Genomic DNA, 56,161 nt, shown 5'->3' on the forward strand with positions numbered 1-56,161 from the left:
GCACTGCTTGATGATTTTCACGGACTCGCGCATTTCGACCATGCGCACCAGATAACGGTCATAGCCGTCGCCATGCTTGCCAATGGGAATGTCGAAATCCATCTCGGCATAGCTGTCGTAGGGCTGGGCCTTGCGCAGATCCCAGGCGATGCCGCTGGCGCGCAGATTGGGACCCGTAAAGCCCCAATCCAACGCCTGTTCTTGCGACACCACGCCGATATCCACCGTGCGCTGCTTGAAGATGCGGTTGTTGGTGACCAGCGTTTCGATGTCATCGAGAATCTTGGGGAAGGTTTCGGTCCAGGCGCCAATGTCGTCAAGCAGGGCCTGGGGCGTATCGAAGGCCACGCCGCCCGGACGGAAATAATTGGCGTGCAGGCGAGCGCCGCAAGCGCGCTCGTAGAATTCCATCAGCTTTTCGCGTTCCTCGAACCCCAGCAAGATGGGGGTCATGCCGCCGACATCCATCACATAGGCAGTGATGTTCAGCAGATGATTGAGGATGCGTCCGATCTCGCAATACAAGGTGCGGATCATCTTGCCCCTGGCCGGAACCTCGACGCCCATCAGCTTTTCCACGGCCAGCACGAAAGCGTGCTCCTGGTTCATGGTGCCGACGTAATCCAGGCGGTCGAAATAAGGCGTGGCCTGCAGATAGGTTTTGTTCTCGATCAGCTTTTCTGTGCCGCGATGCAACAGGCCGATATGCGGATCGGCGCGTTCGACCACTTCGCCGGTCATGCCCAGCACAAGACGCAGCACGCCGTGCGCCGCCGGATGCTGGGGGCCGAAATTGACGAAGTAGGTTTGCTCTTCCAGCATGCTCATCGTCTAGCCCTTCGCCTCGCTGCCCTTGTCCGGCTGGACCATGCCTTCCCAGGGGCTTAACGCATCGAAATTGCGGAATTCCTGCACCAGCTTCACCGGCTCGTAGACGATGCGCTTGGTCTGATCGTCGTAGCGCACTTCGTAATAGCCGGTCAGCGGGAAATCCTTGCGCAGCGGATAGCCTTCGAAATTATAGTCGGTCAGGATGCGCCGAAGATCGGGATGACCGTCGAAGGGAATGCCGTACATGTCGTAGACTTCGCGCTCGAACCAGCCCGCCGTGGAAAAGACGCCGGTCACGGTGGGAACGGCGTCGCCCTCGTCCACCGCCAGCTTCACGCGCACACGCTGGTTGTGCTTCATCGACAGCAGATTGTAGACCACCTCGAAACGATGTTCGCGGTCCGGAAAATCGACGCCGCAGATGTCCATCAGCTGCTTGAACATGCAGTTCGAATCGTCGCGCAAATAGGTCAGCACGTCGACGACGGCCTGCATGCGCGCCGTCACCACCAATTCGCCGCCGGCCAGATGCACGCCCATCACATCGTCTGGAAGCGCCGCCATAATGGTTTGACCCAACTCGTCGATCGGAAGCGTCATCTTGTTTTCCGCCTAGCGCAGGAAGGTTCCGGTGCGCCTGATCCGCTTCTGCAATTGCAGAATGCCGTAGATCAGCGCCTCGGCGGTGGGAGGGCAGCCGGGAACGTACACGTCCACCGGAACGATGCGGTCGCAGCCCCTGACGACGGAATAGGAATAATGGTAGTAACCGCCGCCATTGGCGCAGGAACCCATGCTGAGAACGTAGCGGGGTTCTGCCATCTGGTCATAGACCTTGCGAAGGGCGGGCGCCATCTTGTTGGTCAGCGTGCCCGCCACGATCATCAGATCGCTTTGACGCGGGCTGGGGCGGAAGACCACGCCGAAACGGTCGAGGTCGTAGCGCGAGCAACCGGCGTGAATCATTTCCACGGCGCAGCAGGCCAAACCGAAGGTCATCGGCCACATGCTGCCGGTTCTGGCCCAGTTGACGGCGGCGTCCAGGGTGGTGAGCAGGAATCCCTTGTCGGCCACTTCACCGGCGACGGCGGCGGCCAAGGCGTCGGGCGGCGTCTCTTTGGTCAATGTCACTCCCATTCCAAAGCGCCCTTCTTCCATTCATAGATGAAGCCGACCGTCAGCACGGCCAGGAAGATCATCATCGACCAGAAGCCGAACAGGCCGACGCTGCCCAGCGAAACCGCCCAGGGGAACAGAAAGGCCACTTCAAGATCGAAGATGATGAACAAGATGGAGACCAGATAGAAGCGCACGTCGAACCGGCTGCGCGCGTCAGAAAAAGGTTCGAAGCCGCATTCGTAGGGCGAGGCCTTCTCGGTGTCGGGCTTTTGGCGGGCGACGACCCAGGATGCGCCGACGGCAATGATGGAGATGGCGATGGCAATGGCCAGGAAAACAAGGATCGGGAGATATCCCTGGAGCAGATTGTCCATTGCACCCACCTCGAAGCCTTTCCATTTTGGCGCACGCCCTTGCGGCGCGCCCGTCGCCCTGACCCGTTAACCCAGGCCTAGGGCTTGTCTCCCTGCCCCGGAGGTCTAGCAGAGCGGACCCCTGGCGTCAAACCGTTTTCAAGCCTGTAACGACAGGAGACGGCTGGGAAACATCGTGCTTCCGCCGTTAAATATCAACAAGTTGTGATGGAGGGTAAATGGCGGGAGTGACGGGGCTCGAACCCGCGACCTCCGGCGTGACAGGCCGGCGCTCTAACCAACTGAGCTACACCCCCGTAAAACGGAGGATGGCTGTGTATAGCCTTGCGTCTTCCATGTCAAGGAAGAGAAAGGGGGGACGCCATATTTAGGCGGGGTGGGTGCCGCCCTCGTCCTCATAGGCGTCCAGCACGTCGTAGGGCAATACCTTTTGCGGAAAATTGATCTGGGCCTTCAGCCAGTCCACGGCGACCAGCACGGCGCCTTCCTTGTCGCGCGCCTGCACATGCGAGGCCCAGGTCAGATGCCCGCCAGCCACGGAGAAGGCGAGTTTGACATACCAAGTCTTCAGCGAACCGGACATGAGCGTCCCCAAGTTGACAATCAGTTGCGGGGAGAATAACCCCGGACGGCGGCAGAATCCACCCGTTCGGATAGGGCGGCGGATAATTTGGTCAAAGCGCGTTCCCAGCCCTGGGCGTCGGCCCGGAACAACCGCAGACTGGGATACCAGGAACAGGCGTCGTCAAGCCCCCAGACCCAGTGCGCCCTGGCGGGCAGCAACACAAAGGCGGGGCGCCCCAACGCCCCCGCCAGATGGGCGATGGCGGTATCGACGCAGATCAGCAGACCGATTTGCGCCAAGAGAGCGGCGGTGTCCTCAAAATCGGTCATCCCAGCCGACAAGTCGGCAAGCGGCTCTGGGCCGGGCCAATCCGCCGCCTCACCGCCGGACGCGCCCAATTGCAGGCTGTAAAAAGAGGCATCGGCCGTGTTTGCGACGAACGGAGCCAATTGCGACAGCGACAAGGCCCTCGCCTTCTGGTGCCGGTCATCCACCCGCCCGCTCCACACCAGCCCAATCTTAAAGCCTGAACCCGGCAACGCCTTGGCCGAAGAAGCCGCCAGATAGGGAGGACGGGGCCTTTCTTGCCCAAATATCCGCATCCGATAGGCCAAGCTCATCAGCATGACGAAACGGTCGAAGGAGGGCAGCGGCTCTCCCGTGGTCACCACCAGGGCCACGCCGGGGACCAAGGACAGCAAGCGCTTCAATTCGGGCGGCACGACCAGAACCAATCGGCGGCAACGTTTGGCCGCCAGGGGCAGAAAGCGGGCGAACTGGATCATGTCGCCGAACCCCTGCTCGGCCAGCACCAGCAGCGTGCCGTCAAAGGCCTCGCCATCCCAACTTAGTTCAGCCGGTGGATGCCAAGCGGGACGGTTGAAACTGTCCCAGCGCCGTTCGTAAAGAGCCAGGCCGCGCTCCTCGTCGCCTTGCAGCAACAGAAGATGGGCCAGATTGTAGGCGGCCACGCCCTGGGCCGGATCGAGCGCCAAGGCCCGCTCAAGCGCCTGACGGGCCGCTGCGAAGTCGCCGCTTTCGAAGCGGCAGACCCCCAAGGCCGAATGCAGACCGGCATTGTCGGGATGATGATGGGTCAAGTCATCCAGCAGGCGGACAGCCTCGGAAATTCGCCCCTGCCGCCACAGGGCATGCGCCGCATCGAAACGATCCTGATCGGATGAACCAGCCGCCATATGTCCCTGGCTTCGACGCATTGGTGGGCGATGAGGGATTCGAACCCCCGGCCCCCTCGGTGTAAACGAGATGCTCTACCGCTGAGCTAATCGCCCTATATGTCCTGACGCGCCACTGTACCCAACTTTTCGAAAATGACAATGCCGGCCGCCCAGGAGCAGCCGGCATCGTTGAAACGAACAAAAAATCACTTGCTGTTGACGGCGTCCTTCAGACCCTTGCCGGCCTTGAACTTCGGCTGCTTGGAAGCTGGGATGCTGATGGTCTCGCCGGTGCGCGGATTGCGGCCTTCCGACTTCGCGCGCTTGGAGACATTGAAGGTGCCGAAACCCACCAGACGCACTTCCTGGCCCTTCTTGAGCGAATCGGTAATGGAATCGAATACGGCGTCCACGGCCTTGGCGGCGTCGGTCTTGGACAGGCTGGTCTTGGTGGCGACAGACGCCACGAGGTCGTTCTTATTCACTTAAGGCCCCCTTTGTTGATGTCACGAACCAGTCCCGGGAGCGAGACGGGCATTTTGAGGGGCGAAGTCTAGACATCAGTTTTTTTCGCCGTCAATGAATCGAATCGTTTTTTCCCCAGTTTTCTGCGCTTTTCACGGCAATTATGGAAAATTTGTTCGGTTTTCCGCATAAAAACGCCCATGATCGACATGGAACGACCCAAAAACAAAACACGGATGCGCTTGGCGGCGTCATCCGTGTCTTGAAAGGTCAGGATCGAATAAGCGGTCAGTGCGTAATGACCGCCTGGGATTCCGCTTCTCCGCCCTTCTTCTTTTCGGCGGCCTTGGCTTCTTCCAACGCCTCGTCCCATTCGATCGGCGCCAGTTCGCGCACCAAGGCGTGCTTCAGAACTTCGTCAACCGTGGTCATGGCCAGGATGGTCATTCCCTTCTTCACATTGTCGGGAATCTCGGCCAAGTCCTTTTCATTGTCCTTGGGAATCAGCACCGTCTTGATGCCCGCCCGCAGGGCCGCCAACAGTTTTTCCTTCAAGCCGCCGATGGGCAACACACGACCGCGCAAGGTGATCTCGCCGGTCATCGCCACATCCTTGCGCACCGGCACGCCGGTTAACGCTGAAACGATGGCGGTGCACATGGCCACGCCCGCCGAAGGTCCGTCCTTGGGTGTCGCGCCCTCGGGCACATGCACATGGATGTCGCGCTTGTCGAAATAAGGCGGCTTGATGCCCAGCGAGACCAGTCGTGAACGCACGTAAGAGCGCGCCGCCTGCACCGATTCCTGCATCACGTCGCCCAGCTTGCCGGTATGCGACACCGCACCCTTGCCGGGCATGACGACGGCTTCGATGTTCAAAATCTCGCCGCCCACTTCCGTCCAGGCCAAGCCGGTCACCACGCCGACCAGATCGTGATCTTCCAACTCGCCATAGCGGAATTTGCGCACGCCCGCGTACTTCTCAAGGTTCTTGGGCGAAACGCGAACCTGCTTCAAATTCTTGACCAGGATGTCGCGGGTCGCCTTGCGGGTGAGATTCGCCAATTCGCGTTCAAGGTTGCGCACGCCGGCTTCCCGCGTGTAATAGCGGATGACGTCGCGCAGGCCTTCCTCGGTGATGCTCCATTCGCCCTTTTTCAGCCCCGCCGCCTTGATCTGCTTGGGGATCAAGTGACGATGCGCGATCTCGACCTTCTCATCCTCGGTATAGCCGTGGATGCGGATGATCTCCATGCGGTCAAGCAAGGGCTGCGGCATATGCAGCGTGTTGGCGGTGGTGACGAACATCACCTCCGACAGGTCGTAATCGACCTCGAGATAATGGTCGTTGAAGGTGTTGTTCTGCTCGGGGTCCAGCACCTCAAGCAGCGCCGACGACGGATCGCCCCGCCAGTCCTGGCCCAGCTTGTCGACCTCGTCCAGCAGGAACAGCGGGTTCGAGGTCTTGGCCTTCTTCATGCCCTGGATCACCTTGCCCGGCATCGAGCCGATATAGGTGCGCCGATGGCCGCGGATTTCCGATTCATCGCGCACGCCGCCCAGGCTCATGCGCACGAAATTGCGCCCCGTCGCCTTGGCCAGCGATTTGCCCAGCGAGGTCTTGCCGACGCCCGGCGGGCCGACCAAGCACAAGATGGGTCCCTTGACCGAATTGGTCCTGGCCTGCACGGCCAGATATTCCAAGATGCGCTCCTTGACCTTGTCCAGCCCGTAATGTTCGGCATCGAGAATCTTGGAAGCGGCCTTGATGTCGTGCTTGATCTTGGTGCGCTTCTTCCAGGGGATCGACAGCATCCAGTCCAGATAGTTGCGCACCACCGTGGCTTCTGCCGACATCGGACTCATGCTTTTCAGCTTCTTCAGTTCGCCCAGGGCCTTTTCCAGGGCCTCCTTGGACAGCTTGGTCTTCTTGATGCGTTCCTCGATCTCGCCAGCTTCGTCCTTGGCTTCCTCGCCCTCGCCCAGCTCCTTCTGAATCGCCTTCAACTGCTCGTTCAGGTAATATTCGCGCTGGGTCTTCTCCATCTGGCGCTTGACCCGGTTGCGGATCTTGCGCTCGACCTGCAGCATGCCGATCTCGGCTTCCATATAGCCGAAGACGCGCTCCAGCCTTTCCGGCACCGACACGGTTTCCAAAAGCTCCTGCTTCTCGGAAATCTTCAGCGCCAGATGCGAGGCCACGGTATCGGCCATCTTGCTGGTGTCTTCGATCTGGTTCAGCGAAACCAGCACCTCGGGCGGAATCTTCTTGTTCAGCTTGATGTATTGCTCGAACTGCCCGACCACCGAACGGCCCAGCGCCTCAAGCTCTTGCGGCTCGCCGGGCTTTTCGTCCAGCACCTGGGCATAAGCCTCGAAGAAGCTGTCATTGTCGGAAAAGCCCTGGATCTTGGCGCGCTTGCCGCCCTCGACCAGAACCTTCACGGTTCCGTCGGGCAGGCGCAGAAGCTGCAGCACGGTGGAGACCGTGCCCACCTGATAAATGTCGTCGGATGACGGATCGTCCTGCGCCGCGTTCTTCTGGGCGACCAGCAGAATCTGCTTGTCGTCCTTCATCACGTCTTCAAGGGCGCGCACCGATTTTTCGCGGCCCACGAAGAGCGGCACGATCATGTGCGGGAAGACCACGATGTCCCGGAGCGGCAAAACCGGAAATAGATCACCGCGCGGCAATTCAGACATAAAACCTCTTCTCATCTATTGGGCGGCCAGGAATTCCCCCGCCGCCGACACCTTATAAGGTGGATCAGGAATTTCAGATGTTCAATAGGGGTTTAAGGGAAATGGCGAAAAATGCGCTTCTTGAAGATAGGACCGCGAACGGGAGATTCCCGGAGCTTATAAAAACTCCGTGGAATCTCAGGAATCTTCAGGCGAGTCTAGAAAACGCTAGGCCGATTCGCCACCGCGCTTCTCGGCATAGGAAAGCAAGGGGCTGGTGCGTCCCTCGGCCACTTCGCCGGAAATCACCACCTCGTCAACCTCGGTCATCGAGGGCAGATCGAACATGGTGTCGAGCAGAATGCTTTCCATGATCGACCGCAGGCCGCGGGCGCCGGTCTTGCGCTGGATGGCCTTGGCGGAGATGGTTTTGTAGGCGTCTTCCGTGAAGGTCAGACGCACGTTTTCCATCTCGAACAGGCGCTGATACTGCTTGACCAGCGCGTTCTTGGGCTTGGTCAGAATGTCGATCAGCGCCGATTCGTCCAGATCGTCGAGGGTGGCGACCACCGGCAGACGACCCACGAATTCGGGAATCAGTCCGAATTTCAGCAAATCTTCCGGCTCGAGCAGACGCAAAACTTCGCCGGTACGCCGTTCGTCGGCGGCCCGCACGTCGGCGCCGAAACCGATCGAAGTGCCCTTGGTGCGCATGCTGATGATCTTGTCCAAACCAGCAAAAGCGCCGCCGCAGATGAACAAGATGTTTGTGGTGTCGACCTGCAAGAATTCTTGCTGGGGATGCTTGCGCCCGCCCTGGGGTGGCACCGAAGCCACCGTGCCTTCCATGATCTTCAAAAGGGCCTGCTGCACGCCCTCGCCCGAAACGTCGCGGGTGATCGAGGGGTTGTCGGACTTGCGGCTGATCTTGTCGACCTCGTCGATATAGACGATGCCGCGCTGCGCCCGCTCGACATTGTAGTCGGCGGCCTGCAACAGCTTCAGGATGATGTTCTCGACATCCTCGCCCACGTAACCGGCCTCGGTCAGCGTGGTGGCGTCGGCCATGGTGAAGGGCACGTCCAGGATGCGGGCCAGCGTCTGGGCCAGCAGCGTCTTGCCGCAGCCGGTGGGGCCGATCAGCATGATGTTCGACTTGGCCAGTTCGACGTCGTTGGTCTTGCCCTGATGGGCCAAGCGCTTGTAGTGGTTATGGACGGCCACCGACAGCACCTTCTTGGCGTGACCCTGGCCGATAACGTAATCATCCAGCACGGTCAGGATATCGCGCGGGCTGGGGATGCCGTCCCTGGTGCGCACCAGATGCGTCTTGTGCTCCTCGCGGATGATGTCCATGCACAACTCGACGCATTCGTCGCAGATGAACACCGTGGGACCGGCGATCAGCTTGCGCACCTCGTGCTGGCTTTTGCCGCAGAAGGAGCAATAGAGCGTGTTCTTCGAGTCGCCACCGACAGGCTTATTCATAGAAACATCCTTTTTATCCGCATGGGGGGCGCGCCAGCGATGACGGGCACCCGCGAATCAACATATTAACGCCAAGCCCACGCCCCCCACAACCGGCAAAATGGGGGCTGGAACGAAGGCGAACGAAGGAAGAATGCGAAAATTGGGCGTCCGCGACGCCATCAGGGTGATTCAGATGCGGAATTACCCGAAATTATGGTCGGAGTGAGAGGATTCGAACCTCCGGCCCCTAGCTCCCGAAGCTAGTGCTCTACCAGGCTGAGCTACACTCCGCCGACGCGAAGGCGCGTATATATCCTTAAGGAAGCCTCATGGCAAGGGGGGCATTATTGCGTCATGCCCAGACTTGTTCCGGGCATCCACGCCCAGTGGGCCGTCAGAACATGGATGGCCGGGTCAAGCCCGGCCATGACATTGAAGAACCGGCGTCTGAGGGCAAACAATGGGAGCGCAGCGACCTAGGCCCAACGGGCCGCGCGCCTAATGGCGCGAGAGCCAAGGGTTGCGGAGCAACCCGCCCGGCGCTTGAGGGCAAACAATGGGAGCGCAGCGACCTAGGCCCAACGGGCCGCGCGCCTAATGGCGCGAGAGCCAAGGGTTGCGGAGCAACCCGCCCGGCGCCTGAGGGCAGAACTAATAAGCCCGTTCGATGCAGAAATCGACGATGTCCAGCAGGGCTTGCTTTTCCGGGCCTTGCTTGAAGATGCCCAGGGCGTCGCGGGCCATGGCGCCGTAATGACGCGCCCGGTCCACGGTATCGGACAGGCAGGCATGGCGGGTCATCAGCCCGATGGCGCGTTCCAAATCGCCCTCGGCCTGATCGAGGTCTTCCAATGTGCGCCGCCAGAAGGCGCGCTCTTCCTCGTCGCCGCGCAAATAGGCCAGAATGACCGGCAGCGTGATCTTGCCTTCGCGGAAATCGTCGCCCACCGCCTTGCCCAGCACGGCCTGCTTGGCCGAATAATCCAGCACATCGTCGATCAGCTGGAAGGCGATGCCCAGATTGAGGCCATAGCTTTCCAACGCCAGTTCCTCGGTCATCGGACGGTCGGCCACCACGCCGCCCACCCGGCAGGCGGCGGCGAACAGGGCGGCCGTCTTGGCGCGGATCACTTCCAGATAAGAAGCCTCGCTGGTGCCGGTATCGTTGGCGGTGATCAATTGCAGCACCTCGCCCTCGGCGATCACCGAACTGGCGCGCGACAGAATGGCCAGCACGGAAAGCGAGCCGTCCTCGACCATCAGCTCGAACGAGCGCGAGAACAAGAAGTCGCCGACCAGCACGCTGGCCTTGTTGCCCCACACGGCGTTGGCGCTTTCCTGGCCGCGACGCAGATCGCTTTCGTCGACCACGTCGTCATGCAACAGTGTGGCGGTATGGATGAATTCGACGCAGGCCGCCAGCCTGACGCTGCGGTCGCCCGCGCGATAGCCGCACATCTTGGCCGAAGCCAAGGTCAGCATGGGTCGCAAACGCTTGCCGCCCGCGGCAATGATATGGCTGGCCAATTGGGGGATCAGGGCGACCGGACTATGCATGCGCTCGACGATGGTGCGGTTGACCCGCTCGAGGTCATCCTTCACCAGTCCCAATAGCACATTGAAGCTGTCAGCGCGCTTTTCGCGCTCACCTTCCAGACTGACGACGACAGCCACGCGCACCCATCCTCTCAAAACACATCGGCCCGGTTGACGCGGACCCTGGATGGCTTGAGCATAGGGGGGTCACAAAGCCCAGGTCAAGCATGAGCACTCTTTCATGTAGCGAGAAATTCACCGAAGACGCGCTTCTCGGCGGGCGCGTGAAGTTGCTGCAACCGCGAAATGGCTATCGGGCGGCCATCGATCCGGTGCTGCTGGCCGCCGCCATCCCTGCAAAAGCAGGACAATCCGCAATCGAACTGGGCCTGGGATCGGGAGCGGCGGCGCTGTGCCTGTTGATCCGGGTTGCGGGGATGAAACAGATCACCGGCCTTGAATTTGACTTTGGTCAAGCCGAATTGGCGCGCCGCAACGCTTGCCTGAACGGCATGCAGGACCTGTTGCGCGTCGTCGAGGGCGATGCCGCCCATCCGCCAAGCGATATCCCGCGCAATCATTTCGACCACGCCTTCATGAATCCTCCCTTTCTGGAAGGCGGGCGACATGATGCGCCGCCCGACCCGGGCAAGGCGCTGGCCCATATCGACACCAAGGACTTGCTTGCCGCTTGGATCAGCGTGGCCGGAAAATTGCTGAAACCCAAAGGCACGCTGACTTTGATTCATCGCGCCGACCGATTGGATCAGATACTTGGGGCGCTGGCGCCGGGCTTTGGCAGCCCCGTCATCCTGCCCCTTTGGCCGCGCGCCAACGAAAGCGCCAAACGCGTCATCGTGCAGGCGGTCAAGACGGGCCGGGCGGCTTGTAAGTTGCTTCCCGGACTGGTACTGCATGACGCCAACGGCTACACGGTGGAGGCAATGAGCGTCCTGCGTGACGCCGCCCCCCTCGATCTTAGCCGATAAGCATGGACAACAAGAGCCATCTCTTTGAAATCGTTCTTCTTCTAAGCGCGGCCGTGGCTGCGGTCCCCTTGTTTCGCCGTCTGAAGCTGGGGGCCATCCTGGGTTATCTGGCCGCCGGAACCCTGATCGGCCCCTGGGGCGTCGGCCTGATCAAAGAAACCGAGGACATGCGCCAACTTTCCGAGTTCGGCGTCGTTTTCCTGCTGTTCCTGATCGGACTTGATCTCAAACCGTCGCGCCTCAAGGTCATGCACCGCCAGATTTTCGGCTTGGGAACCGCGCAATTGCTGGTGACCGGCCTGGTCCTGACGGTGGCGGCCAATATGCTGGGGCTGGCTGGCGGCGCTTCACTGGTGGTGGGTTTCGCCCTGGCCCTGTCTTCCACCGCCTTCGGCCTGCAAATGCTGACCGAGCGCAACGAACTGTCGTCGCGCCACGGTCGGGCCAGTTTCGCCGTGCTGCTGTTGCAAGACATCGCCGTCGTCCCCCTGCTGCTTTTGGTGACCTTGCTGGCGGGCGACGCCAGCTTCTCCTGGACCGCCATCGGCAAGGCGGCGGCCACCGCAGCGATCGCCCTGGGCGGCATGATCTTGCTTGGCCGCACGCTGCTAAGACCCCTGATGCGTCTGGTGGCGGGCGCCAAGAATCCGGAAATCTTCACCGCCCTGGCCGTGCTGCTGATTTTGGGTTCTGCCGCCTTGTTCGAACATCTGGGCATGTCGATGGCGTTGGGCGCCTTTTTGGCGGGACTGATGCTGGCCGATTCAGAATTCCGCCATCAAGTCGAAGCCGATATCCAACCCTTCCGTGGCTTCCTGCTGGGCCTGTTTTTCATGTCGGTCGGCATGACGACCGATTTCGGCCTGCTGGCCAAGGACGGGCTTAAGATCGCCGCACTGGTCCTGGGCCTGCTGACCATCAAGGGCGCCATCCTCTATGGGCTTTCCCTGATATTCGGCCATACAAAGTCGGATTCCTTGCGCATTTCCGTTCTGCTATGTCAAAGCGGCGAATTCGCCTTCGTCCTTTTCGGACTGGCCCAAAGGGAAGGCATTCTGGCAGGCGACACCGGCCGCATGCTGGTTCTGGCCGTCTCGCTGTCGATGGCGGCAACGCCTCTGGTCGATCTGCTGGGGGCGAAACTTCTGAAGCGCTTCAAGCGCGGCGAACCGGTCATCGACCTGCCCGAGATCGCCAAAGACATTTCGGCAAAGCCCCCCGTGCTGATCGCCGGATTCGGCCGCGTCGGCAAAACGGTCGCCCGCATGCTGGCCAGCAACGGCATTCCCTATATCGGCCTGGACAAAGACCCCGACCGCGTTCTGGAATGCCGCAACCAGGGATTCGAGGTCTTCTACGGCGACGCCAGCCACCCCACCGTTCTGAAAGCGGCGGGGGCCACCGAGACATGCCTGGCCGTGGTGACGCTGGATCAGACGGCGGCGGCCGAGCGCACCGTGCACGCGCTGCGCCACCATTTTCCCAAGGCCAACATCTTCGCGCGCGCCCGCGATCACCGTCAGGGCAACGCCCTGATGGCCGCCGGGGCTTCGGTTTGCGTGCCGGAAACATTGGAAGCCAGCTTGCAATTGGGCGGTGCTGCGCTGCGCGAATTGGGCGCTGGCGAGAACGATGTGGAAGGACTGATCTCCGAACTTCGTAAGGAGAATTACCTACGGGTTCATCAGGGGAGGTAATCGACCGCGTTTTTGGCAACCATGACGCGGAAACAAAAATACAGGGATTCCAACCGATGCACCATGTGCCCGCCACCTTGTTTGGCCTTGACCCGTTATGGCTGTCCAGCCTGATCCTGATCGTCACCTACGCCGTCATCATTTCCGAGAAGATCAACCGCGCCATCGCGGCACTGGCGGGGGCCGGCGTCATGATTCTCGCCGGAGCGCTCAATCAGGAAATGGCGGTCAGGGGCATCGACTTCAACACCATAGCGCTTCTGACCGGCATGATGATCATCGTGGCCATCACCAGAAAATGCGGCGTCTTCCAGTATGTCGCCGTCGTCTCGGCCAAACTCGTCAAGGCCAATCCGGCGGGCGTTCTGCTGATGCTGCAAGTCATCACAGCTGTCTTTTCCGCCCTGCTGGACAATGTGACGACGGTGCTGTTGATCGTGCCGGTCACGCTGGTGATCTGCGAAGAATTGAAGATCAAGCCCTATCCGGTGCTGGTGGCGGAAATCTTCGCCTCGAACGTCGGCGGCACGGCGACCTTGATCGGCGACCCGCCCAATATCCTGATCGGCTCGGCGACCGGCATGTCCTTCAACGAGTTTGTCTTCAATCTGGCCCCCATCGCCATCGTTCTGCAGGTCATGTATCTGGGCATCTTCCACTTCATATGGGGCCGCAAGATGCGCGCCTCGGACGAGAATCGCGCCCGCGTCATGGCGATGGACGAAAGACTGGCGATTACCGACGCGCGGCTGTTGAAGCAATCGATGGGCGTTCTGGCCCTTGTCATTCTGGGCTTCGTGATGGCGCATCCTTTGCACCTGGAACCCGGCACCATCGCCATGACCGGAGCGGCCATCTTGATGCTGCTCAACAATTTCGGCAAAAAGGCCGAAGACCAGTCGGAACATGTCCATCACACATTCGGCGAAGTGGAATGGGTGACCATCTTCTTCTTCGTCGGCCTGTTCATCGTGGTGGCGGGCGTTGAGCATGCCGGGCTTTTGAACCTGCTGGCCGAAAAGATGCTGGCCCTGACCGGCGGCGACATGAAAGCGACCGCCCTGGCCATTCTGTGGTCGTCGGCCATTCTGTCGGCCATCGTCGACAACATTCCCTTCGTCGCCACCATGATTCCGCTGATTGAAAGCATGGCGCCTGCCTTTGGCGGCCCAGAAGCGCTGAAACCCCTTTGGTGGTCGCTGTCGCTGGGGGCCTGCCTGGGCGGCAACGGCACCTTGATCGGCGCTTCGGCCAATCTGACCGTGGCGGGACTGGCCGAGCGCGGCGGCGTTACCTTCCGCTTTCTGCCCTTCATGAAACTGGCTTTCCCTTTAATGCTGATTAGCATCGCCATTTCAAACATCTATGTGATGTGGCGTTACCTGTAACTGCAGGAACAGAGCACTTGCCAAGCGAACAGCCTGACGTCATCATGATAAATACCTAGGGGAATACCATGAGCTGCAAAGACATCATGAACAGTGCGCCGCCGGTCCTTCAAAAGGGGACCACCGTGGCTGATGCCCTGGCGCTGCTGTGCCAGGAAAAGCGCATGAATCTGCCCGTGACCGACGCCAAGGGGCGTTATCTCGGCCTGTTCGGGGCGCATCAGATTTTGATGCTGGCCTTGCCCAAGGGCGCCAGGGCCGACGACGAGCAGCGCCTCGCCTTCATTGCCGACACAGTTGGCGACGTTGTCAGCCGGTTGAAGTCGGTGGCGGCACATCCGGTCGAACGCTATATGGACAGCGAATCGGAAACGCTGACTCCCGATACCCCCTTGGTTGAAACCTTGCATATTTTATATCTGCGCCGCGAGGACCTGCCCGTGGTCGATCCCGCCAGCCAGCAATTGGTGGGCATCGTCACCATCCGCAGCTCGCTAGGCAAATTGATGGTGAGCGGATAATGCATCCAGAAGGCGGCGCTGTGACGACCATTCTGTTTGGCCTCGACCCCATGTGGGTGTCCGGCGTCATTCTGATCGCCACCTACGCCGCCATCATGAGCGAAAAGATCAACCGCGCCATCGTCTCATTGCTGGGCGCTGGCGTCATGATCCTGGTGGGCGTGCTCAATCAGGAAATGGCCGTGCGCGGGGTGGACTTCAACACCATCGCCCTTTTGACCGGCATGATGATCATTGTGTCCGTCACCAGAAAATCCGGCGTCTTTCAGTATGTCGCCATTTGGTCGGCCAAACAGGTCAAGGCCAATCCGGCGGGCATCATGCTGATGCTGCAAATCGTCACCGCCGTCTTTTCGGCCCTGCTCGACAACGTGACCACCGTGCTTTTGATCGTGCCGGTCACCATGGTCATTTGCGACGAATTGAAGATCAAACCCTATCCCATCCTGGTCGCCGAAATCTTCGCCTCCAATATCGGCGGCACCTCGACCCTGATCGGCGATCCGCCCAACATCATCATCGGCTCGGCCACCGGCCTGACCTTCAACGACTTCCTGTTCAACTTGGCCCCCGTGGCCATTGTGGTGCAGATCGTCACCGCCGCCATTTTCCATGTCATGTGGGGCAGAAAACTGCACGCCACGGCGGAAAACCGCGAGCGGGTGATGAAGTTCAACGAGCTTGAAGCCATCACCGACTGGCGGCTCTTGAAACAGTCTTTGTCCGTGGTTTTTCTGGTCATTCTGGGCTTCGTGCTGGCTCGCCAGCTGCATCTTGAACCCGGCACCATCGCCATGACCGGCGCCGCCGTGCTGATGCTGCTGGCCAATTTCGGGCGCGACGCCGAAACCCAAAGCCATGAAGTGCATCACACCTTCACCGAAGTCGAATGGATCACCATTTTCTTCTTCGTCGGCCTTTTCATGGTGGTCAGCGGCGTCGAACATGCGGGCGTTTTGAAGATGCTGGCCGAGCACTTGATCGCCGCCACCGGCGGCGACTTGGCCGTGACCGCCATCGCCATCCTTTGGTCGTCGGCCATCCTGTCGGCGGTCATCGACAACATTCCCTTCGTCGCCACCATGATCCCGCTGATCAAGAACATGGCGCCCACCTTCGGCGGACCTGAAGGGCTGCTTCCTCTTTGGTGGTGCCTAAGCCTGGGCGCCTGCCTGGGCGGCAACGGCACCTTGATCGGCGCCTCGGCCAACCTGACCGTGGCCGGACTGGCCGAGCGCGGCGGCACGGCCTTCAAATTCATCCCTTATATGAAAATCGCCTTCCCCTTGATGCTGATCAGCATCGTGATCAGCACCTTTTACGTCTGGTGGCGCTATCTTTAGCTGGCTGCGCGAATAATCGCCTTGGGGCACCCCCCAAGGCGATTGTGTCGGCGATGCGAATCAGGACTTATGCTCGTCTTGCACTTGCTTCCTGGCGATGTGCAGGAACTCGCCCAGTTTCTCGCGGATGGTCTGGTGGTCGGCCTTGCCGTCCAGATCCTTGGCCAGCTTGCGCACCACGTCCTCGTCGCCCTTTTCCTCGAAATCGGCATGCACGACGTCCTTGGCGTAATCCATCGCCGCCTGGCCGATCAGCCCCAGCAATTCGGCGGCCCACAGGCCTGCCAGCTTGTTCCTGCGGGCTACCGCCTTGAATTCCAAGGCCTCGTCTTGCTGATGCTTTTGCTCGTGGGCTTTGCTTGTCTTGCGAATGTCAACCATGGTGGCGTCCTTGTTTGTGATTTGAAGCGCATTGTGATCCAGCCCGGTCAGGGCCGCAAGCGCCCTGCTTGCCCTGCCAGCGGGTTTCACGTATGATCCCAACACTTTGTCGTTACGGGGATGTCCATGTTCAAGCCCTTGCGTTTGCCCGCCATTGCTCTGGCCGCGTCCGTGGCCATGACCGCCCTTCCCGCCCATGCCGTGGCGCCGGGAATAGCACCCGCTGTGTTCATCGGCGTCTTCACCGCCGCCGGACCCGTACTGACCTTGGGCCAGGAAGCCCTGGCCAGCGTCGGCTTTTCCAATTCCGAGCAGCGCGCCAAGGCCGAGGAAGCCCTGAAAACCGCCGATTGGGAAAAAGCCAAGCGCGTTTCCCTCAAGCTGGAAGACGATCTCATCAGCCCGGCTTGGCTGCGCCTGAAGGCTGGACAGCCCTATATTCTGGTTCTGGAGAATACCGACGGCGATTCGGGCACCCTGCGCGCCGCCGATTTCTTCGCCAATGCCGCCTCCAACTCCTCCTCCACCCTGGGCATGGTGGGCGTAGGCGCCGAAGAAAAGCGCGAAATCCGCCTGCTGGTCCTGGAGAAGGGCGTCTATGACATGGATATGGGCCTGTTCTCCACCGCCTGGGGCATTCTGGGCAAGATCGAAGTTTACTGATTGACGCTTGATTCCCGAACCGGGGTCGCTATGCTGCCCCCGGGAGACCGGCGACGGACGAGTTCCTCGCCAACCCGGTCAGGTCCGGAAGGAAGCAGCCGTAACGAGTTCAGATTCGGGTCGGCGTCCGGTCTCCCACCCTTTAGGCTTCCTTTGAACTCGCCATGACAGAACCCGCCGCCTACCGCGTTCTGGCGCGCAAGTACCGCCCGACCACCTTCGCCGACTTGATCGGCCAGGAAGCGATGGTGCGCACGCTGAGAAACGCCATCGCCAGCGGCAGGCTTGCCCACGCCTTCGTGCTGACCGGCGTGCGCGGCGTCGGCAAAACCACCACGGCCCGCATCATCGCCCGCGCCCTCAACTGCGCCGAAGGCCCCACCGACAAGCCTTGCGGCATCTGCGCCCACTGCACCTCGATCGCCGAAGACCGGCATGTCGATGTGCTGGAAATGGACGCCGCCAGCCGCACGGGCGTCAACGACATCCGCGAGATCATCGAAGGGGTGCGCTACCGCCCCACCCAGGCCCGTTTCAAGATCTACATCATCGACGAAGTGCATATGCTGTCGACCGCCGCCTTCAACGCGTTGTTGAAAACGCTGGAAGAGCCGCCCGAGCATGTGAAATTCATCTTCGCCACCACCGAAATCCGCAAGGTGCCGATCACCGTTTTGTCGCGCTGCCAGCGCTTCGACCTGAAGCGCGTCGATTCCGACATGCTGGCCGCCCATTTCGCTAATATCGCCGAAAAGGAAGGCGCTGCCGCCGAGCCGGGCGCCTTGGCCCTGATCGCCAGAGCCGCCGACGGCTCGGTGCGTGACGGCTTGTCGCTGCTGGATCAGGCGATTTCGCATGGCGAAGGCAAGATCGACGAGGCCCTGGTGCGCGACATGCTGGGATTGGCCGACCGGGTGCGCACCTTCGATCTTTTCGAATCCGTGATGAAGGGCGAGATGGCTCAGGCCCTTGATCTGCTTGGCCAATCCTATGCCAGCGGGGCCGATCCCGCCGTGGTGCTGGAAGACATGCTGGAACTGGTGCATTGGCTGACCCGGGTCAAACTGGCCCCGCAGTTGGCCGAAGCGCCGGGCGTTGCGGAAGCGGAACGCGTGCGCGGAGGTGGGATGGCCTCCAGCCTGTCCATGGCCTCGCTGACCCGCGCTTGGCAAATGCTGCTGAAGGGGCTTTCGGAGGCCAGAAGCGCCCCCTCGCCCTTGCAGGCCGCCGAAATGGTGCTGATCCGCTTGGCCTTCGCCGCCGATCTGCCCAGCCCCGCCGACGCGGTGGAAGCGGTGCGGCGCAACCCGCCCGCCAATCCGGGCGGCCCCATGACGTCGCCCTCCCCGTCCGGTGGCGGAGCCAGGGCCGTGGCTGGCGGAGGAAGCGTCAGCTACGACAGCGCGCCCGCCCCAGCGCCCCGCGCCGCCATCGCCATGCCGCAGACCTTTGCCGAGGCGGTGGCCTTGTTCGCCGAACGCCTCGAGCCGGTGATCACCGCCCATTTGCAGGCCAGCGTGCATCTGGTTCATTTCGAGCCGGGGCGTATCGAGATCAATCCCATGGCGCATGCGCCCAAGGATTTGGCCAACCGGGCAGGCGCGCTGCTGACCGAATGGACCGGCAAACGCTGGGTGGTCAGCGTTTCGAACAAGCCGGGCCAGGAAACCCTGCGCGGCCAGGAACTGGCCGAAGTCGCCAAGAAAAAAGCTGATGCGGCAAGACACCCGCTGGTGCAGGCCGTGCTGGCCGCCTTTCCCGACGCCAGCATCGAAGCCGTGCGCGCCGCAGCGATTCCCGAAGCCGAAGCCGTGGTTTTCGACACCCTTCCCGACATGCCAACCCAGGACGAGGACCTATGAAGAATATCGGACAGTTGATGAAGCAGGCCCAGCAGATGCAAAGCAAGATGGCCGAGATGCAGGCCAAGCTGGCCGAAGCCGAAATGAGCGGCGCTTCCGGCGGCGGCATGGTCGCCATCACCGTCAACGGCAAGGGCGACATCAAAAAGATCTCCATCGACCCCAAGATTTTGAATGCCGACGACAAGGAAATGGTGGAAGACCTGATCGTCGCCGCCTACAACGACGCCAAGGCCAAGGTGGAAGCCTTCATGCAAGAAGAGATGGCGAAGATGACGGGCGGCTTGCAGTTGCCGCCTGGAATGAAATTGCCGTTTTAATGCGTCCATTCCATTCGTCATGCCCGGACTTGATCCGGGCATCCATGGATCGCCGGGTCAAGCCCGGCGATGACGACAAGGGAATATCACCTTGAACAGCCCGGAAATCGAACATCTCATCCATCTTCTGTCGCGCCTGCCGGGCCTGGGGCCGCGCTCGGCCAGACGCGCCGCGCTGACGCTGCTGAAAAAGCGCGACACGTTGCTGGAACCTTTGGCCAAGGCGATGAGCGATGCGGCGGCGGCCATTCGCACCTGCCCCGACTGCGGTAATCTGGATACGCAAACGCCCTGCGCCATCTGCGCGGACCAACGGCGCGACGCCAGCATCATCTGCGTGGTGGCCGATGTCGCCGATCTGTGGGCGCTGGATCGCTCGGGTTCTTATCGCGGGCTTTACCATGTGCTGGGCGGAACGCTGTCGGCGTTGGATGGCATCGGCCCCGACGATCTGAACCTAACCCGCCTGATCGAGCGCGTGGCGGACAAAAGCGTCAATGAAGTCATCCTGGCCCTGGGCGCCACCGTCGCCGGTCAGGCGACGGCGCATTATCTGGCCGAACGGCTGGAACGTCCCGATTTGCAGATTTCCGGCCTGGCCCATGGCGTGCCGGTGGGCGGCGAACTCGACTATCTGGACGATGGCACGCTAAGTGCGGCCATGACGGCCAGAAGACCGGTGTGATCTACTTTCCGTTGGTGGCCGACAGGACCACCGTATCGCCGGTGATGACGAAGGTGACTTCGCCGTCCTTGGCCTTGTAGGTCCAACGTTCGACCGGTCCCAGCTTGTCCACGCTTTGCGGACGCCCCAGAACGGACTCCAGCTTGGCGCGGGTTTCGACGCCTTCAGACTTCTTGACGATATCCGCCTTGGTCGGATCGCCGCAGGCGATTAGCAGCAGCGGCAAAGCCAGGATCAATCGGCGCATGGCAAAATTTCCTTTCATACAGCTTCCACCGTCAGCACGGAACCATCGGCGCCCGTGATGCGCACCTGAACACCCGCCGGCAGATCGGGTCCCCTTACTTTCCAACTAGTGTCGCCCAGCTTCAAACGGCCCACCCCGTTGGCGATGGGGTCTTCCAATGTGCCCGTTCTTCCGATCAGCGTTTTGGCGCGCTCGTTCAGTTCCGGGTGATCGGTGCGCTGGCGCATCTTGTCCCACCAATTGCGGCCCACGACGGCGCTGGCCATCGAAACGCCCGCCAGAACCATGCTTTCATGACGCCAGCCATAGCCCGGAAAGCCCAGCGAGAAAAATCCCGCCGCCACCGCGCCGACGCCCAGCCACAAGAACAGCACGCCGGGAACGACGAGTTCGAGGACGAAACAGGCGGCGGCAACGATCCACCAATGCCAGAAGAGAATGTCTTGTACCGGAGACGCGTCGATGACCATGAATTACTCCCTGCCCGGAAAGGCTTTCTTCGCCAGATCGGCGACGCCGCCCAGGGCGCCGATGACGCTGGCCGCTTCCAGAGGCATCAATACCAGCTTCTCGTTGGGGGCCGAAGCGATCTCTTTGAGCGCATCGACATATTTCTGCGCCACGAAATAGTTGACCGCCTGCACATTGCCCTTGGCGATGGCGTCGGACACCGAGGACACCGCCCTGGCTTCGGCCTCGGCCTCGCGCTCGCGGGCTTCGGCGTCGCGGAAGGCGGCTTCGCGCCTGCCCTCGGCCGATAGGATTTGCGCCTGTTTCTCGCCCTCGGCCTTCAGAATGGCGGCTTGGCGCAGGCCTTCGGCTTCCAGGATGGCGGCGCGCTTGTCGCGTTCTGCCTTCATCTGGCGGGCCATGGCGTCGACCAGATCGCGGGGCGGCGCGATATCCTTGATCTCGATGCGCGTGACCTTGACCCCCCAAGATTCGGTCGCCTCGTCAACCACCCTGAGAAGCTGGGTGTTGATCTTGTCGCGCTGTGACAATAATTCGTCGAGATCCATGCCGCCCATCACGGTGCGGATGTTGGTCATGGTCAGATTGAGGATGGCGTTATTGAGATTGGTGACTTCATAGGCCGCCTTGGCGGCGTCCAGCACCTGAAAGAAGACAACACCGTCCACGGTGACCATGGCGTTGTCGCGGGTAATCACCTCTTGCGACGGCACATCCACCACCTGTTCCATCATGTTCAGCTTGGCGCCGATGCTGTCGACGAAGGGAATGATCAGGCTTAGGCCTGGTTTCAAGGTCGTGGTGTAGCGGCCGAAGCGCTCGACGGTGAATTCGGCGCCCTGCGGCACGATCTTGACGCCCATGGTCAGAATGGCGACCGCCAGAGCGACGATGGCCAGGGCAAAAACGGATAGCTCCATAGGTCTCTCCCCACAACTTCTATCATTCCCTGGCGCATGATAGCCGGAATGCACAGAATAAGGGAGTCTTCCCGGACGATGGAATTATACCAAGCGGCAGAAAGAATGGCTCATTGCCGCTTGGACGCGGGCAAGGCCCGCGCGCGCCCATAGGCGCGGGAGCCAAGGGATGCGGAGCATCCCGCCCGGCGCATGAGGCTTGCATTAATCGGTTACGATTAATGCAAACGTATTAAGCGATCAGAACGGATTTTGGTCCGGGAAAGTGCAAACCCTCGGCCCTGGCGGAACCCGGCGCCGTGGGATTGAGATAGGAACGCCAAGCCGACCAGCGTCCGATATGATTGGCCAACGCCGCATGGCCTTCCGATGTCGGATGGACGCCATTGCCGCTGTCCAGGCTGCGCAGCCAGCGCCTGTCGCGCCCCAAGGTCGCCATCAGATCGAGATAGGGAATGTTCAGCCGCTCGGCCAGCATATGGTAGGCATCGTTCAAACAAGCCATGCGTCCTTGATTGAGCGACCAGACATGGCCTTCGGCATCGCGCCAAGCCGCCTTCATCCTGACCGGCGGCGGCCCCACCCACAAAGTGTGATAGCGGCGAAGACTGGTGCGCAAGGCGGTTTCGGCCCAATACAGGCTTTCCGGCAGCGACAGACGAACGCCGTCCTTTTCGCTGGCCGCCATGTCGGCAACGCCAAAGCAGAAAAGGACAAGAGCCTGAGCGCCCACCGGCAAGCGGGCCGCCAGTTCATCTTCGACGCGGGAAGCCAAATCGCGCGAGGTTTCGCAAGGAACGCCCAGCGACATCAGCTCGAACCGCCCGCCGAACGATGTTTCCGAGCGCGACAGTTGGCCCGTCCAGCCGACGCCGCCGGAATCGCCCAACGCCGTGGCCAAATCGTCGCCCAAAATGCAGATACGTAAACGGCTCATGAAAACCTCCTGATTCGAATCATCGCACCTGCGGTTCTGCCGCGCTGTGATCCGAATCACATGATTTTCAAGATGTTGGGCCGCGATGGTAAATTTTTTGTTAAGGACTACTGTATCTTCGACTCGACGGCCGCACGCAGACGCTCCAGGCAGGCCGCACGGTCTGCCCTGAAACCGTCGTTTTCCCACCAAGCCTGCACTTGGCCCAAAAGCTCGCCGACGCGAGGGCCAGGGGGAACGCCCAGCGCCAGGGCATCGCGCCCCTTCAAGGGAAATTCCGGCGCGTTCCAGCCCAGGGCTTGGCCCAGCAGCTTGGTCCAAGTGCCGCTGGCCGCCGAAGGGGCGCGCGGGTCGATGTCGCGCTCGGCCGACCAGACGATCAGCGCCCGATCCAGATAGGCCTGCTTGCCCATCCGGTACAGCAGCAGGCGCCGCTCCTTGCCGCTCATGGCAAGACTGAGCGGCAGTTGCGAATGGCGGCAGATCGTGGCCAGTCGGTTCTTGTCGCGGTTCGACAGCTTGAATCTGTCGGCGATTTCCACGGCCCCCTTGGCGTCGCATTCGACCAGACAGGCCAGACGTCTGGTGGGATCGCGCTCGATGCCCTCCAGGCGCAGCCCCCTGTCCTCAAGCCAAGCCAATTGCCTGAGGCGTCCGAAATGTTTGGCTTCGGGCAGGATGTACGGCAACACCTTTTCCGCCTGCATCAAGGTCAGAACGCCAGCCGGATCGGGCGCCATCAAGAGGCGCATCATCTCGCCCCGGATACGCTCTCCGGAAAGGTTGGGCAGCAGATGGGCGCTGGCCCGGCAAGCCGCCAGCGAAGGCACTTGCGCGGGCGGATGGCCGTAATAGGCATAGAAGCGGAAATAGCGCAGCAGGCGCAGCACGTCTTCTTGGATGCGCTGCTTGGGATCGCCCACGAAGCGCACGCGCCCGCGCCCCAGATCGGCCAAGCCGTTCACCGGATCATAGATGCGCCCATCCTCGGTCATCGACAGGGCGTTGATGGTGAAATCGCGCCTGAGCGCATCGGCCCGCCAATCGTCGGTGAAGGCGACGCGCGCATGGCGGCCGAAATTCTCGACATCGTGGCGCAGCGTGGTGATCTCGAAATGATCCTTGCCGATCACCGCCGTGATGGTGCCGTGCGCGATGCCGGTGGGAATGGCGTGGATGCCGTTGGCCTCTAGAAGACGGATGACCTCGTTCGGCTCCAGGGGGGTGGCGATGTCGATATCCTTGACGGGGCGCTTGAGCAGGGAATCGCGCACGCAGCCCCCCACGAAACGCGCCTCAATGCCGGTACCGGTGATCGCCGCCATCACCGCTTTGGTGGTCGGCGCCTCCATCCAGGGCTGGGGGGCAAGCTGACCCATCGGCCCCTCGATCTGGGCCGTTTCACCATCTTGCGCGAATGGACTGTGCTGGCTGGACATGACGCCAGTATGCCACGCCCAAACTTAACCGTCAGCTAAGCGGTATCGCGTGCAGAGCGTATCTTGCCACCACCCCTCGGTTGTGCAAGGTTGTCAGTGGGCAATTTGGGTGGGAAATGCCGAGATGAAGAAGTGGGTGCAAACTCCGATTGGCTGCCTTTCCGTTGGAATGATCTTCATCGTCTGGATCGTGTTGGAGATTGCAACGCCATTTCCGGATTACTTTCGCAGCTTGATTACCGGCTATAGCCCGACTAGCCACAATATCCGTGTGGCTTACGCATACGATCAATGTCCCCCTATCACGCTGCTTGGTGTCAAGCTTCACAGATTTATCGGCTATTTCGAGGGAATGCCACCGGATGCCGAGGTTATCGACTTTCTAAACCAAAATCAAAAAGACATGGAACGGGTCGTCGAACTTTTCTACGACAACGTTGGCATAAATTATGGCGGCGACCGCTTTTCAATCCAAGAAGAAGAAGAATATCTTGGCCTTCTGCGTAAACTGTGCATGGCGGTGATGACTGTCGCATTTGAACCAAATCCAGTTCGACGTCTCAATGATGGTACACCCGGGGCATATGGAGATGTTATCGCATTTAACGGGCGCACCTTTGCTGCCCAGGAGCGGGCTGGTGCAGTCATGAAGATGGGCAAAACACTTGTCTACTGGCCACCCGGTGAATTCAGCAATCGCTTTCGCTCATGTTCGCAGTTCAGCCTAAATAACTACGTTCCGAAAACCCGTGAAGAAACGACTGTTTGGGATGACAGATGTTGCCGCATTTCCGGTACTTGGCACTTGTGTGTCTCGACATTGCTCTAGGCGGGGTCGTTTAACCCCGAGTCACTAGGGTGATGAGGGGTTAAGCGTGAATCCTTCGCTAAACATATAGATAGAGCAGATTCACGCCATCAATCGAAGCCGTTTAACGGCTTCGATTTCAAGCGATCTGCTCTAGGTCGCCCGTCCCGGATGGGCTGCATATTTCTCACGCTTCATGCGAACCTTTTTCATCTTGCATCATCCGCTCATGCCGCCGGGCACCATGCAGGATGTGCGCTATCTCGATTCCCTGCCCATGATCCAGAACGAAATAATAGATGACGTAGCTTTTGTGGATAAAGCTTCTTAAGCCCGGCGCCAGCTTTTCGCAATCGCGCCCAGAAAGCGGGAAAGACGAAAGACGACGCGCCACGTCATGATTTAGAACTGACGGGAATTTTCGTTGGCACGCAGCCTCGCTCGTGCTTCGGCAAACACCTGTTTGGCGTCGATGCTGGGGGCAGGGTCGTTCATGGCTTGCAGAACGGCCCCGCGCACCCGCTCGCTTTCCATTTCCCCAAGCATCAAAGAGGCCAGCGTCTCCTGCGCGTCTTCGGGAAGACGGACAGCCTGGGCAATGGCGCGTTCCAGCATCTTGTTCATGGGTCGATGATAACCGAAACCGGCGGTTGCGCCAAGCGACAGACGATTGAGGTTATGTCCCAAGGGCTTGGTTGACAGCCGCCACGATGCCAGCAGCATCGATTCCGGCATCGGCCAACTGGCGGGCCTGGCTGTCATGCTCGATGAAATGGTCGGGCAGGCACAAGGCGCGCAGCTTCAACCCCTTGTCCAGCAGGCCTTGATTGACCAGGAAGTGCATCACTTGTGCCGCGAAGCCGCCAACGGCGTTCTCTTCCACCGTGATCAGCAATTCATGATTTCTGGCCAGATCGGCGATCAGCTCCTCGTCGATCGGCTTGGCGAAACGCGCATCGGCCACGGTCGTCGAAATCCCCTGCGCCGCCAATTGATCCGCCGCCTTCAAGGCGTCGCCCAATCTTGTGCCCAGGCTTAGGATCGCAACCCGAGAGCCTTGGCGCAGCACGCGGCCCTTGCCGATGGGCAGCGCCATGCCGCGGGCGGGCATTTCCACGCCGCTTCCATCGCCCCTGGGATAACGCAAGAAGCTGGGCTTGTCGTCGATGGCGACCTGGGTGGCCACCATATGCGCCAGCTCCGCCTCGTCGGCGGGCGCCATGATCACCACGCCGGGCAAACAACCAAGATAGGACAGATCGTAGGAGCCGTGATGGGTGGCCCCATCGGCCCCCACCAGCCCGGCGCGATCCAGCACGAAGCGCACCGGCAGATGCTGCAGCACGACATCGTGCATGACCTGATCGTAACCGCGCTGCAGGAAGGTAGAATAGATGGCGCAGAAGGGCTTCAGACCCTCGCAGGCCAGACCGGCGGCGAAGGTGACCGCATGCTGCTCGGCGATGCCGACGTCGAACAGGCGGTCGGGATGGGCGCGCCCGAAAATGTCCAACCCGGTGCCCGAAGGCATGGCGGCCGTAATGGCGCAAATTGTTTCGTCGCGCCTAGCTTCGTCGGTCAAGGCCTGGCCGAACACGCCGGTCAGGCTGGGCGCATTGCTCTTGGGCTTGCTTTGCTCGCCGGTCTTGACGTTGAATTTCGAAACGCCGTGATATTTGTCATGCGCTTCCTCGGCGGGCGCATATCCCCGCCCCTTCTGCGTCACCACATGCACGAGCACCGGCGCCGGTTCCTCGAAATCGCGAACATTGCGCAGCACGGGCAGCAGATGGTCGAAATTATGACCGTCGATGGGACCGACGTAATAGAAACCCAATTCCTCGAACAAAGTGCCGCCCGCCACCAAGCCCTTGGCGTATTCCTCGACCTTGCGCGCCGCCAGTTCGATGGGACGCGGGAAGATTTCCGCCACGTCCTTGGCGAAGTGCCTGAAATGCTGATAGGACTTCGACGACCACAGCTTCGAGAGATAGGCGCTAAGGCCTCCCACCGGCTTGGCGATCGACATGTCGTTGTCGTTCAAGATCACGATCAGGCGCGTTTTCTGGGGACCGGCATTGTTCAGCGCTTCGAATGCCTGGCCAGCGCTCATCGAACCGTCGCCGATGACGGCGATGGCGCAGCGCTCGCGCCCCTGCATCTGGCTGCCCACCGCCATGCCCAGCGCCGCCGAAATCGAGGTCGAACTGTGCCCGGCGCCAAAAGGATCGTAGATGCTTTCGTCGCGCTTGGTGAAACCGGAAATGCCCCCGGCCTGCCTGAGCGTGTGCATTTGCTCGCGCCTGCCGGTCAGGATCTTGTGGGGATAGCTTTGATGGCCGACATCCCAGATCAGCCGATCATCGGGCGTATTGAAGACGTGATGCAGGGCCACGGTCAGTTCGACCACGCCTAGGCCAGCCCCCAGATGACCGCCGGTTTCCGCCACGGCGCCGATCATTTCCTGGCGCACTTCCCCAGCCAATTGCCTGAGCTGGTCGGGCGTGAAGTCCCTGAAGTCGGAAGGGAACTTGATCTGATCGAGAAGACGCCCGGACGCCATGGCCTAGTTCCGCCTGGTCAGCACGTAGCGCACGGTGTCGCCTAGCAGATGCGCCGCGTCGCAATCGCCAAAGACGTCCAGATGTTTGATCGCCTGATCGCCTAGCGCCTGAGCCTGGGCCTTGGCGCGCTCGACGCCCAACAGCGATACAAAGGTGGCCTTGCCCTGGTCGGCATCCTTGCCGGTCTTCTTGCCCATTTCCTCGGTCGAGGCTTCGACGTCCAGAAGATCGTCGGTGATCTGAAACACCAGTCCCAGATCGTGCGCATAGCCCTCCAGCGCTTGGCGCTGATTGGAATGCGCCTTGCCCAGAATGGGGCCTGCCACGCAGGAAAAAGCGATCAAACGGCCGGTCTTCATGCGTTGCAGGCGGGTGATGGCCGGAATGTCCATCGGCTGCTTCGAGGTGGACGCCAGCATGTCGATCATCTGGCCGCCCACCATGCCCTGATGGCCCGCCGCCTCGGCCATGGCCACCACCAGATCGGCGCGCACGCTGGGATCGGGATGGGTGGCGCTTCCGCCCAGCACTTCGAAGGCCTTGGTCAAAAGCGCGTCGCCCGCCAGAATGGCGGTGGCTTCGTCGAAGGCCTTGTGGCAGGTGGGTATGCCACGGCGCAAGTCGTCATTGTCCATGGCGGGAAGATCGTCATGAACCAGCGAATAGCAATGCACGAATTCGATGGCCGCCGCGACGCGCGCCGCCGATTGACGGGCCACGTTGAACAGGGCCGCCGTAGTCAGAACCAGAAAGGGGCGCAGACGCTTGCCGCCGTTCAAGGTGGCGTAGCGCATGGCCTGAACGACGCGGGCCTCGGGCGCATTGCTTTCCGGCAGCAGGCGCTCGACTTCCAGGACCAGGGTGGCCTGCGCCTCTTCCAGGGCTTTTTCCAAACGGTTCATGGTCGGTGATCTTCCTTCAAGCGGGATCGAGGGGAGCGGCGGCAAGCGTGCCATCCGGCGACAGCACGATGCGCTCGACCTTGGCCTTGGCCTCGGCCAACTTGGATTCACAGTGACGCTTGAGCGCGGCCCCGCGCTCATAGGCGCCCACCGCCTCGTCCAGCTTGACCTTGCCCGCTTCCAGCCCGCGCACGATCTGCTCGAGTTCGGCCAAGGCCTCCTCGAAGCTGAGCTTGGCGATATCTGTTTTGGCGGCTGTCACGTCAGAAACCCGTTCCCCAGTTGATCGCAATCTTAGTCAGCGAAGGGGTCCTGGACAAGGACCGTATCCTCGCGCTCGGGGCTGGTCGAGAACAGCGCCACCGGCACGCCCACCAGTTCCTCGAGATGACGGATGTACTTGACCGCCTCGGCGGGCAGTTCGGCCCAGGAACGAGCACCCCGGGTCGATCCCTTCCAACCGGGCAGGGTCTCGTAGACCGGCTTGGCCTTGGCCTGCAGCGAAGCCAGGGCGGGCAGGTAATCATAGCGCCGCCCGTCGATTTCATACGACGTGCAGACCTTCAACTCGTCGAAACCGTCCAGCACGTCCAGCTTGGTCAGGGCCAAGCCGTGAATGCCGCTGACCTTGCAGGCCTGGCGGACCAGCACGGCGTCGAACCAGCCGCAACGCCTGGGCCTGCCGGTGACGGTGCCGAATTCATGGCCGCGCTCGCCGATGGTCTTGCCGACATCGTCGAACAGTTCGCTGGGGAACGGCCCCGAACCCACGCGCGTCGTGTAGGCCTTGCAGATGCCCAGCACATAGCCCACCGCCGACGGCCCCTGACCCGAACCGGTGGCGGCGTTGCCCGCCACGGTGTTGGACGAGGTAACATAGGGATAGGTGCCGTGATCGATATCCAGCAGCATGCCCTGCGCGCCTTCGTACAGAATGCGCCGTCCGCGCTTGCGCAAATCGTCCAGACGCAGCCACACCACGTCGGCATAGGGCAGGATGCGCGGCGCCAATTCCTTCAACTTGACGAACAAGGCGTCGCCGTCGATCAGTTCGGCGCCCAACCCCTTCAGCAGCGCGTTGTGATGCGACAGCATGTTGGCGATCTTGGCCTTCAAAGACGCATCATCGTCGGCCAGATCGCACAGGCGAATGGCGCGCCTTGCCACCTTGTCTTCATAAGCAGGGCCGATGCCGCGCCCGGTGGTGCCGATCTTGCCGCCGCCCGCGGCTTCCTCGCGGGCGCGGTCCAGATGTCCGTGCAGGGGCAGAATCAGGGGCACGTTCTCGGCCACCTTCAACAGGTCGGGCGATACGGTCACCCCCTGGCCGCGCAGCTTCTCGATTTCTTCCAGCAGCGCCCAGGGGTCCAGCACCAACCCGTTGCCGATGATCGACAGCTTGCCGCGCACGATGCCCGAAGGCAGCAGGGACAGCTTATAGGTGACGCCGCCGATGACCAGCGTATGTCCGGCATTGTGGCCGCCCTGGAAACGCACCACCACATCGGCGCGTTCCGAAAGCCAATCCACCACCTTGCCTTTGCCTTCGTCGCCCCACTGGGCGCCGATCACAGCCACATTCGCCATCGGACTAACTCTCCTTGATGTCCTTGATTTCGTTATTGTTCAGCCAGAAAACGCACCCCAGGCGCCTAGCTTCGGCCGCTGCATCCGTCACGGCTTCCAAACCCGCCACGGTGGCATAGCCTTTGGCCCGCCAGGACCGCCCGCTTTCCCACGAGGTCCCCACCGGCAGATATAGCCGGGGACGCGTTGCTTTCAAAGGGGTGCATTTCAGCACCGTATCCATGAACAAAGTGACCCCGGTCGCCGCTTCGCCATCGACGGCATAGCGCCCGCCGCGCCCCAGTTCGAAACTTTGACCCTTGGCGAACAGGGTAAAGGCCACCCCGCAATGATATTCGAATCCCCTGGATTCCACGGCATCGACGGTCAGCGTCATGCCGGGCGCGTCGCGCTGGATGGCCGCCGCCACCGCCTTCAAGCGTCCGATTTCGCTTAGGGCGGCGTCCGAGAGCTTCAGTTTCTCCAGTGCCGCCAAGGCCTTGCCGACCGGCCCGCTGGCGCGCAGCAATCCTTCGAACAAGGCCTGCCCCGGCAAACCGGCCAATCTTGCGGGATCCTTATGGTCCAGCGCATCGCGCAGGCGGACCAGATCGTCGGCTGTAAGATCAAGCCCCTGGCACAGGGCGGGAACCAGAGTCGGCAAGGTCAGATCGACCGACACGCCCTCAATCCCCAGGCTTTCCAACCCCTCATGGGCCAAGCGGACCACTTCGGCGTCGGCCTCGCAACTGGCCGAGCCGATAAGCTCGATCCCCGCCTGAACGAACTGGCGTTCGGGACGCAACTGGCTGGCCTTGACCCTTAACACCTCGCCCGCATAGGACAGGCGCAAGGGCCGGGGCGCGTCGCTCATCCTTGTGGCGGCGATCCTGGATATCTGGGGGGTCATGTCGGGCCGCACGGCCAGCATACGGCCAGAGGCCGGGTCCATCAGACGAAAACTGGAGCGGGCCAGAGCGGCCCCAGGGCCTGCAAACAGGCTGTCTTCGAATTCGATCAGGGGCGGCTTGACCGGATCGAAGCCCTGTCCCGCGAAGCCTTCCATCAATAGGGCGACCACCGAGGCCTCGTGCTGGGCTTCGGGCGGCAGGATGTCGGGCAGGCCGGCGGGCAGCAAGGCCCGGTTGGCCGAATCGTTCATAATCAAAGACCCCCTGGAAAAGGTTCCAGGGGGTCTGGTTACCCCGTTCAGGGCAAAAAGAAAAGAGCTATCAGCAGCCAGCAATCAGCCGTCAGCCCAAAATGCGGAGGCTGATGGCTGATCGCCGAGGGCTATCTGCGGTTGGCCAACTCGTCGAGCAGGCGCATGACGTCAACCGAGGCCTGCGAAGCCTTTTCGATCTCGGCCAAAGCCCCATCGAAATCGCCTTGGTTGTATTTGCGAACCGCCGATATGCCGAAGGCATGCACTTTTTCGTGCGGGGCCAAAATGGCGCCGTAAGCCGGATGGTTCTTGATCGAGGCGTCGGTAATGCCATTGTACCATTTGCCCAAGCGGCAGGTGTTGTGGTTGGTCAGTTGCTCCGGATCGAGCTTGATGCGCCCGGCGGCCATGGCGGCCAGCTTCTTCAGCCAGAGTTTGTGATCCGATTTGGCGACATGGATGGTGATGTCCTTGACCTCGGCCTTCACGGCCTCGGCGATGCTTTCGGTCACCACGGTTTCGCTTTTGTCCATGACGTCCAGAATGCCGATGACGGCCTGCACGCCATGCTCGGTCCTGCTTGCGATCGAATTGATGCGATTGGCCACTTCCTCGGACGTCTGGCTTTGCTGGTCGAGAATGCCTGCGATATCGCGCACCATAGCCGAGATGTGGTCGATCTGCTCGGACACTGTTTGCATGCCCTGGCCGGTGGCGGCGATCACCTCCTGGCCCTGCTGAACGGCGTTGGCGCCCTGCTCCATCGAACTGACGATGGCCGCCATTTCGCCGCGCAGATTTTCGATGCGCTTGCGAATGTCGTCGGTCGCCTTGGCGGTCTGGTTGGCGAGATTCTTGACTTCGCTGGCCACGACGGCGAATCCCTTGCCCGCCTCGCCCGCCCTGGCGGCCTCAATCGTCGCGTTCAAGGCTAGCAGGTTGGTCTGCTTGGCGATGGCTTCGATCTGATCGACGATGCCGCCGATCTGGGTCGATGCCTCGGCCAACGTCTCGACGCGCCCGGCAGCCTCGCTGACGGCGCGCGAAATGCCGTCCATCGACGCCACGGCGCGTTCGGCGGAATGGCGGCTTTCCGAAGCCTGGTCCTGGGCCGCCGCCACATCCTGCGACGCCTGACCGGCGCTGGCCGCGATTTGGTGCACCGAGGACACCAATTCCTCGGCCGCCGCCGCGATCGATTGCGTCTGGTGATCGACATCGCGCAGATCGCGCAGCAATTGGGCGGTTTGCACCACCGCCTCGTTGCTTTCGACCGACAGCACGACCATACGCTTCACGCTATCCAGCGCCCGCTGTTCGTAGGCCGCCGCCACTTGGCGCAGCTTCTGGCAGATGGCGCTGTCCTTGTCGGGCATCGAATGAAAGGCTTGGCGCTCTAATAGATCAAGCGCCTCAAGAAGCGCCGATTCATCTACGGTGCCGGAAGGTGGCGTTTCAATGGAAAGACTCGACGTTGAACGCGGCAAATCCGCTGGCTTGGACCCGAAGAAACCCATTTGACCCCCTGTTTGATTTTGATTCGGATTCTGTCATTCCCGCCTTGGCAGGGCAAAACCCTCTATTTTCTTGAGGGTAACATGACGTTTTTATAATTTACAACCAATCTGTCTAATTTTTCGTAAATATAGCGGTAGATAAAATAACTTGTCACAAAATGTAGAAATAAGATGCAACAAAAAAGGGTGCCTGATTTAGGGCACCCTTCTCCGTATAGACTGTACAGACCGTAAAAAGATTTAGAAAGCCAGGGCCTTCGCCTGCACCACCAAAGGAATGGCGCGAACTTTTTCAACGACTTCCGGCGTTACAGGCTGATCGACCTGGATCAGCGCGATGGCGTCGCCGCCCGCCTCGTTGCGGCCCAGATGGAAGGTGGCGATATTCACCCCCGCCTCGCCCAGCACGGCGCCCAGACGACCGATGAACCCCGGCTTGTCCTGGTTGGTGACGTAAAGCATGTTGGGTCCCACCTCGGCTTCGATGGCGATGCCCTTGATTTCGACGATGCGCGGCTTGGTGCCGCCGAACAGCGTGCCCGACAGGCTGCGCACGCGGTCGTCCGAGGTCACTTCCAGACGGATCAGCGTGTGGTAATCGCCGCTGGCGTCCTTCTTCATTTCGGTCACTTCGATGCCGCGCTCCTTGGCCAACACCGGCGCGTTGACCATGTTCACACTTTCCAACTGCGGCTTGAACAAGCCCATCAGCACCAGTTGGGTGAGCGGGCGGGTATTCAATTTGGCGACGTCGCCTTCATAGGCGATGGTCACTTTCTTGATGCCCTGCTCGGTCAACTGACCGGCGAAGCTGCCGATCTGTTCGGCCAGAGCGGTGTATGGCTTCAGCTTGGGCGCTTCCTCCGCCGTGACCGAGGGCATGTTGATGGCGTTGGTGACAGCACCCGTCAGCAGATAATCGCTCATCTGCTCGGCCACTTGCAGCGCCACGTTTTCCTGGGCCTCGGTGGTGGAGGCACCCAGATGCGGGGTGGCGATAATTTTGTCATTGCCGAACAGCGCGTTGTCCTTTGCCGGTTCGACGGCGAAAACATCAAGCGCCGCCCCCGCCACATGGCCGGACTCGATGGCCGCCTTCAGAGCCGCTTCATCGACCAATCCGCCTCGGGCGCAATTGATGATGCGAACGCCCTTCTTCATCTTGGCCATCGCCTTGGCATCGATGATGTTGCGCGTCGATTCGGTCAGCGGCGTATGCAGGGTAATGATGTCGGCCCGCTTGAACAGGTCTTCAAGCTCGACCTTCTCGACCCCCAGATCGCGGGCGCGGTCATGCGATAGATAAGGATCGAAGGCGATGACGCGCATCTTAAGGCCCAAGGCGCGGTCGGCGACGATGGAACCGATATTGCCGCAACCCACCACGCCCAAGGTTTTGCCTGTGATTTCCACGCCCATGAAGCGGCTTTTTTCCCACTTGCCCGCATGGGTCGATGCGTTGGCTTCCGGAATGTCACGGGCCAAAGCGAACATCAAGGACAAAGCATGTTCGGCGGTGGTGATGGAATTGCCGAAAGGCGTATTCATCACCACGATGCCCTTGGCGGTGGCCGAGGGCACATCGACGTTGTCCACGCCGATGCCCGCCCGCCCCACCACTTTCAGATTGGTCGCCGCCTTCAACACGTCGGCGGTGACTTTGGTGGCCGAACGAATGGCCAGCCCGTCATACTGGCCGATGACGGCCTTCAATTCGTCCGGCGTCATGCCGGTCTTCACATCCACCTCAAGCCCGCGGTCCTTGAAAATCTGGACAGCGGCAGGCGACAGCTTGTCTGAAATCAGAACCTTGGGCATGAGAGCTTTTCCCCCTATTGAGCTTTGGATGCGAATTCGGCCTCGACCTGGGCGAAGGCCCAGTCAAGCCAGGGCAACAAGGCCTGGATGTCGCTGGTTTCCACCGTCGCCCCACCCCAGATGCGAAGACCCGCAGGCGCGTCGCGATAGGCGCCGATATCGAAGGCGACGCCCTCTTTCTCCAGCAGCGACGCGATCTTCTTGGCCGCAGCCGCCTGATCGTCGTGCGAGAGGTTGCAAAACCAAGCGGCCTTGTTGGCGACCAGACAGATCGAGGTGCAAGAGCGCGTGGCCTTGTCGTCAGCCAGGAAACCCGCCCAAGTCGATTTGGCGACCCAAGCCTCGATGGCGGCCAGATTGGCCTCGGAACGCCCAACCAACGCCTTGAAGCCCCCCAGATTCTGCGCCCATTTCAAGGCATCGATCTGATCTTCCACGCACAGCATCGAGGGCGTGTTGATGGTCTCGCCCTTGAAGATGCCCTCGATCAGCTTGCCGCCCTTGGTCATCTTGAAAATCTTGGGCATCGGCCAGGGTGGCGTGTAGCTTTCCAGACGCGCCACGGCGCGCGGAGACAGAACCAGCATGCCGTGCTGCGCCTCGCCGCCCAGCACCTTTTGCCAGGACCAGGTGGTGACGTCCAGCTTGTCCCAGGGCAGATCCATCGCGAAGGCCGCCGAGGTGGCGTCGCAGATGGTCAGACCTTCGCGATTGGCGGGAATCCAGTCGCCGTTGGGCACGCGCACGCCCGACGTGGTGCCGTTCCAGGCGAAAACCACGTCATGCGAAAAATCTGCCTGCTTCAAATCGGGCAGTTTGCCGTAATCGGCCTTGAAGACGCGAGCGTCCTTCAGCTTCAATTCCTTGGTGATGTCTGTTCCCCAGCCCGAACCGAAACTTTCCCAGGCCAGCACATCGACGGGGCGCGCGCCCAGCAGCGACCACAGGGCCATTTCGACCGCGCCGGTATCCGAAGCGGGAACGATGCCGATCCGGTAGTCGTCGGGAATGCCCAGAACCGAGCGCGACAGATTGATGGCTTCCTCCAGCTTGGCCTTGCCCGCCTTGGCGCGGTGCGAACGGCCCAGGCAAGCCCCCTTCAGCGCATCGGCCGACCAGCCGGGACGCTTGGCGCAGGGACCAGAGGAAAAGCAAGGATTGTGCGGCCCTTGGGCCGGCTTGGCGACAGTCGTCATATGACCCCCTTCGAGAAACGAAAGGGCTTCGGCCCGTTGGGAGGCCGCGGCCCGCACGAACCCTAGACCCGCCTTTTGGAAAGCGCAACACCCGTCGAGAAGGGATTCGAAGATAGCCAAGCGGCGCCCCGGAAAGGCCCGGCGCAGCGCCCTTCGCGCGGTTTCGTCGCCATTTTCCCTCCCCCCGGACCTTGACTTATGTTAGGGTTTTCTTGTGTGAGCCGGTCCGCAAGGGTCTTGGCAGACATCCACTCATTGTCAAACTGGGAGTTGCTATGTTGTTTCGTTCTTCCCTTGCCCTTGTCCTTGGCGCTTTCTGCCTGACCGTGGCTGTTGGCGCCCAGGCCGCGCCGCCCAAGAAGAAACCCAAGGTCAGCTTCGCCGAGGACGTGCTGCCCCTGCTTCAGTTCCGTTGCGGAGCCTGTCATACCGGCGAAGGCGACGGCGTGAAGATCAGCGGCCTTGACCTTAGCTCGTACGAAGGGCTGATGAAGGGCACCAAGCATGGCGCCATCGTGGTGCCGGGCGACGTGCTGACCAGCAATCTGATGGTTCTTCTGGACGGCAAGGCCGACAAGTCGATCCAGATGCCGCACGGCCAGAAAAAACTGTCCACCTGCGACCGCGACCTGATCCGCACCTGGATTCACGAAGGCGCTCAGAACAACTAAGCTGACAGCTTTCAGCCATCGGCTATCGGCAAAAACGGCCCCGGATTGCTCCGGGGCCGTTTTTCTTATGCCAACCTGCCGATGCTTGGCCGGGACATCAGCGGCTATCTGGGATGACCGAGGTTAAGCTACTTATCGTAGATATATGATTTAATACTTGACCGATTGAGAGAAGTCGGTTACTTATCTCTCATTACCGCCCTTATTGCGCCCAGGAAGGATCGCCGTCATGAAGCGAAGCCGCCGATTGCTTGCGCTTTGCGTGATTGCCGCTGTCTGTTTGCTACAGGATTCGAAGACGACTTGGGCGGAAGGCGACAAGCCTCCGAAGCTGAGCAGGGAAGAAAAAGCCTACATTAAGCGCATGATCGAACATGGGAGGGAGGAGAAACAGTATCCGGATCGCAACTGGATGCTCCAAGGCTGCCGCCTCAACATGCATGGTACTTGGTATCCGTTCACTCCATTCGGAAATGAATGGCTGGGAAGAATGGTCATCACGGGCGACAGCATCATTTTTGAGAAGCTCGGCGAATTCCCCTACGAGATATTGAGAAGCGAATATGGACCAGAGATTCCGCCGTACGGGGCATTGCCGAGGCGCGAGAGGCATCTCTACAAGCTGGATCGCTCAGTGTATCTAGGCGCATATTGGCGGAAGGAAAACAATGTTTATGTTGTCATCGCACATCCGCCCTGGAGCAAGCACAGAAACGATCCAATAAACTGGATATTCCGCTGTGTTCCAGACTTTGCATTATGCAACACGCTTGAGAAGGCCTGGGAGTTTTTTGAGAATCGTGATGGAACAGGAAACCATAGCTGCAACACTTTTACTTTTATGCCTTACGATGATGACTAAAATTTCGTTGTCCTGAATTGTCCGGGCAACGTTCCCACAAGGCGGCGCATGGTGCGCCGCCTTTTTTGTTGACTAAAGGAGACATACGACGAGCGAGCAACTGAGAGTCAAGCTGTTCAATGGGCTTCGTGACCATGAAGACAATAAGCCAAACTTCTACATCGACGCCAAGAAGCACAACAACGCCACCATCGGCGTCGGCTATACGCCGGTGGTGAAAGGCCAGGGTGGCGTGTGGAAAGTGCGGCCTGAAGCCGAAGCCGATTTCAAGGCTGCGGGGATAACGCTATCCAAAACGCACAAACAGGCCTTTGAAGACCTGGCCTACGCCAAGAACAATCCTTCGGCCAAGGATGCCGCGGCGCGACAAGATGCCGCCATGAAGACTCTTGGCGACATCTCTATCGGCGAGAAGCAAGCCAAGGCCTTGTCTGGCCGCGAAATAGACGCCAGCATCGCTCATGCGGAAAAGACATTGGGCAAGGATCGCTTCGACAAGCTGGATGATGGGCGTAAGGCTGCACTGGCAGGCGCCGCCTATCAATCGCCCGCCAACGTGACAAAAATTGGTCCCGATCTCGTCAAGGCGGTCGATGCCAAGGATTGGGACAAGGCCGCCAAGGTCCTGGAGGATTCCGGCAAGCGCCTGGGCGATCCCTCTCGCTATAAAAGTTACGGGCAGGACATGCGCGATCCCGAGGCGAAGGGAAAAATCCAGGCCAGCAATGGTGACAATCTGTGGAGCATGTCGAAGCGGCTGGGCGTTTCCGTCGATGAACTTCGCGCCGCCAATCCCGATCTGAACAAGAACGGCAGTATTCGCGCCGGAGACTATTTGAATCTGCCCAAGCAGGAAGAGAAGAAGACGGAAGAGGTAAAGCCGCAGGAACAGCCCCAACCTCCAGAGCAGCAACAGCAAGAACCACAACCCCAATCAACCGAACCGCCGCAGGAAGCGGAACCCGAGCAAAAGCAGGAACTGGGCGCTGACGGCCAATCGTTCTTGGGACGCATCGGCAAGCCCAATGCGCGCCCAGCGCTGGACATCGCGGCGAAAGAGCCAGGGCACTGGACGAAAGACGAAGCGGATACGGTGATCCAAGACTAACAGCGCATCCGGCGTCCAGAATCTTTGAACGCATGGCTGCGCGAGCGGGCCAGCGACTATTTCAAAGTCATGCACGGCAATAATGGCATGACGCCGCCTTTCGCGCCTGAGCCTAACAAGCGAGCGGCGCAAGAATCTCTTGATGCCATAAGCAAACGTCTGGCTCCCGCCTTCGATGCCGATGGCATGAGCGCTGCCGCCAAATCCATGCAGCAAGGCCTCAATCTGCTCAATCAGGGCAAGATGCCGCGCTTGAAGGAAGACGGCGACTGGGGACCGATCACAGATTTCAGCTTCAAGAAAAGCGTCGCCAGCCATGGTGCAGCCAAGGTCGATGAAGGCTTCGCGCTGGGCCGCTTGCAAACATTGGCCGAGAAGCCGCAACAGCCTGAAGACCTTGCCAAGCAGACGCAGACCATTTTCGGCCCGCTCTATGGCAGCCAGGAAAAGGGCGACGATCATGCGCTGGCCCTGCAGGCGGGGTTGAATCAGATCGGCCCGAAATATCAAAACGATTGGCAGGAACTGAAACAAGACGGCGAGATCGGACCCAAGACCACCGACGCCTTCAACCGCGTCTCGGCCAGCGCTGGACCGATGGCGATGGCCGAAGGCATCGGCAATTTCCTGGGATGGCTGTGAAAAGCTGTCCGCCGCCAGCAATCAGCCGCCAGCAAGCAAAACGGCCCCGGATTTCTCCGGGGCCGTTTGCGTTGGCTGCGAGGAGTGCGCCTGCCTTACGGCAGAACGATCTCGACGCGACGGTTCTGCGGCTCGCGCACGCCATCGGGCGTCGGAACCAAAGGCTGCTCTTCGCCCTTGGCGGTCAGGCCGATCGCGCTGGCATTCATGCCCAGCTTGACCATGGTGTCCTGCACGGCCTTGGCGCGGCGCATCGAAAGCGCCATGTTGTACTTGTTCGAACCCGAGCGATCGGCGTGACCGGTCAGCTCAACGCGGGACATGTTGCCCGCCTTGGCATAGGCCACGGCCTGCTCGATGATCTTCAGGGCTTCAGGCGTGATATCCGCCTTGTCGAAGTCGAAGAAGACCAGGAAGTTCTTGGGTTCGGCAGGCTTCTTGACCGGCGCCGGAGCGGGCGCAGGCGCAGGAGCCGGTTGAGCCACCGGCTGGACCTGGGCCACAGGGACCGGGGCCGGAGCGGCGAACTTGTAGGCAAAGCCCAGCATCACGGCATGGGTTTTGTATTCGGTGTCCACGCCCGTTCCGCTGCCATGGCTCACGCTGGGATCCAGGGTCGCGAAATAGCGATAGTCAAGGGCGGCGCGCCAGTTGTTGGTGACGTCCCAACCCAGACCGACGATGCCCTGGTAGGCGAACTGATAATCGCTGTCCTTGAGGAAGGTTCCCGCCGAGGTCTTGACATTGTCGAAGTCAACCCTGGCCGCGCCGATGCCGGCGCCCAGGTAAGGACGAACCGGGAAATTGACCGGCATATCCCACAAGCCGTTCAGCATCAGGCTGATGGCGCTGGCATCGCCGGAAGCGCTGCCCGTGCCGACGCCCGTCGCCGTTCCGGAAATGCTGTCGGCGCCATTGCGGCGATAACCGAGTTCAAGCTCGGAACGCAGGTTGCCCCAGTTGTACCGGCCGTAGTCGTAGCCGAGGTTGCCCAGAACGGCGAAACCACCATCATAGTCGGCAGAGCCGTTGATCGCGCCACCCGAGGTGTCGCCATCCTGCAGCAAGTTGTAGCCGCCCATCAGGCCGGTATAAACGCCGCTGCCCGATTGCGCCTGAGCGCCGCCGGCAAAGCCAAGCACCAAAGCCGCACCCAGCATTGCTGAGGAAATTCGCATGTCCTGATCCTTCCACGGTAACTGAACTGAGGGCTCTTCTACCAAATCTGGGGGGCAGGGCGCAACCGCTCATCAAGCGATTATCCAGCAAATGCAGATTTATACGCTCACCTGTTGCACCCTGATCACAGGTAAATCTACCCTATGCGCCCCCAATCGAAACAAATTCAAAGGTAGCTGTTGCCTCCCCGAAAGAGCGGCATTAACTTAACATTAATCTTTTGGCGGCGTGGCGCCGGGAGTTTTGACCCAATACCCCTGCCACGACAAGATGTTAAAAGGAGGACTGCACATGCGCATCCAATTGAAATGTCTAACGCTTCTGGCAGGCGCCGCCGCTCTGGTGGCCAGCCTCCCCGGTTTTGCCCAGGCCGCCGACCCCATTGTCATCAAATTTTCGCATGTGGTTGCCCCCAACACGCCTAAGGGCAAGGGCGCCGAATTTTTCAAGAAGCTGGCTGAAGAGCGCACCAAAGGCGCTGTGAAAGTTGAGGTCTACCCCAACAGCCAACTGTACAAAGACAAGGAAGAGATGGAAATGCTGCAGCTGGGCGCCGTCCAGATGCTGGCGCCGTCTTTGGCCAAATTCGGCCCGCTGGGCGTCAAGGAATTCGAAGCTTTCGATCTGCCCTTCATCCTGCCCTCGAAGGAAGCGCTGCGCTCGGTGACCGAAGGACCGGTCGGCCAGGGCCTGCTGAAGAAACTGGAAGCCAAGGGCATCATCGGCCTTGGCTATTGGGACAACGGCTTCAAGATCATGAGCGCCAACAAGCCGCTGAGGAAGGTCGAAGACTTCAAGGGCCAGAAGATGCGCATCCAGTCTTCGAAGGTTCTGGAAGCCCAGATGAAGTCCTTGGGCGCATTGCCGCAGGTGATGGCCTTCTCGGAAGTCTATCAGGCACTGCAGACCGGCGTGGTGGACGGCACGGAAAACCCGCCCTCCAACATGTTCACCCAGAAAATGCATGAAGTGCAGAAGCACGCCACGATGTCCAACCACGGCTATCTGGGCTATGCGGTCATCGTGAACAAGAAGTTCTGGGAAGGCCTGCCGCCCGACATCCGCGCCACGCTGGAAGGGGCGATGAACGAAGCGACTCGCTTTGCCAACGCCATCGCGGAAACCGAGAACGCCGATGCGCTGGCCGGCATGAAGGCTTCGGGCAAGACCGAGTTCTATGAACTCACCGCCGAGGAAAAGGCCGCCTGGAGAAAGGCCCTGCTGCCGGTGCATCAGGAAATGGAAAGCCGCGTCGGCAAGGATCTGCTGCAAGCCTTCTACGCCGAAGGCGAAAAGGCGGACAAAGCCGCCGCCAAAAAGAAGTAAGACTGACTGTCTTGGAAGCCGGGACGTCCTGCCGATCGGACGTCCCGGTCCTTGCCTGCAGAACATTACGGGGAGCAAACGGTGCTTAAACTTCTCGATCATCTCGAGGAATGGCTGATCGCCTTTCTCATGGGGGCGGCGACGCTGATCATTTTCGCCGCCGTCGTTCACCGTTACGCGTCAGGCGTTCCCCTGTTCTACGATTTCATGCGCCTGTTCAATTTCGCCTGGGCGCAGGAGTTGTGCATCTACATGTTCGTCTGGATGGCCAAGTTCGGCGCCGCCTACGGCGTGCGCACCGGCATCCATGTCGGCGTCGACGTTCTGATCAACCGCATGGGTCCCAACCTGCGCGGCAAATTCATCATCTTCGGTCTGTTGTGCGGCGCCGTCTTTACCGGCATCATCGCCACCCTGGGCGCCTATTTCGTTTGGGAAAACGGCGCGCATTACAGCATCTTCACCAGCCTGGGCCTGAATACCGGCGACCTGTACGAAGGCCCGATCACGCCCGATCTGGAATGGCCCACCTGGATCATCTACATGGCCATTCCCCTAGGCTCGTCGCTGATGTGCTTTCGTTTCCTACAGGTTTGCGTTTCCTTCCTGCGCACCGGGGAACTGCCCCATCACGATCACGGGCATGTCGACGGCATCGAAAAGGACGACAAAGGCCAGGTGAAAGACGTCAACTGGTTCGAGATGCAAGACAACCTGCATCCCAAGGACCCATCGCACGAAACAGACAAGCCGGAGGGCCGTTGACATGAACGCCGCCATCATCTTCGGCTTGCTGCTGGCCCTTATGCTGACCGGCATGCCCATTTCGATTTCGCTGGGCCTGACCGTTCTGACCTTCCTGTTCACCATGACCCATGTTCCCATCGAAGCCGTGGCGCTCAAGCTGTTCACCGGCATCGAGAAGTTCGAGATCATGGCCATCCCGTTCTTCATCCTGGCGGGCAACTTTCTGACGCATGGCGGGGTCGCCAAGCGCATGATCAATTTCGCCACCGCCATGATCGGCCATTGGCATGGCGGTTTGGGCTTGGCTGGCGTCATGGCCTGCGCACTGTTCGCCGCGGTGTCGGGTTCCAGCCCGGCCACCGTGGTCGCCATCGGCTCGATCCTGCTGCCCGCCATGGTCAAGCAGGGCTTCCCATCGCGCTTCGGTGCTGGCGTCATCACCACCTCGGGCGCCCTGGGCATTCTGATACCGCCCTCGATCGTCATGGTCATGTATGCCGTGGCCACCAACAGCTCGGTCGGCCAATTGTTCATGGCGGGCGTGATTCCCGGCCTGATCCTGGCCACCATGCTGGGGCTGACCACCTTCTGGCGGGCCTGGAAGAACAATTATCCGCGCTGTCCCGAAGCCAGCCTCAAGGAAAAGCTGACCAGCTTCAAAGACGCCATCTGGGGTTTGGCGCTGATCATCATCGTCATCGGGGGCATCTATACGGGCATTTTCACGCCCACCGAGGCGGCGGCCATGAGCGCCGTCTACGCCTTCATCATTGCCATTTTCGTCTATAAGGACATGCCGCTTTCGCAAGTGCCGAAAATCCTGCTCAACTCGGCCAACATGTCGGCGATGCTGCTGTACATCATCACCAACGCGGTCCTTTTCTCCTTCGTGCTGGCCAACGAGAACATTCCGCACGCCATCGCCGACTGGATCGTCGAGAAGGATCTGGGCGTCATCGCCTTCCTGCTGGTAGTCAACGTGCTGCTGCTGATGGCGGGCAACTTCATGGAACCCAGTTCGATCGTGCTGATCATGGCGCCCATTCTGTTCCCGGTGGCCATGAAGCTGGGCATCGACCCCATTCACTTCGGCATCATGATGGTGGTCAATATGGAGGTCGGCATGTGCCATCCGCCGGTCGGCCTCAATCTTTACGTCGCGTCAGGCATCACCAAGATGGGCATTACCGAGCTGACCGTGGCCGTCATGCCCTGGCTGCTGACCATGCTCGTTTTCCTGGTCATGATCACCTACATCCCTGAAATTTCGCTCTGGCTGCCCAAAATGCTGGGAATGATGTAATGAAAAATAACTCTGAGCGATTCTAAAGAGAGCTGACACGACGAACGGCGCCTGATACACTTCAACCTGAAATCGATAGAGGCATTATTTCTCTGGGGTTAGGATGCCTTTCGAAATGCCTGAAAATACTTCCTTAACGGAAGAGAAACAGACGGGTCGCGCCAAGAGCAACGTTGCGCCTCAAGCGTCCAAACCTTTCATTGTAGGGGTTGGCGCCTCGGCCGGCGGGCTGGAGGCGTTGGAACGTTTCTTCAGCTCCCTCCCCCCCAGCACCGGCATGTCTTTCGTGGTCATCCAGCATCTGTCGCCGGACCATAAAAGCATGATGGTCGATCTGCTGGCCAAGCGGACCAATATGGTGGTGACGCAGGCCGAGCATGGGCTTCGGGTGGCGACCGACACCATTTACGTCATTCCCCCCGGTAAATTGATCACCATCGATCATGGCGTGCTGTATCTGTCGGCCAAGACGACGGCGGGCGTCACCCTGCCCATCGACATTTTTCTGACTTCGCTGGCCAAGGATCAAGGATCGCAGGCCATCGGCATCATCTTGTCGGGCACGGGCAGCGACGGCACCAGGGGCATTCGCGCCATTCACGAACAGGGCGGCATGGTGGTGGTGCAAGACCCGCTGACCGCCAGATTCGACGGCATGCCACGCTCGGCCATCGAAACCGGCATCGTCGACGACGTGATGATGCCCGAGCGCATCTTCGAGCGCTTGCAGTCCTATGTGCGCTTGGCCAACACGACGACGGACAGTTCAAGCCTGGAAGCCGAAGGCGACGCGCCGACGGCCGGCCTAACGCGCATCCTTAATCTATTGAACGCGCAGACCGGCACCGATTTCACCCACTATAAGAAAACCACGCTGATCCGGCGCATCGAACGGCGCATGCATCTCAATCAGGTATCCAGCCACGAGGATTACGCCACCCTTCTCTCGGCCAACAAGTTGGAAGCCGAGAATCTGAAGCGCGAGCTTCTGATCAGCGTCACCAATTTCTTTCGCGACACCGACGCCTTCGCCGACCTGAACAAGCATGTCATCGCCGAGTTGGTGCGCAAGGCGGAAGACAACGGCACTATCCGCGCCTGGGTTTGCGGCTGCGCCACCGGCGAAGAGGCCTATTCGGTCGCCATTCTCTTCTGCGAAGAGATGGAGCGCCAGGAAAAGACGGTGGAAATCAAGATTTTCGCCACCGACATCGATCGCAACGCGCTGGAAGTGGCGGGCGGCGGCACCTATCCGGAAAGCATCGTCTCTGAAGTTGACGAACAGCGGCGCGGCAAGTTTTTCACCAAAAACGTCTCGTCCTACAAGATCAAGCCCGATGTCCGGCGCATGGTCGTCTTCGCGCCCCACAATGTGATCAAGGACCCGCCCTTCACCAAGCTGGACTTGGTGTGCTGCCGCAATCTGCTGATCTACTTTGAAGCCAATCTGCAGCAGGCGGTGCTGTCACGCTTCCAGTTCGCCCTCAGGCAAGGCGCATTTTTATTCCTGGGGTCCAGCGAAACGCTGGGGCCGCAATCGGTGGATTTCGAGGCGATCAGCGCCAAACACCGCGTCTATCGTCTGCTGCATGGACGCTCGCTGCCGCTAACCGAGGTCAGAAACGAGAATGTGCGCAGCCCAGAATCGGTTCGCACCTATGCGCAGCCCGCCGCAGACTCGAACCGCCGCGAGGGGATGAAGGCGGTCGAGGAAGGAACGCGCCAGCTTCTAACCAGCTACTGCCCGCCGTCGTTGCTGGTCGATGACAGGCAGGAAATCGTCCATAATTACGGTGGCGTCGAACGCTATTTGCGCATACCGGCGGGCGAAGCGACATTGGACGTTTGCCGCCATCTGCCGACGTCGATCGGAACGCTGGTCGCCGCCACCTTGCACCGCGTCTTTCGCGAGTGGAAGGAAATCTGCATTCAGCAGGTCGATCTGGAGCGCGATTCCCCCGCTGAGGATGGCCGCAAGGAATTAGTGCAACTGCGCTTCCGTCCGCTTTCCTTGCCAAAGGGCGGCCAGCGCTTCGTGATGATTCACTTCATCGCCTCCCAGGGATCCGACGTTCCTGTTTCGACGACCTCGATCGACATCAGCGTCGAAACCGTCGAGCGCATCAAACTCCTGGAAGCCGAACTGCAGTCTTCGCGCGAGAACCAGCAGGCGGTGATCGAAGAGCTTGAAACCACCAACGAGGAATTGCAGGCCACCAACGAGGAACTGCTGGCGTCGAACGAGGAGTTGCAAAGCACCAACGAAGAACTGCAATCGGTCAATGAAGAGCTTTACACCGTCAATTCCGAGTTGAAGGAAAAGGTCGACGAACTGACCAACCTCAACAACGACCTTGACAACTTCATGCGCACGACCAAGATCGGCACGATCTTCATTGACGCCAAGGGCACGTTGCGCCGCTTCACCCCCGCCTCGGCCGAGTTCGTCAATCTGATGGACCGCGACATCGGACGCCCCTTCTCAGACATTTCGACCAATATCGACTACCCTGATTTCGACACCGACATCGCAAATGTCATCCGCACCGGCGCGGAGATCGAGAAGCACATCGTCCGCCAGAACGGCAAGGCCATTCATGTGCGCGTTTTACCCTACGCCACGGAAACAGGCGCCATCGGCGGGGCCGTCGTGACCTTTGTCGACACCACCGATCTGACACAGGCACGCCTGCGCGTTCAGTCCTATATCGACTCGCTGCCGCATCACATCGCAGCCCTCGACAAGGGCGGAACGATCATAGCCGTCAATGCAGCCTGGAAGCGCTTCGGCGAAGAATGCGGCATGGACAAGAATTACGATTGGGTCGGCAAGAGCTATCTGGAATCCTGCGTTCCGGCGGGCGGGCCGATGGTGACCGACCACACCGACGGCGCCAGGGCCGTGGGCGGCCTCAGGTCGGTTCTTGAGCGCAAGGCCAGGCATTTCTCATTGGAATACATCAACCGCGCGTCGGGATCGAAGCGCTGGTTCCAGATGAATGTCTCGCCCCTGCTGCCCGACGAGGGCGGCGTCATCGTCACGCATCACGAAATCACCAACCGCGTGATGAACGAGGCGCGCCTCAAGCTCTCGGGAAAGATCATCGAGAATTCCAGCGAAGCCATCGTCATCACCGACGCCGACGAGAAGATTCTTTACGTCAACAACGCCTTCACCAACATCACCGGCTATACCGAGGAAGACATTATCGGCAAATCGCCGCGCATTCTGTCTTCCGGCAGGCATGACAAGGCCTTTTACGCCAAGATGTGGAATGCGCTTTTGTCGCAGGGCCGTTGGTCGGGAGAATGCTGGAACAAGAAAAAGAACGGCGAGGTCTATCCCGAATTGGTGTCGATCAACGCGATCCGCGACGACAAGGGTTCCGTCATCAATTACGTTTCCTTCTTCTCGGACATTACTGGCTTAAAGCAGACCGAACGCCTTTTGCGCCAGAAGAACGCCGATTTGCAGCAATTCGCCCATGTCGCTTCGCATGATCTGCAAGAGCCATTGCGTATGGTGACCAGCTTCTTGCAGCTTCTAAAGAAGCGTCATGACGGCGACCTGTCGAAAGAAGCGCAGGAATACATCTCGTTTGCCGTTGACGGCGCATTGCGCATGAACACTTTGGTGCGCGATCTGCTGGAATTCTCGCGCGTCGATTCCAGGCAAGAAACGCCCGCCTTGCTCGATATCTCGAAAGTCGTAAGCGACAGCCTCAAGAATTTGGAGATGGCCATTCAAGAATCGGGAGCCAAAATTGCGCTGCCCGAGCAATTTCCAAGACTGCAAGGCGATGAGCATCTGCTGGTCAGCCTGTTCCAGAACTTGTTCTCGAACGCACTTAAATACCGCCATCCCGACCGTCCCTGCGAAATCCGCCTTGAGGTTCGCAGCGAACAAGGCATGGCCAGATTCTCGGTCATCGACAATGGGATCGGCATCGAGCCTGACTATTTCGAGAAGATCTTCCTGATTTTCCAGCGCCTGCATACCAGAGAGGAATACCCCGGCACCGGCATCGGCCTGGCGCTTTGCAGGCGCATCGTCGAGCGCCATGGCGGCCTGATCTGGGTGGAAAGCAAGCACGGCCAGGGCAGCACGTTCCACTTCACCCTGCCCCTGTTCATCATGGCTGCCGCGTAACTGTTACAGGCGGCAAAAGGCAGACTCTTTGCCGCTTGGACGCGGGCGAGGCCCGCGCGCCGTTGCTGCGGGAGCCAAGGGGTGCGGAGCATCCCGCCCGGCGCTTGAGGCTTGCGCTTATCGGCTACGATGAGCGCAACCAGCTATTAAGGACAGGCGGTTAGTTCCACCGTCGGCGCATCGGGCGCCAGCTCGCTCATCGCGTGGCATTCACCAAACCAACACAGGCGATAATCCGTGGCGTAGTAGGATTGGGTCAAGATCAGCCTGTCCAGGGGGGGGATCTTGGGCCGCCAGCGCCAGAAGCCGTTTTTGAGCACGGCGTCCTCGCCCGGTTCCATGCCGGCACCCGAGCCTTGGATTCTGGCCTCGACAAGAACCAGACGCCCCTTTGCCGCTTGCCAGTCTTCTTCCCAGGTCACTTTCTCGACCGAATGCGTCCAGGCCAGCGTGTAAAGAACCCCAGCCAGCAGACAGACATTCATGCCGCTACCTGCATCCGCCTGGATTTCCAGGCATGGTACCCCACGAACAAGGCTGACGCCGCGAAACCCAATTCATCGGTAATCGGGATCGCCGCCACCAGCAGGAAGGCCGCCCCGGTGGCCCAGACTCTTTCCGCCAGATTGAGCGGCAGGAACAAAAATCCGATCGAGGCCGCCCCCCACAGGAAGATGGCGATCAGGGCCTTCGCCACTATGTAGCTGGCGCCGATCCAGGTCCAGTCGCCCTGCAACATCAAGGAATTGTCGTAGACGGCCATGTAGGGAATGACGAAACCGGCAATTGCGATGCGCACCGCCCACAGGCCGGTTTTCATGAAGCTGGACTTGGCGATGGTGGCGGCGGCAAAGGCGGCCAGGGCCACGGGCGGCGTCAGATCGGCCATGATGCCGAAATAGAAGACGAACATGTGCGAGACGATCAATGGCACGCCCATCTTAAGCAGGGTGGGCGCCACCAGCGAACTGGTGATGATGTAGTTGGGAATGGTGGGAATGCCCATGCCCAGAATCAGACAGGCCACCATGGTCAGAACCAGGGTCAGGAACAGGCTGCCGCCCGACAGCGCCACTACGCCCTGGGTAAAGGCGCCGGCGGCACCGGTCAGCGTCATGGTGCCGATGATCACGCCGACCAGCGCGCAAGCCACGCCGACCGGCACGGCGGACCTAGCGCCCTCGGCCAAGGCGTTCAAGCATAAGGAAAGCGTTTCTCGCCCGCCTTTCAGAAGGAAATTCCCGGCGATCAAAGCGGCCAGCAGGCCCGCCATGACGTCGATTCCATATTCGAAGAAGGCGGAAGCGCCCAGTCCCAGGGCGATCCAGAAGGCGAACTGAAAGACCCGCGATCCGAAATGGCGAGCCAGCGGCACGCCCAGGATCAAGAGCGCCGTCATCGCCAGACCCACGGTGCCCGAATACATCGGCGTATAGCCGCTCAGCAGCAGAAAGACCAAAACGGCCAGCGGCAGGATCAGGAACCAGTCGCGCTTCAGGGCAGCCAGCGCGCTGGGGCAATCTTCCTTGGCAAGGCCCAGCAGCTTGGCTCTTCCTGCTTCCAGATGCACCATCCAGAAGGCGGTGACGTAGTATAAAACGGCGGGAATGACGGCGGCCTTGACGACCTCGATATAGGGAATGTCCAGCGTCTCAGCCATGATGAAGGCCACCGCCCCCATCACCGGCGGCATGATCTGCCCGCCCATGCTGGACGTGGCTTCGACCGCGCCCGCGAATTCGGCGCGGTAGCCGAATTTTTTCATCAAAGGGATGGTGAACTGGCCGGTGGTGACGACGTTGGCGACCCCCGAGCCGTTGATGGTGCCCATCAGGCAAGAAGAAATCACCGACACTTTGGCAGGCCCGCCCTTGGTGTGGCCCACGGTTCCCAGGGCCATGTCGGTGAACAGGCGGATCATGCCCGCCTGTTCCAGGAAACTTCCGAACAGGATGAACAGAAAAATATAGGTCGCAGACACGTAGGCGGGCGTGCCAAACACGCCTTCGGTGCCTAGCATGTACTGATTGACGACTTGGTCGAGGCCATAGCCCCGGTGATTGAAGGGCGCCGGAAAATACTGGCCCAACAGGGCGTAGGTGGCGAAGGCCAGACAGATCAGCGGCAGGGCCAACCCCATCATGCGCCTGGCCCCCTCGAACACCAAGACCAGCATGCAGATGCCGAAGGCCAGATCGGCCAAGCTGGGATCGCCGGAACGCTGAATCAGATCGCCTTCGAATATCCAGTGATAGAAGGACAGCGAAAAGGCCAGGATGCCAAGCAGCCAGTCGGACAGATTGCGCAGCAGACTGTGCCGGTGCATGGCGGCATTGATGGCGAACACCATCAGCAGCAGGAACCCCACATGCACCGACCTTAGAACCTGGGTCGACAGCGGCGAATAGGCCGCGGTGAACAACTGAAAGGACGAGAAGGCCACGCCGATCCAGAAAATCTGTTTGCTGGTTATGCCATGCCCAAAAGCGTCGCCCTTGGCTTCGATCTCGCCTTGCTTGCTCATCCCCGCGTCACCCCTATGACAAAGAAGAAACGGCCCGAAGTTTGACTTCGGGCCGCCGATGAGAGTGGATTTGGCCTATTTAATCAGGCCCTTTTCACGGTAATATTTCTCGGCGCCGGGATGCAAGGGCACCGGCATGGCCTTGGCCGCGTTCTCAAGGGTAATGTCCTTGCCCGCCGAATGAGCGGCTTTCAGATCGGGCAGATTCTCGAAGATGGCCTTGGTCATCTTATAGACCGTGTCGTCCGAAACGCCCTGATGCGTGACCAGGAAGTTGTTGATCGCCACCGTGGGAATCGGCTTGTCCTGGCCCAGATAGGTGCCCGCCGGAATGGACGCCGGAACATAGGCCGCGTCGCCGGTCTTGGCCACCGTGGCGGCGGGAATCTCCACGATATGGATGGCGATGGTGCTGGCCAGATCGCGGATCGAGGCGACGCCCAGCCCCGCCGATTGCAGCGTGGCGTCAAGCTGGCGGTTCTTCATCAATTCAACCGACTCGCCGAAGGGAAGATACTGCACCTTCATGTCGTCGTAGCTAAGGCCCGCCGCCTTGAACACCGCCCTGGCGTTCAACTCGGTCCCCGACTTCGGTGCGCCCACCGACACCCGCTTGCCCTTAAGATCGGCCAGCGTCTTGATGCCCGATTCTTGTGAAGAAACGATCTGGATGTAATTGGGATAGATGCCGGCCACGCCGCGCAGCTTCTTCAGCGGAGCCTTGAAGCCCGCATCCTCGACGCCAACCCAGGCGTTGGACAGGGAATCGCCCAACGTGAAGGCCAATTCGCCGCGCCCGGCCTCCAGAAGATTGAGATTCTCGACCGAGGCCTTGGTCGCCTGCACGGTCACTTTGGCGTTGGGCATCGCTTTCCCGAACAGGTTCGACATGGCGTTGCCCATCGGATAATAGACGCCGCTGGTGCCGCCGGTAAGGACGTTGACGAACTGCTGGGCCTGGGCGGTCCCGCTCATCGCCACCAAGGCGGCGACGAGAAAAGCAATCTTGCGCATGACGTTTCTCCTGGCTGGTGTTATTTGATCCAAGGATAGCTTATAGCTTGGATCACTTCCAAGCGAAGACAAGGGCAAAGTCAATGCGGATGCGTCATTTTCTTGTTTTGGCATCTTTCGTCATGATGGGGGGCTGCGCCCTTTCCCCGCCAGAGCAACAAACCATCTGGCTGGTCGGTGAAAAGCGCTATATCTCCGAATCCGATGCCTTGGAACGCATGGCCGCCGCTCCACTGCTGCTGCTGGGCGAAAGCCACGACAACCAGGAACATCACCGCCTTCAAGCCCATGTCGTGAAAAAACTGGCTGACAGGGGCCAGACGCGCGCGCTGGCCTTCGAGATGATCGAACGCGACCGGCAACCCGTCATTGATGCGCATCTGGCCAAGCAGATCGTTATACCAAGTTGCGTTAATCGTGACCGATTAACGCAAGCCTCAGGCGCCGGGCGCGTTCCTCCGGAACGCTTGGCTCCCGCGCCTATGGGCGCGCGCGAGCCTTGCTCGCGTCCAAGCGGCGATGAGTCAAAAGTTCCGCCACTTGGCATTACGGCGGAAAGTTTGGGGCAAGCGTTGGACTGGGACAAAAGCGGCTGGCCCGATTTCGCCCTCTATGCCCCTGTTTTTCAGGCTGGTCTGGATGGCGGCTGGCCGATCCGCGCCGCCAATCTGCCAAAATCGCTGTACAAGGCCGTCGGAAAAGCCGGAGGGCTGGACGCGCCGCAAGAAGCGCGGCTGGGGCTGGATCGCCCCTTGCCCCCAGAAATCGCCGCTGGCCTAAGGCAGAATTTGATCGACAGCCATTGCGGTCTGCTTCCCGAAACCGCCCTGCCCGCCATGATGCGCCTGCAAACCGCCTGGGATGGGGCAATGGCCCTGACCATGACGGAAAGCCTGCAAAAGGATGGCGTCGTGTTGATCGCGGGGTCGGAACATGCGCGCCTGGACCGCGCCGTCCCCTTACATCTGGCCCGCCTGCTGCCTGAGGTGAAACGGCTGGCCGTGGCCTTCAAGGAACAGACCGATCCGCCCACGCCGCCCGAAAGCGAAGACTGGCCTTTTGATCTGATTTGGTTCACGCCGCCCACGCCGACAGTGGACCATTGCGCCCAATTGAAAGAGCGGATGAAAAAGAAGAAAGGAGGCTGACTACCGGTCGGAAAACAGCTTGCCGCCGGTCGCCCAGTCTTCGCGCTCGTATTCCTCGAACAGCACGGTCACGGTTTCAGGCGCCAGATCGATCGTCTCGGCGACTGCCTCGGTCACCTTGGCCGCCAAAAGGCGCTTGGACTCGACGCTGCGCCCCTTGAACAACTGGATGGTGACGATTGGCATGAAGACTTCAGTTGCTGCAGCGCGTGGGCGCCGACGTATGGCCGTTGATGGTGCTGGCGGCGAAGCTGGGAAGTTCGTTGCCCCTCAGCCCCTGAACCGATGCGAAGGTGGCGGCCACGCTTTCGCAGAAATCCGGGGTATTGATGCTGACCGTCGAGGCGTCGTTGGCCAATTGCGTGATGAACCGGTCGAAACTTTTCTGCGGCGTCGGCGAAGTGCGCTTGAAATGCGCCATCAGCACCTTGGCGCTATCGGAAATCTGCGGCCCGAAGGAGCGCACGAAGCTGTTGTAACTGGCGGCATGCTGGGGCATATGCGAACATTTCAGGGCGGCGACCATCAACTGGGTCTGCAATTGGCGGACCTGTGTCGCGCTGACCACCTCCGGCGCCGAACAATTGGCCTTGGCCGCCTCCGTCACCGTCAAGCCGCCAACCAATACCGCCGCCGCCAGAATGAGCTTCATTGGGCTTGTTTCCTTGAGCCAGATGGTGAATCGAATCGCCGCATTCTACCCGCTTGTCGGCTTGAAAATCAACGTCCGGTTAAACGCTTATTTTTTAACGGGATTCGCTGGACGGGCGGGCGGCATCCACTTATGAACGCTGACCGGCCTGCCGGTATGCGAGCGCATGACCTTGGGTCTGAGCACCTGTCCGATGGGCGGCGCGCCACCGGGAGCTGCCTGTTCATGCTTCTTGGCGCCGTAGAATTCCTGCATGGCGTCCAAAAGGATGGGCGTGCCCACGCCGTTGGCCAGGGCATCGGTAAATGGCTGGTGCCCTCTGATTTGGCGAGACAGGTAATCCGAGGAATGCTGGCCAAAGCGCCGCCAGATGCTGTCTAGGAAATCGCTGGCCGCCCCGGTCATGGGTTTGGTTTCGAAGTAAGGGCGCCCAGGCTCGAAGGCCCGGTAGACATCGGGGGCCACCGGCCCGGTTTCGAAGGCCACGAACAAGGTGGGCATGAAATAGCGGCCATGGTTGGCCACGGCGAAATAGGCCTGGGAAAGATACAAAAGCCTATGCATCTTCTGGGGTTGCAGATATTCGCCATCGTTGAGCGCCCGGTCGATGAACCAAGCGGCAACGTCGAGCGATGAATCAACGGCGCAGGTTTGCATTCTAATTCTTACCTTAACTTTGCCTTATTCCGAAGCCATCATGGGGTTCGTCCGGTAAAGGTTTGGTGAATCGTTCCAATGGATGCAAGGCGCAAGCGATTCTTGTCGATAACAGCCCTGGCGCTGACCGCCGGGCTGCTGGCCGCCGTTTTCGCCCTGCCCACGATCCTAGCCGCTTTTTTGCCCGAAGTCCTGCGTCAGGCCGGTTTCAAGGATGTATCGCTGACGGTTCTCCATTTAAGTTGGGACCGGCTGGAGCTTGAGGCGGTTTCCTTGGATCAGGCGGTTTCGGCCAAGCGCCTGACCATCACCTTCTCCCCTTTCGGCTTGACCGGTTTGGAGGCGAAGAACCTGAACCTGAAGGCCAAGACCGACGGCAAAAGCCTGCGCTTGGGGCATCTTGTTCTGCCTTTTGCAGGCAACGCCCAGGGCGACGACTTCAATCTGCCGCACATCAAACTGGATCAGGCGCGCTTCGACCTGGATACGCAAATGGGTCCGGTGCGGGGCATTCTGAATTCGGAACATGAAGGCGCCGCCACGCGCCTGCGCCTGGAATTGTCCAGCGGAGCGAAGCCGGCCTTGTTCCAACCCCTGATTCTAACTGGCCTGCTGACCGCTGAAGGACCGGAACTCAGTTTCGTGGGAAGGCTTAACGATCCGATGCACCGGCTGGTGATCGGCATCAAGGGCCATCAGAATCAGCAAACAGCGGCGGGCGAAGCCAAAATCGACCTGAAGCGGATCGAATTCGACCAAAGCGGCCTGCAGCCGCACGACCTGTTCCCGATCCTGGAACCTTTCCTGAAAGACGTGTCAGGCCCCTTCGAGGGGCAAGCGCAACTGGCTTGGCAGAATGGAAAAGTGACCAGCCAAGCCAATCTGCACAGTCATGGCCTGTCCTTCGAAAGCCAGGGAGCCGCAGTGCGCAACCTGATGGGCACGCTTAGCCTGAACCGCCTTTGGCCGTTGCGCACGCCAGCGCCGCAAAGTTTCAGCTTTGGCATGTTGTCTGCCGGAGCGCCCCTGGGTTCCGGCGCCGTCGCCTTTTCGCTGGAAGACGACGGATCGATCTTCTTCAAACGGGCGGTGCTCAATCTGGCGGACGGCAAGTTAAGGCTGGACCCGGTGCGGATCGATCCCGACCTGAACGGCACGCTCAATTTCCAGGCCAGCAACGTCCATCTATCCAGCTTGGCCCCCTTGTTTCAGATCGAGGGCATCGCGCTGGACGGCATCGTCGATGGCGTCATTCCCGTCCATCTGACAAGGGACGGCATGAAAATCATCGGGGCGAAACTGAGCGCAAGGGACAAGGGTTTCGTGCGCTATCGCCCCGCCAACGCGCCCGCCACATTGCAAGACAGTCAGGAAGGGGTTAGCCTGATGATGGCGGCGCTCAAGGATTTCCGCTACGACAGCCTCGCCCTGGGTCTTGACGGCCAAGCCGGGGGTGAAACGACCGTCACCTTTCAGATCAAGGGGCGCAATCCGGGACTGCACAACGGCGTTCCCTTCGAACTCAATTTCCGCCTTTCCGGTCCCCTGGACCGCTTGGCCAAACAGGCTTACGGCATTATCTCGCTACCCGAACAAATCGAGGCCGCCCTTGCTGAAACCAATCGTTAAACCGCTGCTGGCAAGCCTTCTGCTGCTGGCGGCCTGCACACCCACGGTGAAGATCGAAGCGCCCGACAAGCCGATCGTCATCAATCTCAATGTCAAAATCGAGCAGGAAGTGCGCGTGCGCGTCGAACGCGACGTTGATAAGCTGCTTGTGGACAAGAAGGATCTGTTCGAATGATGGGACGACATCTGCTACTTCTATCGTTGCTGCTGTTCGCCGCCCCTGTCCTGGCGGGTCCATTGGAAGACGCCAAGCGCCAAGGCCAAGTCGGCGAGCGCGCCGACGGCTATCTGGGCGCACCGCCGGGAACCAGCGGCCACGGGGCGCTGATCAACGACATCAACGTCAAGCGCCGTCAGGCTTATGGAGACATCGCCAGCCGCAACGGCACCAATTCGGACGCGGTGGGCGTTTTGACCGGCCAGCGCCTGATCGAACAATCGCCTTCCGGCACTTGGGTCATGGACGCCAATGGCACTTGGCGCAGGAAGTAACCCCGACCTCGACGCGCTTAAGGCGGCCGCCCGCTGGCAAGCGGACGGCATGGGCGTGGCCCTTTCCATCGTCATGAAAACCTGGGGATCGTCGCCCAGGCCGGTGGGCAGCCTGCTGGCCGCCAACGATCTGGGACAATTCGCAGGATCGGTTTCGGGGGGCTGCGTCGAGGGAGCCGTGCTGCTGGACGCCAAGAAGGCCATCATGCTGGGCAAACCCGTGCGCCAGACCTTTGGCGTCAGCGACGAGGAAGCCTGGGCGGCCAGCCTTGCCTGCGGCGGACAGATGGAAGTACTGACCGTCCGCCCGCCCCCTTTGGCTCCCCTTCTTGACGCCAAGCGCCAGCGCATCCCCGCCGCCTTGGCAGTCCGCATGCAAGACGGCGTTTCAACCATCGTCACGAATTCCGATGCAAGCGATGATGGAAGACTGGTGCT

56 protein-coding genes, 3 tRNA genes and 1 other RNA gene (2 of these 60 cut by a window edge) are annotated in these 56,161 nt (G+C 60.4%); 24 read left to right on the top strand and 36 right to left on the bottom strand.

From position 1 onward, the window contains the following. From HQL44_03565 to HQL44_03625, 13 genes are all read right to left on the bottom strand, one after another. Positions 1–828, bottom strand: the 5' portion of a protein-coding gene (locus tag HQL44_03565; GenBank protein MBF0267653.1) for an NADH-quinone oxidoreductase subunit D. The gene continues 351 nt to the left of window position 1, outside the view; the window shows 828 of its 1,179 coding nt (coding positions 1–828); it begins with the start codon at positions 826–828; the stop codon falls past the left edge of the window. A 3-nt stretch (positions 829–831) separates the two neighbouring features. Next, positions 832–1,431 carry an NADH-quinone oxidoreductase subunit C gene (locus HQL44_03570; GenBank protein ID MBF0267654.1) on the bottom strand — a complete coding sequence of 200 codons (600 nt, stop codon included), beginning with the start codon at positions 1,429–1,431 and terminating at the stop codon, positions 832–834. A gap of 12 nt (positions 1,432–1,443) precedes the next feature. Continuing rightward, positions 1,444–1,989 (bottom strand): NADH-quinone oxidoreductase subunit B, encoded by a 546-nt coding sequence (locus HQL44_03575; protein MBF0267655.1) that lies wholly within the window; start codon positions 1,987–1,989, stop codon positions 1,444–1,446. Then, the gene (locus HQL44_03580) at positions 1,959–2,324 is read right to left on the bottom strand and encodes an NADH-quinone oxidoreductase subunit A (protein ID MBF0267656.1); all 366 of its coding nucleotides are present in this window, start codon (positions 2,322–2,324) and stop codon (positions 1,959–1,961) included. Before HQL44_03580 ends, HQL44_03575 begins: the two co-directional genes overlap by 31 nt. Positions 2,325–2,543: 219 nt before the next feature. Further along, positions 2,544–2,620: transfer RNA gene (locus tag HQL44_03585), tRNA-Asp, on the bottom strand. Between the two features lie 71 nt (positions 2,621–2,691). Next, complete coding sequence (locus HQL44_03590) at positions 2,692–2,907, bottom strand: hypothetical protein (GenBank protein ID MBF0267657.1); 216 nt, start codon at positions 2,905–2,907, stop codon at positions 2,692–2,694. Between the two features lie 20 nt (positions 2,908–2,927). Beyond that, positions 2,928–4,106, bottom strand: a complete 1,179-nt coding sequence (locus HQL44_03595; GenBank protein MBF0267658.1) for a tetratricopeptide repeat protein — start codon at positions 4,104–4,106, stop codon at positions 2,928–2,930. After that, positions 4,107–4,181 (bottom strand) — tRNA-Val (locus tag HQL44_03600). A 92-nt stretch (positions 4,182–4,273) separates the two neighbouring features. Beyond that, positions 4,274–4,552, bottom strand: a complete 279-nt coding sequence (locus tag HQL44_03605) for an HU family DNA-binding protein (GenBank protein MBF0267659.1) — start codon at positions 4,550–4,552, stop codon at positions 4,274–4,276. A 268-nt stretch (positions 4,553–4,820) separates the two neighbouring features. Further along, positions 4,821–7,235 carry an endopeptidase La gene (gene lon / locus HQL44_03610; protein MBF0267660.1) on the bottom strand — a complete coding sequence of 805 codons (2,415 nt, stop codon included), beginning with the start codon at positions 7,233–7,235 and terminating at the stop codon, positions 4,821–4,823. A 207-nt stretch (positions 7,236–7,442) separates the two neighbouring features. After that, a complete protein-coding gene (clpX, locus tag HQL44_03615; protein MBF0267661.1) occupies positions 7,443–8,702 on the bottom strand; it encodes an ATP-dependent Clp protease ATP-binding subunit ClpX in 1,260 nt (419 codons plus the stop codon). Positions 8,703–8,898: 196 nt separating this feature from the next. After that, positions 8,899–8,975, bottom strand: a tRNA-Pro gene (locus HQL44_03620). 360 nt (positions 8,976–9,335) lie between these two features. Then, positions 9,336–10,358 (bottom strand): polyprenyl synthetase family protein, encoded by a 1,023-nt coding sequence (locus tag HQL44_03625; GenBank protein ID MBF0267662.1) that lies wholly within the window; start codon positions 10,356–10,358, stop codon positions 9,336–9,338. An 89-nt stretch (positions 10,359–10,447) separates the two neighbouring features. Here HQL44_03625 and HQL44_03630 point away from each other — a divergent pair, with 89 nt between their 5' ends. The 5 genes from HQL44_03630 to HQL44_03650 all read left to right on the top strand — a co-directional run bounded on the left by HQL44_03630 (position 10,448) and on the right by HQL44_03650 (position 16,158). Continuing rightward, entirely contained in the window at positions 10,448–11,209 is a 762-nt protein-coding gene (locus HQL44_03630) for a methyltransferase (protein ID MBF0267663.1), read from the top strand. Between the two features lie 2 nt (positions 11,210–11,211). Further along, a complete protein-coding gene (locus HQL44_03635) occupies positions 11,212–12,906 on the top strand; it encodes a cation:proton antiporter (GenBank protein ID MBF0267664.1) in 1,695 nt (564 codons plus the stop codon). A gap of 56 nt (positions 12,907–12,962) precedes the next feature. Continuing rightward, the gene (locus HQL44_03640) at positions 12,963–14,294 is read left to right on the top strand and encodes an ArsB/NhaD family transporter (protein ID MBF0267665.1); all 1,332 of its coding nucleotides are present in this window, start codon (positions 12,963–12,965) and stop codon (positions 14,292–14,294) included. Between the two features lie 68 nt (positions 14,295–14,362). Further along, positions 14,363–14,815 carry a CBS domain-containing protein gene (locus HQL44_03645; GenBank protein MBF0267666.1) on the top strand — a complete coding sequence of 151 codons (453 nt, stop codon included), beginning with the start codon at positions 14,363–14,365 and terminating at the stop codon, positions 14,813–14,815. Further along, positions 14,815–16,158 (top strand): ArsB/NhaD family transporter, encoded by a 1,344-nt coding sequence (locus tag HQL44_03650; protein ID MBF0267667.1) that lies wholly within the window; start codon positions 14,815–14,817, stop codon positions 16,156–16,158. The genes HQL44_03645 and HQL44_03650 overlap by 1 nt, the downstream gene beginning before the upstream one ends. A gap of 60 nt (positions 16,159–16,218) precedes the next feature. Here HQL44_03650 and HQL44_03655 read toward each other — a convergent pair whose 3' ends face one another. Further along, positions 16,219–16,539, bottom strand: a complete 321-nt coding sequence (locus HQL44_03655; protein ID MBF0267668.1) for a DUF1476 domain-containing protein — start codon at positions 16,537–16,539, stop codon at positions 16,219–16,221. A gap of 126 nt (positions 16,540–16,665) precedes the next feature. On the opposite strand from HQL44_03655, the gene HQL44_03660 reads away from it, so the two are divergent. The 5 genes from HQL44_03660 (at position 16,666) to recR (ending at position 20,069) form a co-directional block, all read left to right on the top strand. Next, a complete protein-coding gene (locus tag HQL44_03660; GenBank protein ID MBF0267669.1) occupies positions 16,666–17,202 on the top strand; it encodes a hypothetical protein in 537 nt (178 codons plus the stop codon). 41 nt (positions 17,203–17,243) lie between these two features. Continuing rightward, an RNA gene (gene ffs, locus HQL44_03665) (signal recognition particle sRNA small type) lies at positions 17,244–17,342 on the top strand. A gap of 24 nt (positions 17,343–17,366) precedes the next feature. Beyond that, on the top strand, positions 17,367–19,064 hold the full coding sequence (locus tag HQL44_03670) for a DNA polymerase III subunit gamma/tau (protein ID MBF0267670.1): 1,698 nt from the start codon (positions 17,367–17,369) through the stop codon (positions 19,062–19,064). After that, positions 19,061–19,384, top strand: a complete 324-nt coding sequence (locus HQL44_03675; protein MBF0267671.1) for a YbaB/EbfC family nucleoid-associated protein — start codon at positions 19,061–19,063, stop codon at positions 19,382–19,384. The genes HQL44_03670 and HQL44_03675 overlap by 4 nt, the downstream gene beginning before the upstream one ends. A gap of 91 nt (positions 19,385–19,475) precedes the next feature. Next, on the top strand, positions 19,476–20,069 hold the full coding sequence (gene recR, locus HQL44_03680) for a recombination protein RecR (GenBank protein MBF0267672.1): 594 nt from the start codon (positions 19,476–19,478) through the stop codon (positions 20,067–20,069). Position 20,070: 1 nt separating this feature from the next. Here the strand turns inward: recR and HQL44_03685 are convergent, their stop codons facing one another. From HQL44_03685 to HQL44_03705, 5 genes are all read right to left on the bottom strand, one after another. Then, the gene (locus tag HQL44_03685; GenBank protein ID MBF0267673.1) at positions 20,071–20,316 is read right to left on the bottom strand and encodes a hypothetical protein; all 246 of its coding nucleotides are present in this window, start codon (positions 20,314–20,316) and stop codon (positions 20,071–20,073) included. Between the two features lie 14 nt (positions 20,317–20,330). Then, complete coding sequence (locus tag HQL44_03690) at positions 20,331–20,786, bottom strand: NfeD family protein (GenBank protein MBF0267674.1); 456 nt, start codon at positions 20,784–20,786, stop codon at positions 20,331–20,333. A 3-nt stretch (positions 20,787–20,789) separates the two neighbouring features. Then, positions 20,790–21,707 carry an SPFH/Band 7/PHB domain protein gene (locus HQL44_03695; protein ID MBF0267675.1) on the bottom strand — a complete coding sequence of 306 codons (918 nt, stop codon included), beginning with the start codon at positions 21,705–21,707 and terminating at the stop codon, positions 20,790–20,792. A 232-nt stretch (positions 21,708–21,939) separates the two neighbouring features. Continuing rightward, the gene (locus tag HQL44_03700; GenBank protein ID MBF0267676.1) at positions 21,940–22,644 is read right to left on the bottom strand and encodes a hypothetical protein; all 705 of its coding nucleotides are present in this window, start codon (positions 22,642–22,644) and stop codon (positions 21,940–21,942) included. 107 nt (positions 22,645–22,751) lie between these two features. Continuing rightward, the gene (locus tag HQL44_03705) at positions 22,752–24,083 is read right to left on the bottom strand and encodes a CCA tRNA nucleotidyltransferase (GenBank protein ID MBF0267677.1); all 1,332 of its coding nucleotides are present in this window, start codon (positions 24,081–24,083) and stop codon (positions 22,752–22,754) included. A 124-nt stretch (positions 24,084–24,207) separates the two neighbouring features. Between HQL44_03705 and HQL44_03710 the strand changes: the two genes are divergently transcribed. Then, complete coding sequence (locus HQL44_03710; protein ID MBF0267678.1) at positions 24,208–24,912, top strand: hypothetical protein; 705 nt, start codon at positions 24,208–24,210, stop codon at positions 24,910–24,912. Between the two features lie 166 nt (positions 24,913–25,078). Here HQL44_03710 and HQL44_03715 read toward each other — a convergent pair whose 3' ends face one another. The 10 genes from HQL44_03715 to HQL44_03760 all read right to left on the bottom strand — a co-directional run bounded on the left by HQL44_03715 (position 25,079) and on the right by HQL44_03760 (position 35,619). Next, a complete protein-coding gene (locus HQL44_03715) occupies positions 25,079–25,285 on the bottom strand; it encodes a type II toxin-antitoxin system RelE/ParE family toxin (GenBank protein MBF0267679.1) in 207 nt (68 codons plus the stop codon). 8 nt (positions 25,286–25,293) lie between these two features. After that, positions 25,294–25,515 carry a hypothetical protein gene (locus HQL44_03720; GenBank protein ID MBF0267680.1) on the bottom strand — a complete coding sequence of 74 codons (222 nt, stop codon included), beginning with the start codon at positions 25,513–25,515 and terminating at the stop codon, positions 25,294–25,296. A gap of 52 nt (positions 25,516–25,567) precedes the next feature. Continuing rightward, complete coding sequence (locus HQL44_03725) at positions 25,568–27,454, bottom strand: 1-deoxy-D-xylulose-5-phosphate synthase (protein MBF0267681.1); 1,887 nt, start codon at positions 27,452–27,454, stop codon at positions 25,568–25,570. 3 nt (positions 27,455–27,457) lie between these two features. Further along, positions 27,458–28,357 (bottom strand): polyprenyl synthetase family protein, encoded by a 900-nt coding sequence (locus HQL44_03730; protein MBF0267682.1) that lies wholly within the window; start codon positions 28,355–28,357, stop codon positions 27,458–27,460. 16 nt (positions 28,358–28,373) lie between these two features. Next, positions 28,374–28,649, bottom strand: a complete 276-nt coding sequence (locus tag HQL44_03735; GenBank protein MBF0267683.1) for an exodeoxyribonuclease VII small subunit — start codon at positions 28,647–28,649, stop codon at positions 28,374–28,376. Positions 28,650–28,651: 2 nt separating this feature from the next. Further along, the gene (locus tag HQL44_03740; GenBank protein ID MBF0267684.1) at positions 28,652–29,944 is read right to left on the bottom strand and encodes an adenylosuccinate synthase; all 1,293 of its coding nucleotides are present in this window, start codon (positions 29,942–29,944) and stop codon (positions 28,652–28,654) included. A gap of 4 nt (positions 29,945–29,948) precedes the next feature. Further along, positions 29,949–31,085: an ATP phosphoribosyltransferase regulatory subunit gene (locus HQL44_03745; protein ID MBF0267685.1), complete on the bottom strand. Its 1,137-nt coding sequence runs from the start codon at positions 31,083–31,085 to the stop codon at positions 29,949–29,951. Between the two features lie 131 nt (positions 31,086–31,216). After that, positions 31,217–32,605 carry a CZB domain-containing protein gene (locus HQL44_03750; protein ID MBF0267686.1) on the bottom strand — a complete coding sequence of 463 codons (1,389 nt, stop codon included), beginning with the start codon at positions 32,603–32,605 and terminating at the stop codon, positions 31,217–31,219. 240 nt (positions 32,606–32,845) lie between these two features. Next, positions 32,846–34,423: a phosphoglycerate dehydrogenase gene (locus HQL44_03755; protein MBF0267687.1), complete on the bottom strand. Its 1,578-nt coding sequence runs from the start codon at positions 34,421–34,423 to the stop codon at positions 32,846–32,848. Between the two features lie 14 nt (positions 34,424–34,437). Next, positions 34,438–35,619: a phosphoserine transaminase gene (locus HQL44_03760; GenBank protein MBF0267688.1), complete on the bottom strand. Its 1,182-nt coding sequence runs from the start codon at positions 35,617–35,619 to the stop codon at positions 34,438–34,440. Between the two features lie 275 nt (positions 35,620–35,894). Between HQL44_03760 and HQL44_03765 the strand changes: the two genes are divergently transcribed. From HQL44_03765 to HQL44_03780, 4 genes are all read left to right on the top strand, one after another. After that, positions 35,895–36,290: a hypothetical protein gene (locus tag HQL44_03765; protein ID MBF0267689.1), complete on the top strand. Its 396-nt coding sequence runs from the start codon at positions 35,895–35,897 to the stop codon at positions 36,288–36,290. Positions 36,291–36,519: 229 nt separating this feature from the next. Continuing rightward, positions 36,520–37,152 (top strand): hypothetical protein, encoded by a 633-nt coding sequence (locus HQL44_03770; GenBank protein ID MBF0267690.1) that lies wholly within the window; start codon positions 36,520–36,522, stop codon positions 37,150–37,152. A 241-nt stretch (positions 37,153–37,393) separates the two neighbouring features. Continuing rightward, a complete protein-coding gene (locus HQL44_03775; protein MBF0267691.1) occupies positions 37,394–38,260 on the top strand; it encodes a LysM peptidoglycan-binding domain-containing protein in 867 nt (288 codons plus the stop codon). A gap of 24 nt (positions 38,261–38,284) precedes the next feature. Continuing rightward, positions 38,285–38,902: a hypothetical protein gene (locus HQL44_03780; protein ID MBF0267692.1), complete on the top strand. Its 618-nt coding sequence runs from the start codon at positions 38,285–38,287 to the stop codon at positions 38,900–38,902. A gap of 95 nt (positions 38,903–38,997) precedes the next feature. Here the strand turns inward: HQL44_03780 and HQL44_03785 are convergent, their stop codons facing one another. Continuing rightward, positions 38,998–40,080 (bottom strand): OmpA family protein, encoded by a 1,083-nt coding sequence (locus HQL44_03785; protein MBF0267693.1) that lies wholly within the window; start codon positions 40,078–40,080, stop codon positions 38,998–39,000. Positions 40,081–40,372: 292 nt separating this feature from the next. Between HQL44_03785 and HQL44_03790 the strand changes: the two genes are divergently transcribed. The 4 genes from HQL44_03790 to HQL44_03805 all read left to right on the top strand — a co-directional run bounded on the left by HQL44_03790 (position 40,373) and on the right by HQL44_03805 (position 47,607). Next, positions 40,373–41,407, top strand: a complete 1,035-nt coding sequence (locus HQL44_03790) for a TRAP transporter substrate-binding protein (protein ID MBF0267694.1) — start codon at positions 40,373–40,375, stop codon at positions 41,405–41,407. 129 nt (positions 41,408–41,536) lie between these two features. Continuing rightward, on the top strand, positions 41,537–42,172 hold the full coding sequence (locus HQL44_03795) for a TRAP transporter small permease (GenBank protein ID MBF0267695.1): 636 nt from the start codon (positions 41,537–41,539) through the stop codon (positions 42,170–42,172). A 1-nt stretch (position 42,173) separates the two neighbouring features. After that, a complete protein-coding gene (locus HQL44_03800) occupies positions 42,174–43,457 on the top strand; it encodes a TRAP transporter large permease subunit (protein ID MBF0267696.1) in 1,284 nt (427 codons plus the stop codon). Positions 43,458–43,572: 115 nt separating this feature from the next. Continuing rightward, the gene (locus HQL44_03805) at positions 43,573–47,607 is read left to right on the top strand and encodes a PAS domain S-box protein (GenBank protein MBF0267697.1); all 4,035 of its coding nucleotides are present in this window, start codon (positions 43,573–43,575) and stop codon (positions 47,605–47,607) included. A gap of 146 nt (positions 47,608–47,753) precedes the next feature. On the opposite strand, the gene HQL44_03810 is transcribed toward HQL44_03805, so the two are convergent. From HQL44_03810 to HQL44_03820, 3 genes are all read right to left on the bottom strand, one after another. After that, positions 47,754–48,092, bottom strand: a complete 339-nt coding sequence (locus HQL44_03810) for a DUF1850 domain-containing protein (protein ID MBF0267698.1) — start codon at positions 48,090–48,092, stop codon at positions 47,754–47,756. Continuing rightward, positions 48,089–50,131 carry a TRAP transporter permease gene (locus tag HQL44_03815; protein MBF0267699.1) on the bottom strand — a complete coding sequence of 681 codons (2,043 nt, stop codon included), beginning with the start codon at positions 50,129–50,131 and terminating at the stop codon, positions 48,089–48,091. The genes HQL44_03810 and HQL44_03815 overlap by 4 nt, the downstream gene beginning before the upstream one ends. Before the next feature lie 75 nt (positions 50,132–50,206). Next, a complete protein-coding gene (locus HQL44_03820; GenBank protein ID MBF0267700.1) occupies positions 50,207–51,145 on the bottom strand; it encodes a TAXI family TRAP transporter solute-binding subunit in 939 nt (312 codons plus the stop codon). A gap of 89 nt (positions 51,146–51,234) precedes the next feature. On the opposite strand from HQL44_03820, the gene HQL44_03825 reads away from it, so the two are divergent. Continuing rightward, positions 51,235–52,293, top strand: coding sequence for a ChaN family lipoprotein (locus HQL44_03825; GenBank protein ID MBF0267701.1), 1,059 nt, complete (start codon positions 51,235–51,237; stop codon positions 52,291–52,293). Here the strand turns inward: HQL44_03825 and HQL44_03830 are convergent, their stop codons facing one another. The 3 genes from HQL44_03830 to HQL44_03840 all read right to left on the bottom strand — a co-directional run bounded on the left by HQL44_03830 (position 52,294) and on the right by HQL44_03840 (position 53,602). Continuing rightward, complete coding sequence (locus tag HQL44_03830) at positions 52,294–52,479, bottom strand: 2-hydroxymuconate tautomerase family protein (protein ID MBF0267702.1); 186 nt, start codon at positions 52,477–52,479, stop codon at positions 52,294–52,296. Positions 52,480–52,486: 7 nt separating this feature from the next. Beyond that, complete coding sequence (locus HQL44_03835) at positions 52,487–52,945, bottom strand: hypothetical protein (GenBank protein ID MBF0267703.1); 459 nt, start codon at positions 52,943–52,945, stop codon at positions 52,487–52,489. Between the two features lie 87 nt (positions 52,946–53,032). Next, entirely contained in the window at positions 53,033–53,602 is a 570-nt protein-coding gene (locus HQL44_03840; protein ID MBF0267704.1) for a hypothetical protein, read from the bottom strand. Between the two features lie 102 nt (positions 53,603–53,704). Here HQL44_03840 and HQL44_03845 point away from each other — a divergent pair, with 102 nt between their 5' ends. The 4 genes in view from HQL44_03845 to HQL44_03860 are tightly spaced (each overlapping or abutting the next) and all read left to right on the top strand, a layout consistent with a single transcriptional unit that may run on beyond the window. Next, positions 53,705–55,231 (top strand): YdbH domain-containing protein, encoded by a 1,527-nt coding sequence (locus HQL44_03845; protein ID MBF0267705.1) that lies wholly within the window; start codon positions 53,705–53,707, stop codon positions 55,229–55,231. Further along, entirely contained in the window at positions 55,224–55,406 is a 183-nt protein-coding gene (locus tag HQL44_03850) for a YnbE family lipoprotein (GenBank protein MBF0267706.1), read from the top strand. The genes HQL44_03845 and HQL44_03850 overlap by 8 nt, the downstream gene beginning before the upstream one ends. After that, entirely contained in the window at positions 55,406–55,723 is a 318-nt protein-coding gene (locus tag HQL44_03855) for a YdbL family protein (protein ID MBF0267707.1), read from the top strand. The genes HQL44_03850 and HQL44_03855 overlap by 1 nt, the downstream gene beginning before the upstream one ends. After that, on the top strand, positions 55,701–56,161 hold the beginning of the coding sequence (locus HQL44_03860; GenBank protein ID MBF0267708.1) for an XdhC family protein. The gene runs 523 nt beyond the window's last position; 461 of the gene's 984 nt are visible here — the first part of the coding sequence; its start codon is at positions 55,701–55,703; its stop codon lies beyond the right edge, outside the window. Before HQL44_03855 ends, HQL44_03860 begins: the two co-directional genes overlap by 23 nt.

It is taken from the genome of Alphaproteobacteria bacterium (assembly GCA_015231795.1).
Taxonomy (GTDB): domain Bacteria; phylum Pseudomonadota; class Alphaproteobacteria; order Rhodospirillales; family WMHbin7; genus WMHbin7.

Excerpts from the sequence above, each read along its gene's own strand:
- HQL44_03690 (MBF0267674.1), bottom strand. The coding sequence starts at position 20,786 with ATGGTCATCGACGCGTCTCCGGTACAAGACATTCTCTTCTGGCATTGG.
- HQL44_03595 (MBF0267658.1), bottom strand. The coding sequence starts at position 4,106 with ATGCGTCGAAGCCAGGGACATATGGCGGCTGGTTCATCCGATCAGGAT.
- HQL44_03655 (MBF0267668.1), bottom strand. The coding sequence starts at position 16,539 with ATGGTTGACATTCGCAAGACAAGCAAAGCCCACGAGCAAAAGCATCAG.
- HQL44_03800 (MBF0267696.1), top strand. The coding sequence starts at position 42,174 with ATGAACGCCGCCATCATCTTCGGCTTGCTGCTGGCCCTTATGCTGACC.
- HQL44_03695 (MBF0267675.1), bottom strand. The coding sequence starts at position 21,707 with ATGGAGCTATCCGTTTTTGCCCTGGCCATCGTCGCTCTGGCGGTCGCC.
- HQL44_03855 (MBF0267707.1), top strand. The coding sequence starts at position 55,406 with ATGGGACGACATCTGCTACTTCTATCGTTGCTGCTGTTCGCCGCCCCT.
- HQL44_03770 (MBF0267690.1), top strand. The coding sequence starts at position 36,520 with ATGAAGCGAAGCCGCCGATTGCTTGCGCTTTGCGTGATTGCCGCTGTC.
- HQL44_03760 (MBF0267688.1), bottom strand. The coding sequence starts at position 35,619 with ATGACGACTGTCGCCAAGCCGGCCCAAGGGCCGCACAATCCTTGCTTT.
- HQL44_03795 (MBF0267695.1), top strand. The coding sequence starts at position 41,537 with ATGGGGGCGGCGACGCTGATCATTTTCGCCGCCGTCGTTCACCGTTAC.
- HQL44_03650 (MBF0267667.1), top strand. The coding sequence starts at position 14,815 with ATGCATCCAGAAGGCGGCGCTGTGACGACCATTCTGTTTGGCCTCGAC.
- HQL44_03635 (MBF0267664.1), top strand. The coding sequence starts at position 11,212 with ATGGACAACAAGAGCCATCTCTTTGAAATCGTTCTTCTTCTAAGCGCG.
- HQL44_03755 (MBF0267687.1), bottom strand. The coding sequence starts at position 34,423 with ATGCCCAAGGTTCTGATTTCAGACAAGCTGTCGCCTGCCGCTGTCCAG.
- HQL44_03640 (MBF0267665.1), top strand. The coding sequence starts at position 12,963 with ATGCACCATGTGCCCGCCACCTTGTTTGGCCTTGACCCGTTATGGCTG.
- HQL44_03670 (MBF0267670.1), top strand. The coding sequence starts at position 17,367 with ATGACAGAACCCGCCGCCTACCGCGTTCTGGCGCGCAAGTACCGCCCG.
- HQL44_03805 (MBF0267697.1), top strand. The coding sequence starts at position 43,573 with ATGCCTGAAAATACTTCCTTAACGGAAGAGAAACAGACGGGTCGCGCC.
- HQL44_03825 (MBF0267701.1), top strand. The coding sequence starts at position 51,235 with ATGCGTCATTTTCTTGTTTTGGCATCTTTCGTCATGATGGGGGGCTGC.
- HQL44_03710 (MBF0267678.1), top strand. The coding sequence starts at position 24,208 with ATGAAGAAGTGGGTGCAAACTCCGATTGGCTGCCTTTCCGTTGGAATG.
- HQL44_03785 (MBF0267693.1), bottom strand. The coding sequence starts at position 40,080 with ATGCGAATTTCCTCAGCAATGCTGGGTGCGGCTTTGGTGCTTGGCTTT.
- lon (MBF0267660.1), bottom strand. The coding sequence starts at position 7,235 with ATGTCTGAATTGCCGCGCGGTGATCTATTTCCGGTTTTGCCGCTCCGG.
- HQL44_03705 (MBF0267677.1), bottom strand. The coding sequence starts at position 24,083 with ATGTCCAGCCAGCACAGTCCATTCGCGCAAGATGGTGAAACGGCCCAG.
- HQL44_03580 (MBF0267656.1), bottom strand. The coding sequence starts at position 2,324 with ATGGACAATCTGCTCCAGGGATATCTCCCGATCCTTGTTTTCCTGGCC.
- HQL44_03630 (MBF0267663.1), top strand. The coding sequence starts at position 10,448 with ATGAGCACTCTTTCATGTAGCGAGAAATTCACCGAAGACGCGCTTCTC.
- HQL44_03570 (MBF0267654.1), bottom strand. The coding sequence starts at position 1,431 with ATGACGCTTCCGATCGACGAGTTGGGTCAAACCATTATGGCGGCGCTT.
- HQL44_03725 (MBF0267681.1), bottom strand. The coding sequence starts at position 27,454 with ATGGCGTCCGGGCGTCTTCTCGATCAGATCAAGTTCCCTTCCGACTTC.
- HQL44_03730 (MBF0267682.1), bottom strand. The coding sequence starts at position 28,357 with ATGAACCGTTTGGAAAAAGCCCTGGAAGAGGCGCAGGCCACCCTGGTC.
- HQL44_03840 (MBF0267704.1), bottom strand. The coding sequence starts at position 53,602 with ATGCAAACCTGCGCCGTTGATTCATCGCTCGACGTTGCCGCTTGGTTC.
- HQL44_03675 (MBF0267671.1), top strand. The coding sequence starts at position 19,061 with ATGAAGAATATCGGACAGTTGATGAAGCAGGCCCAGCAGATGCAAAGC.
- HQL44_03700 (MBF0267676.1), bottom strand. The coding sequence starts at position 22,644 with ATGAGCCGTTTACGTATCTGCATTTTGGGCGACGATTTGGCCACGGCG.
- HQL44_03750 (MBF0267686.1), bottom strand. The coding sequence starts at position 32,605 with ATGGGTTTCTTCGGGTCCAAGCCAGCGGATTTGCCGCGTTCAACGTCG.
- HQL44_03660 (MBF0267669.1), top strand. The coding sequence starts at position 16,666 with ATGTTCAAGCCCTTGCGTTTGCCCGCCATTGCTCTGGCCGCGTCCGTG.
- HQL44_03745 (MBF0267685.1), bottom strand. The coding sequence starts at position 31,085 with ATGAACGATTCGGCCAACCGGGCCTTGCTGCCCGCCGGCCTGCCCGAC.
- HQL44_03790 (MBF0267694.1), top strand. The coding sequence starts at position 40,373 with ATGCGCATCCAATTGAAATGTCTAACGCTTCTGGCAGGCGCCGCCGCT.
- HQL44_03685 (MBF0267673.1), bottom strand. The coding sequence starts at position 20,316 with ATGCGCCGATTGATCCTGGCTTTGCCGCTGCTGCTAATCGCCTGCGGC.
- HQL44_03820 (MBF0267700.1), bottom strand. The coding sequence starts at position 51,145 with ATGCGCAAGATTGCTTTTCTCGTCGCCGCCTTGGTGGCGATGAGCGGG.
- clpX (MBF0267661.1), bottom strand. The coding sequence starts at position 8,702 with ATGAATAAGCCTGTCGGTGGCGACTCGAAGAACACGCTCTATTGCTCC.
- HQL44_03720 (MBF0267680.1), bottom strand. The coding sequence starts at position 25,515 with ATGAACAAGATGCTGGAACGCGCCATTGCCCAGGCTGTCCGTCTTCCC.
- HQL44_03645 (MBF0267666.1), top strand. The coding sequence starts at position 14,363 with ATGAGCTGCAAAGACATCATGAACAGTGCGCCGCCGGTCCTTCAAAAG.
- HQL44_03765 (MBF0267689.1), top strand. The coding sequence starts at position 35,895 with ATGTTGTTTCGTTCTTCCCTTGCCCTTGTCCTTGGCGCTTTCTGCCTG.
- HQL44_03740 (MBF0267684.1), bottom strand. The coding sequence starts at position 29,944 with ATGGCGAATGTGGCTGTGATCGGCGCCCAGTGGGGCGACGAAGGCAAA.
- HQL44_03815 (MBF0267699.1), bottom strand. The coding sequence starts at position 50,131 with ATGAGCAAGCAAGGCGAGATCGAAGCCAAGGGCGACGCTTTTGGGCAT.
- HQL44_03590 (MBF0267657.1), bottom strand. The coding sequence starts at position 2,907 with ATGTCCGGTTCGCTGAAGACTTGGTATGTCAAACTCGCCTTCTCCGTG.
- HQL44_03575 (MBF0267655.1), bottom strand. The coding sequence starts at position 1,989 with ATGGAAGAAGGGCGCTTTGGAATGGGAGTGACATTGACCAAAGAGACG.
- HQL44_03830 (MBF0267702.1), bottom strand. The coding sequence starts at position 52,479 with ATGCCAATCGTCACCATCCAGTTGTTCAAGGGGCGCAGCGTCGAGTCC.
- HQL44_03835 (MBF0267703.1), bottom strand. The coding sequence starts at position 52,945 with ATGAAGCTCATTCTGGCGGCGGCGGTATTGGTTGGCGGCTTGACGGTG.
- HQL44_03810 (MBF0267698.1), bottom strand. The coding sequence starts at position 48,092 with ATGAATGTCTGTCTGCTGGCTGGGGTTCTTTACACGCTGGCCTGGACG.